This window comes from Desertivibrio insolitus, assembly GCF_017355965.1.
GTDB lineage: Bacteria > Actinomycetota > Actinomycetes > Actinomycetales > Microbacteriaceae > JAFIQW01.
In genome coordinates this window covers 1-56,121 of the sequence record NZ_JAFIQW010000006.1, presented here as the reverse complement: position 1 = coordinate 56,121, position 56,121 = coordinate 1, and the positions used below count along the sequence as shown (strand labels likewise).

The following is a 56,121-nucleotide window of genomic DNA, read 5'->3' as shown; positions in this document are numbered from 1 at the left end:
GCCGCGATCCTCGGCGACGAGGACTCCGGCCGCTGGCTCGTCTCTCCCGTCGATCCGGATGCCACGGCCGAGCGCTCCTACATCGAGGACACGTTCGTGCTCGTGACGCGCTGGACCACGGCGACCGGCGTCGCGGAGGTCGTCGACTTCATGCCGCTGCGGGACGGGCGGGCGGACGTCGTGCGGCGCGTGCGCGGCATCCGCGGCACTGTCCGGATGCGGCAGGACCTGCGGCTGCGCTTCGACTACGCGGAGACCATCCCCTGGGTGCGGCAGGTGCCCGACCGCGAGGTGCACGCCCTCCTCGCCGCGGCCGGGCCGAACGCCGTGGTGGTGCGCGGCCCGCGGCTGCACGCCGCCGGGCACGCGCACGTCGCCGAGTTCGACGTCGCGGAGGGCGAGACCGTCGACACCGTGCTCACCTGGTACCCCTCGCACCGCAAGGCCCCGCGCCCGTTGCCGGTAGACGAGCGCCTCGAGCGCACGGTGCGGTGGTGGCAGGACTGGATCGCCGGTGCGAAGACCGGGGACGGCCCCTACTCCGCGCTCGTGCGGCGCTCGATGCTCGTGCTGCGGGCGCTGACCCACGAGGAGACCGGCGGCATCGTCGCCGCGGCGACGACGAGCCTGCCGGAGGACTTCGGCGGTGAGCGCAACTGGGACTACCGCTACGTCTGGCTGCGCGACGCCTCGCTCACGCTCGAGGTGCTGCTGGAGCACGGCTACGTCGAGGAGGCGCAGAACTGGCGCCAGTGGCTGCTCCGGGCGATCGCCGGCGACCCCTCCGACGTGCAGATCATGTACGGACTCGCAGGCGAGCGCCGGCTCGTCGAGTGGGAGGTGTCGTCGCTGCCGGGCTACGAGGGGTCGACCCCCGTGCGGATCGGCAACGGGGCCTTCACCCAGTACCAGGGCGACGTCTTCGGCGAGGTGATGATCGCCCTGCAGCGCGCCCGCGAGGCGGGGCTGACGGAGACGTCGTTCTCGTGGCCGCTGCAGCGGGCACTGCTTCACTACGTGTCGGAGAACTGGCAGCGGCCCGACAACGGCATCTGGGAGGTGCGCGGTCCGCAGCGGCACTTCACGCACTCCCGGGTCATGCTCTGGGCCGCGTTCGACTGTGCGATCCGCGGCGTGCGCGAGCACGGGCTCGACGGCCCCGTCGAGCAGTGGGAGGGGCTGCGCGACACGCTCCGCGACGAGATCGAGCGCGAGGGCTGGGACCCGGAGCTGAACTCCTACACGCAGTACTACGGCAGCGGCACGACGGATGCCTCGCTGCTGCAGCTGTCGGCCGTCGGCTTCGTCGACGCCGACGACCCGCGGATGCTCGGCACGGTGGCCGCGATCGAGAAGGAGCTCATGCGCGACGGGCTGCTCGAGCGCTATCGCACGGAGGAGGGCGTCGACGGGCTCGCGGGCGGCGAGCATCCGTTCCTCACCTGCTCGTTCTGGCTGGCGGAGCAGTACGCCCGGTCCGGCCGGCTCGACGACGCCCGCGCGCTGCTCGACCGGCTCGCGGGCCTCGCGACCGACCTCGGCCTGCTGAGCGAGGAGTACGCGGTCGCGGAGGGGCGGCAGGCGGGCAACACCCCGCAGGCGCTCAGCCACCTCGCCCTCGTGCGGGCGGTCGACGCGTTGGAAGCGGCGCGCCAGGGCGAGCACGCGCCGACGCGCGACACCGCTCCGTCGGACGCCTGAGGGCGGATGTCGCCGGGCGTCGCGATACTGAAGCCGTGACCACCCCTGCCGACGGGCACGCCCTGCACGACGGACGCGCCCGGACCGACGGGCGCGCCCTGGCCGACCGGCGTGCCATCGCCGCCGCGCGTCTCGCCGCGCAGAAACTCGCCGGCGAGCCCCTCGCCGAGCCCGCCGCCGTCGTGCGCCACATGCTCGCGATGCAGGCGCAGGACTACGCCGGGTCGCTCTGGTCGGTCGCCCTGCGCGCGGCGGGCACCCCGACCGCGGCCGACGTCGAGGCCGCCCTCGCGCGCAGTGAGATCGTGCGCTCGTGGCCCATGCGCGGCACCCTGCACCTGGTCGCGCCGGAGGACCTGCGCTGGCTGCTGTCGCTGACGACCGAGCGGCTCGTCGCCGGGGCTGCGGCCCGGCGGCGGGCGCTCGAGCTCGACGACGCGACGATCGAGCGCGCCCGGGAGCTCGCGACGGACGCCCTGGAGGGCGGCCGCGCCCTGCGCCGCGAGGAGCTCGGCGACCGCTTCGAGGCGGGCAGCGTCACCACCGGCGGGCAGCGGCTCTACCACCTGCTCTGGATGCTCTCGCAGACGGGAACGCTCGTCTCCGGCCCGCCCGAGGGCGCTGCCCAGACGTTCGCCCTGCTCGAAGAGCGCATCGCGCCCGTCCCCGAGCGGGAACGGGACGACGCCCTCGGCGAGCTCGTGCGCCGGTACGTGCTCTCGCACGGGCCGGCCACACGACAGGACCTCGCGCACTGGTCGGGTCTCACCGCGGCCGACGTGAAGACCGGTATCGCGGTCGCGGGCGACGCCGTCGACACGGCGGCGATCGACGGACGCGACCACCTCGTGCCGGCCGGCTGGCAGCCCGTGGCCGCAGAAGCCGAGGTGCGGCTGCTGCCCGGCTTCGACGAGCTGCTGCTCGGCTACCGCGACCGGTCCGCGTCGCTCGACGAGGGCGGCCTCGCGCTCGTCGTGCCCGGCAGCAACGGCGTCTTCCAGCCCACGCTCTCGGTCGGCGGACACGTCGAGGGGCTCTGGCGACGCCGCGTGCGCCGCGGCGCCGTCGACGTGGAGCTCACGCCTCTCGGGCGGCCGCCGTCGCAGCGCATTCTGCGGGCCGCGACGCGGGAGGCCGCGCGCTACGCCCGGCACCTCGGGCTCGCGCCGGGCGAGGTCACGGTGCCGGAGGCGTGAGCGCGGAGCCCTACTTCCCGTTCCCGCTCACGACGGATGCCGCGGCGCTCGGGCTCCGCACGAGACGGGTGCCGACCCGCTTCGGCGACGTCGTGCTCCGTCGGCGGGGGCGCGGCCGCGACGCGATCGTGCTGCTCCACGGCGCGGCGGGCGCCTGGACCACCTGGACCCCGCTGCTCACCGCGATCGACGCTCCCGACGTCGTGCTCCTCGACCTGCCAGGCTGGGGCGACAGCCCGCTGCCGTCGCCGCCCACGGTGGAGGCGCTGAGCGCCGCCGTCGCCGAGGCGCTCGAGGCATCCGGAGTCCGCACCTGGCGCGTCGTCGGGCACTCGCTCGGCGGGTTCGTGGCGCTACACCTCGCCGCGACGCGGCCGGATGCCGTGCGCTCGGCCGCTCTCGTCAGCGCCACGACCCTGTCGGTGCTCGACGGCATCGAGCGCCCGCTGCGCCGGTTCGGCACCTCCGGCGCCTTCACCGCACTGCTGCAGGTGATGCGCGTGGGGGCGCTGCTCGGCGCGGCGGCTCACCCCATCGCCCGCGGCCTCGCGCGGCTCGGCGTGCTGAAGGTGCTGATGCGGCCGCTCTTCGCCCACGGGGGCCGGATCGACCGCTCGGCCGTCGACGCGCTGGCCCGCGACATCCGGCCGCGGTCGTTCGCCCTGGCGGCGGCGGCCGTCCGGCGCTACCCCGCGCGCACCCTGTGGCGTGGCATCCGCTGCCCCGTCGTCGCCGTCTCGGGTGAGCGCGACTTGTTCGTGCTCGAGGAGGACAGGCGGGAGCTCGGCGGGATCGTGCCGGGCTCGGTGCATCTCACCCTGCCCGGTGCCGGGCACTTCGCCCATGTGGAGCAGCCGGCCACCACGGCCCGGCTGCTCGGGCTCGGCGGCTAGGCCGCCGGGGCGGCTGCTCGGGGGCGGCGGCTAGGCCGCGCGGCTCGGCTGCTCGGGCTCGGCGGCTAGGCCGCCGGGGGCGCGAGCCGGAGCCGCTCGACGAGCAGCCGGCGCGCCGCGTCGTCGATCTGCTGCTCGGAGAGACGCCCGTTCCGGACGGCGGCCGCGAGGTCGGCGATGAGCGCGCCAGGGTCGGCGGGCCCGATGTAGAGCACGAGCGTCGCGCCGGCGGCGAGCGCGCGGATCGCGTTCTCGGACGTCGAGGCGTACTGCGGGTCGCGTGAGTCCTCGAGCATCCGGAGGTCGTCGGTCACGATGATCCCGTCGAAGCCGAGCTCCTCGCGCAGGACGCGGTGCCACTCGGGCGAGAGCGACGCCGGCTGCGGGTCGACGGCCTCGTAGCGGAGGTGGCCCATCATGACGAGCTCTGCGCCGGCGCCGATTCCCGCCTCGAAGGGACCCGCGACCTCCGCACGCCACTGGTCGTAGCCCATCGGCGTGCCGGGGACCGTCTCGTGGCTGTCGGCCGGGGTGACCCCGTGCCCGGGGAAGTGCTTGATCGCCGAGAGCACCGGCTCCTCGCCCTCGAGCGCGGCCACGACCCGCGGCGAGGCGAGCTCCGCGGTGTCGCCGAGGGTGCGCGACCAGATGAACGAGGACCTTTCCCCGGTGACGTCGGCGACGATCCCGAAGTTGGTGTTGACGCCGAGGGAGGTCAGCAGCGCCGCGCGCGTGGCGAAGGCGTCCCTGGTCGCGCCGGCGTCCTGATCGCGCAGCGCACGGGCGCCGGGCGTCGGATCGATCGTGACGCGGCGCACCGGGCCGCCCTCCTGATCGATCCCGACGAGGAGGGGCAGCGCGGGATCGAGCTGCATCGCCGCGGTGACCTCGGCGAGCCGCGCCTCGTCGTCCGGCGGCACGTTGTCGCGCATGACGATGAGGCCGCCGGGGCGGTGCGTGCCGACATAGGAGGAGATCGCCGCGGCGTCCGTTCCCGGCGCGTGCAGCATGAGCAGGCTCGCGACCTTCTCCTCGAGCGTCATCGCTGCGAGCCGCCGCTCGGCCGCGAGCACGAACGGGTCGGGCGGCGGCGGGAGCTCCGTGCGGGTCGCGCGCGACAGCGTCGGCGCCGCGCCCGCGCAGCCCGCGATCACGAGGATCACGAGCAGAAGGGAGAGCACGCGGAGCGGATGGAGCATCCGCCCCAGTTCAGTCGAACCAGGCCAGGCGCGCAAATTCCTCGGGCTCGAGCCCGAGGCATCCGTCGGCGAGCGCGACCTCGGAGCGGGCGCGGCCCACCTCCGCGTCGGCGCGGGCGAGCACGAGCAGCACCTCGGGACCGAGGAGAGTGCGATCGAAGCGCAGCACCGCCACGTCGCCGCCGGCGCTCACGCCCGTCACCTCGACCGTGCCACGGACGAGGGCGAGCACGCCGCGGCCTCGCCAGACGAAGCGGTCCTCCCGCCAGGCGAGGGTGGCCCTGGCGTCGACGCGCTTGCCGTCCTCGCCGATGTGCGTGCCGCGCCCGTCGAGCACGACGGGATCGGCGCTGACGAGTTCCCACTCGAACGTCGCCTCGCGCCGCTCGCCCTGGAGCCAGCGCGCGTAGTCGGTGGCACAGAGCCGCCAGGTGCCCGGAAGCACCTCGGCGATCCGTGCGGGGATCTCGAGACCCGGCATGGCGCAACGGTACTGCCGGCGACGCGGGCGACCGCCCGGGAGCGCGACGACACGCTGATAGCGTCGAGCGAGATGCCGTCGCGGAGGGACAGTTTCGTCGAGCCGGAGCCGCGCCTCGAAAGCGCCGCTGCCGGAGATCGGCGCGCCGACGAGCCAGACCCGCACGTCGTGCGCGCCGTCGCCGCGTATCTCGCGGTGCTGCTCGTGCTCGTGCTGGGTGTCGCGACCGCGGTCGTCGCCGCGGTGTACACACCGACGCGCCAGGGGCTGTCGGAGGCGTCCGCGCGGGCGGAGGCCGGCGCTGCCGTGATCGTGCCGGCCGTGCCGCCCGCGGAGGTGCCGCCGCTGCTGCAGGTGGAGGGCGCGTCGGCGGTTCCCGTGCTGCCGAGCACGGGTTCGGGGGTACCCGTGATCGCCGCCGATGCGGACGGCCTGGTGGGGGTGCTGCCGGCCGTCGAGCCGCTCGTCGACCCCCGCTCGCTCGCGGCGACGCTCGCCGGCGAGGCGCCGGGGCTCGCGGTGCCCTCCGACGCCGAGCGGCTCGTCTTCGCCCTGCAGGGCACCGACGCCGCGGTGGAGTCGGCCTGGATCGTCGACGGGTCGGGGCTCGCGGCGCGCGTGGAGGCGGAGGACGGCACGCTCACGGTGCCGGCGGGCGCCCGCGGCGTCGTCGCCTTCGACGTGGCGGTGCGCACCGCCGAGCCCACCGCGCTGGCCGACGCGGTCTTCGGCGTGACCGCCGAGTCCGGCTCCGTGCTGCAGGGCCTCGGCGGCACCGAGCGCTGGGCGCTCGTCGCGTCGACGGTGACCGACACCGAGGGGCTGCTGCGCGGGCGGATCGTGCCGGATGCCACGCCGGAGGTGCCCGTCGTGGTCGCCGCGGAGGCCGCGTCCCGCCTCGGGGTGGCCGCGGGCGACACCCTGACCGTCGACCTCGCCGGCAGCCGCGCGACCGGACGGGTCGCCGACGTCGTGCCCGTCGTGCCCGGGGGCGCCGAGGTCATGGCCGATCTCGCCGCGGCCCACGGGGCGATCGCGGCGACGGGCGGAGCGGTGCCCACCGCGTACGAGGTGTGGGCCGACGGGGACGACGCGGCGCTCGACCGGCTCGGCGCCCTCGCGCCCTCCGCGGTCGAGCGTTCCGCCGAGTCGGCGACCGGAGACGCCGGTCCGTTCGCGACCGGGTTGTGGCTCGCCGCGATCGTGCTGCTGCTCGCCGGTGGCGTCGGGGCGGCCGCCCTCGGCCTGTCGCCGCCCACCGCGCTGCGCGGGTTCGCGCTCGGCCGCGGCGCCGCCGCTCCCCTGCTCGGGGCGGTGGCCCCGCCGGTGCTGCTCGTCGTCGGCGGGATCCTCGTCGGCGGCCTGCTCGGCACCGCCGTCGCGCTCGGCGCCGTGCCGGGGTGGGTGCGCTGGGGCGTCCCCGGGTTCCCGCCGGAGGCCGACGTGATGCTGCGGTTCGACGCCGCCCCGCTCCTCCTCGTCCTCGGGGTGCTCCTGGCCGGCACCGCCGTCGTCGCGTTCCGCGTCGCGCGCGAGGTGCGTCGGCGCGAGTCCGACGCCGGCCCCCGCCGCACGGGCGAGATCCCGATCATCCCGTCGCCCGCGCCCGCCTCGCGGGTGCTGGCGCCGCCGACTGCCGCGGCACCGCCGCCGCAGGAGTCACTCGGCGCGGAGGCACCGCAGCAGAAGGCACCGAGCACGGACGCGCCCCTGCCGCAGGCATCCGCGCCCGAGGCCGCACCGAGCGCGCAGGAGCCGGGCGCCGCCGACCCGCCACGGCGGCGCGGGTCGCACCGGGCGCCGGGGCAACCCGACACCGGTCCGGTCCCCCGGCAGCGTCGCGCCGCCCACCGTGCGCCGGGCGACCCCGACACCGGCCCGATCCCCCGTCAGGACGACCGCGCCTGAACGCGCTCCGGGTTGCGGATGCCGGCGAGGCTCACGAGCCCTCCGGCGACGAGCAGCACGGCGGTGGCGAGGACAGCGCGGCGGAAGCCGTCGAGTCCCACACCGCCGCCCGTGATGAGCCCGCCGAAGGCGATCGCCACGAGTCCCGCGACGCGGGCGACGGCGTTGTTGACCGCCGAGGCGATGCCCGCCCGCTCCTCCTCGATCGCGCCCAGGATCGCGTTGGTGAGCGGTGACACCGTGAGGCCGAGCCCGATGCCGAAAAGCAGGATGCCGGGCAGCAGCCCCGTCCAGTAGTTCACGGGCATGCCGACGGAGAGCATCAGGAGGAACCCGAGGGCCGCGACGAGCGGTCCGGCGGTCATGAACACGCGCGGCCCGAACCGGGCGTCGAGGCGGCCGACGACGGGTGAGAGCACGATGAGCAGCAGCGTCACGGGCAGGGAGGCGAGCCCCGCGAGCGTCGCCGAGTAGCCCGCCGACTCCTGCAGGAACAGCACGAGCACGAACCCGGAGAGCGACAGCGCCGCGTAGATGAACGCCGTCGCAAGGTTGCCCCAGCCGAAGTTGCCGTTGCGGAACAGCCCGAGCGGCATCATCGGCTGAGCCGCCCGCCGCTCGTGCCAGAGGAACGCCGCGAAGGCGAGCACGCCGGCGACGAGCGGCACGAGGATGACCGGCGAGGCCCAGCCGAAGTTCTGCTGCTCGATGAGCGCGAAGACCGGCAGCCCGATTCCGAGCACCCCGAGCACCGCGCCCGGCACGTCCAGCCGGGCCGCACGCCGCTCCTGCGGCAGCGACAGCCGCGCGAGCAGGACCAGCACGACCGCGATGGGCGCGACGTTGATCGCGAAGACGAGACGCCACGACGCCAGATCGACGAGCAGCCCGCCGAGCACCGGCCCGGCGATCGTCGCGGCGCTCGTGTACGCCGTCCACAGGGCGATGGCGCGCGCCCGCCGCTCCGGCGGGAAGACGGCGACGATGATCGCGAGCGAGCTCGGCACGAGCAGCGCCGCCCCGATCCCCTGCACCGCCCGCGCGACGACGAGGATCTCGGGGGTCGGGGCGACGGCGCAGGCCAGCGACGCGACGCCGAAGCCGAGGAGCCCGAGCCGCAGCACCCGCGCCCGGCCGACGAGGTCGCTCAGCGAGCCGGCCAGCAGGATGAGCGCGCCGAGCGTGACGAGGTACGCGTCGACGACCCACTGCTGCAGGCTGAGCCCCGCGTCGAGTTCCTCGGCGATGGCGGGCAGGGCGACGTTGACGATCGTGCCGTCGAGGAACGAGACGAAGCTCGCCAGGACGGCGACCCACAGGGTCAGGCGTTCGGTGCGCTGCACCCGCACAGTCAAGCACCGCCCTACGATGAGGGACATGCCCCGCTCGGCCCTCGCTCTCGCGGGGTCGACGCACCCAGGACCGGCGGTGCTCGTCACGACGGTGTCGACGCTCTTCGCGCTGGGGCTCGGGGTCTCCGGCTGGCGCCTCGCCGTCGTCGTCGTGGCCGTGCTGGCCAATCAGCTCTCGATCGGGCTCTCCAACGACTGGATCGACGCCGAGCGCGACAGGGCGGTCGGCCGGCGCGACAAGCCCGTCGCGCGCGGTGACGTCTCCGTCGGAGCGGTGCGTGTCTGGGCGATCGGCACGCTCGTGGCATCCGTCGTGCTCGCCTGCGTGCTCGGCGCCGGCGCCGGCATCGGTATCTCGCTGCTCGCGCTCGGCGGCTGGGCGTACAACCTCGGTCTCAAGCGCACGCTCGCCTCGGTGGTGCCCTACCTCGTCGGGTTCGGTGCGCTGCCCGTCGGCATCGGTTTCGCGGCGGAGCAGCCGGTCTGGGTGCCGGCGTGGCTGCCCGTGGCCACCGCCCTGCTGGGTGCCGCGGCGCACTTCGCGAACGTGCTGCCCGACCTCGAGGACGACGCCGCGACAGGCGTGCGCGGTCTGCCGCACGCGCTCGGCCGGCGGGTGTCGGGGCTCGTCGGCTTCGCCCTGCTCGCCGCGTCGGCCGCGGTGCTGACCTTCGGCCCGGCCGGCGCGCCCTCCTGGCCGTACGTCGCGGGGTTCGTGCTGTCGCTCGGGATCGCCGTCGCGGGTGCGACTATCGCGCTCACCCGCCCGCCGACGCGATTGCTGATGCGCCTCGTGATGTTCGCGGCGCTGCTCGACGTGCTGCTGATCGCGTTCGCGACCGACAGACTGCTCGCCTAGGCGACCTGCCCGCCCTCGGCGGCCGCGTCGGCCCCTCGGCTGACCGCCTCCTCCGCGGTCGGGGCGGATGCCCAGCGGTCGACCGCCTCGAGGAGCGTCGGGGCCACGAGCACGCGGAAGTGCCCCACGACGTCGAGGCGCACGTTCTCGGCGCCCTCGAGCTCGCTGCCCTTCGGCAGGAACTGGTCGAGCTTCGGGTACACGCTGAGGATCCGGGCGTTCGACCGGGCGTCGGCGGCGAGCATCGAGACGACGCGATCGTGCCGGCGGAAGGCGCGGAGCGACGAGATCGGAGCGAAGTCCGCCCAGGGACTGCCGGAGAAGGGGGTCGCGACCGCGAGCATCCGGTCGATCCGGCGGCCGCCCGTCGCCTCCTGCACGACCATGAGGTGCTTACCGATGAGGCCGCCCTTGCTGTGGGCGACGACGAGGACGTGGCGGAGGTCGTGCTCGACGAGGTAGTTCCAGACGATGTCCGCCGACGGCGCGATGGGCGAGCTGTTGTGCCGCAGCCCGGCGACCACGTGCACGGGGTGCCCGCGGCGGTGCAGCCGGTGGCCGACGAGGGCGAGGAACTGCCAGGTCTCGTAGACCCCCGGCAGCAGGATGACTGGGGCGCGCGTGCCCTCGAGCCAGCGCTTCGGCGGGTTCGGCCGGAGCACGTGCCGCAGCTCGACGGCGCCGGCCCAGACGTAGTCGAGGAGGACGCCCGCGATCTTGCCGATCACAGGCACTCCCCGGCGAAGGAGTCGACCAGCGACGCGAGGCGTTCGGGGGCGGTGAACATGACGACGTGCGGGCCGGGGACCTCCTCGTGCCGGCCGCGCTGCGCCAGTCCCGCGAGGGAGCGCGACCACTCGCCGGGCGAGACCGGGTCGCGGTCGCCGCGGATGACGAGCACGGGCTGCGTGAGGTTCGGCACGCGCCGCTCGATGCGGTCGCCGAGCATCGTCGGGAGCTGGCGGAGGTAGTAGGGGATGCCGGAGCGGAAGAGGTAGTCGCTCAGCACGGTCAGATTCGAGCGGACCGGCTCCCGCGTCATGTCGAGGCCGAGCCGCAGCGCCTGACGCACCACGGAGCGCGCGACGGGATCGACGGTCGGGCCGACCAGCACGACGCCGGCGACGAGATCGGGGCGAGCCTCGGCGAGGGCGGCGGCCACCTGCGCGCCCATCGAGTGACCGACCACGACGACGCGGTCGAGGCCCTCCTCGTCGAGCGTCTTGGCGACGGCGTCCGCGTGGTCGTCGATCGACTGCGGCTCCTCGGGATTGCGCGCCCGCCCGAAGCCGGGCAGGTCGACGCTGAGCCCGGCGCGCCGGGGCTCGAGGGCGTCGATCGTCGGTCCGAAGTAGCGCGTCGAGACGCCGATGCCGTGCACGAGCACGAGCGTGGGGGCGCCGACGCCGAACCGGCGCGCGACGAGGGCCCTCCCCGAGGTGGTGTCGTGCGTGCGCGGCATCCGTCCACTCTATGAACGAGTGCGGCGCCGTTGCCGTGAGCCCGCTGAACGGGTGGCCAGGCGGGCCCGTCGTGCGTAGCGTCGAAGACACACGCCTTCGGGAAGGAGCAGTCATGGACCGCGAGTACGAACCCGTCGCCGACGACGAGCGCGAGGTGCCCCTTATCGAGGACGACGCCGACGATCTCCCCCGCCCGACAGTGGACTGGAACGAGGAGATCGAGGAGACCGAGGCGGATCCGGAGCCCATTGGGCTCGACGAGGAGCGCGATGTCTGAACGCCTCCTTGGAGGGAAGCGGAAGGTTACTCAAATCTGCAGAGACCGCAAGGGGGCGTCCTCTCAACTTCCGCTGCTGCTCTGAACAGGTGGTCAAGCCAGCGCCACTTCCTTCTTCCCCTGGACAGGAAGGTCGCCATGGACCGCACCGTCGACGCCCTCGTGCTCGCCCACCTCGACATCGCCGACTCGATCGCGCGCAAGTACTCCGGCCGCTCCGGCGACTGGAGCGACCTGCGCCAGGTCGGCTACCTCGGCCTGGTGAAGGCCGCGCAGCGGTTCGACCCGGAGCGCGGTGACGACTTCGTCTCCTACGCCGTGCCGACGATCTCGGGCGAGATCAAGCGCCACCTGCGCGACAACGGCTGGTTCATCCGCCCGCCGCGCGCCGTCCAGGACACCCGCACCGCGATCATGCGCGTGACGAGCCAGCTGACGCAGCGCCTCGGCCGCGCGCCCGGCCGCGAGGAGCTCTCCCTCGAGCTCGGCGTGCCGCTCGAGCTCGTCGACGAGGCGCTGAGCTGCCACGAGAGCCTCCGCCCGTCTTCGATCGACGCGTCGGTCGGCGGCGACGACTCCCTCTCGCTCGCCGACACGCTGAGCGCCCCCGACGACGACTTCGAGCGCGCCGAACTGCTGGCGCAGATCAGCCCGGCCACCCGGGCCCTGTCGGCCCGCGACCGCCGCATCCTCTACCTGCGCTTCTACGAGGAGTGGAGCCAGCAGAAGATCGGCGAGGAGCTCGGGGTCACCCAGATGCAGGTGTCGCGCCTCATCCAGCGCATCCTCGCGACGCTGCGCGAGTCGATCGGCGTGACGACCGACGAGGTCGCCGAGGCCGCTACGGCTCGTCCGGCAGCCGCCGCGACGCGACGACCCGCTCCGCGATCTCACGCAGCCTGACGTTCGCGTCCTGCGAGTAGCGCTTGAGCACGGCGAAGGCGCGGTCCTCGTCGAGCCCGTAACGCTCCATGAGGATGCCCTCCGCCTGCCCGATCACGAGACGGGACGCGAGCGCCTGGGCCAGACCCTCGCGCTCCCGCACCTGATCGAGGCCGGCCGCGGCGTGCGCGCCAAACACGCGGAATGCGTCGAGCGCGCCGTCGGCGAAGCCGTCGCGGCGCGAATAGGCGACGAGGGCGCCGAGCACCGCGCCGCGGGCGACGAGCGGCACAGCGAGCGCCGCCGGGAACGCACCGAGCGGCGCGCGGGCCACGGGGCCCTGCAGGGCGTCGGTCACGAGACCCGAGAGCTCCGCCTCCGTCGCGCCCGCCGCACCCTCGCCGGAGGCGTGGGCGACGCGCGGGCGGTCCTTCGCCCCGAGCAGCACGAGCGCCGCGGCATCCGCGGCGAGCAGCCGCATCGCGGCACGCACCACGACGGCGAAGGCGCCCTCGCTGGCCTGCTGTGCGGCCAGCTCGAGTGCGAGCTCGGCGAGCGGGTCGCCCGTGGTGTCGATCGTGTCCATCCCTCTCACTATGGCACCCACCGGTTTCGATCCGATTCCGCGAGCCGTGTGTACTGCTTCTCACTCCCGGGTACGCGACTGGACTAAGACCCTCACCACGCGGAGCGAGCATGACCGGCACGAACGACCACGCCGCCATCGGCGGCGCGCCGCGCGCGCTCGTCACCGGTGGCGCCGGCTTCGTCGGCTCGCACCTCTGCGACGCGCTGCTCGACCGCGGCTTCGAGGTGATCTGCCTCGACGACCTCTCCTCCGGCACCCGGTCGAACGTCGCCGGCGCGCTCGGCTCACCGCGCTTCCGGCTGATCGAGGCGGATGTCAGCGCCGCCGCCGACCTCGACGAGCCGCTCGACCTCGTCGTGCACCTCGCCTTCCCCCGCGTCGGCGACTGGGTCGACGCGCCGCTGCCCGCGCTCGGTTCCATCTCGGCGGGCACGCTCCGCGCGCTCGACCTCGCCCGCGCGGCGGGCGCCCGCTTCGTGCTCGGCTCCACGTCGGAGATCGCCGGCGACGCGGCATCCGACACCGGCGACCCGCGGGAGCCCTATCTGCTCGCCCGGCGGCTCTCGGAGTCGCTCGTCGCGACCGCGCGGGCCCGCTACGGGCTGGACACGACGATCGTGCGGATCTTCCCGACGTACGGGCCGCGGATGCGCCCGGGCGGCGCGCTCGGCTCGATGATCGAGCAGGCGAGGCGCGGCAGCCCGCTCATGCTCACCGGCACGGGCGCCGCGCCGTTCCCGCTGTGCTTCGTCTCCGACGTCGTGCGGGGCATCCTGGCGGCGGCGGACAGCCCCCTGCCCGGGCCCGTCGAGATCGGCGACCCGGCCCCGCTCCCCCTCGCCGTCGTGGCGCAGCGGGTGCTCGCGCTCACGGGATCGCGGTCGACGCTCGGCTTCCTCGAGGCGCCGGGGTCGGCGGTGCCACCGCGGGTGGCCGACACGACGCTCGCCGAGAAGGTGCTCGGCTGGCGGCCGCGGGTCGGGCTGGACGAGGGCCTCGCACTCACCCTCGACGCGCTGGAGTGGCGCGCGGGGCTCGCTCCGGCGGTCTGAGCCCGGGCCTTCGCGCGCCCGGCTAGTCCCGCCGCGCAGTGAGCCCGTCGACCGCCTCGAGCACGTCGTCGACGGTCACGGCGAGCAGCGCGGGGTCGGGCTCGCTGCCGAACGTGTCGCCGACGCGCAGGGACTCGTCCGTCAGCACGACGTGCGGTCCGTCGGCGGGCGGCCCCCAGTGCCGCGGCTCGGCCGGGCCGAAGATGACGACGCTCGGCCGGCGGTACGCCGTGGCGAGGTGCGCGGCCCCGGTGTCGGCGGAGACGACGACCGACGCGTCCGCGATGAGCGCGGCGAACCCGCTGAGATCCAGCTCGCCGGCGAGCACCGCCGACTCGGATGCGCCCGCCGCCTCGGCTGCGGCGAGGGCGCGCGGCCGCTCCTTCGCGCTGCCCGAGAACACGACCTCGCGGCCCTCCTCGATCATCGCCCGGGCGACAGCGCCGAACCGCTCGACCGGCCACTCGCGCGAGCCGTAGAACGCACCGACGTGCAGCACGGCGGCACCGGGTCGCACGGAGGGCGTCTCGGGCACGTCGATCGCGACGTCGGCGGCATCCGCCTCGTACCCGTGCTCGCGCACGAGCCGCGCCCAGCGCTCCCGCTCGTTGATGTCGTCGCGCCACTCGGGGCCGTCCCAGCCCGGGGAGGCGTGCCCGATGCGGCGGCGCGCCTGGAGGAGCTCGAGCGCCCCACGGCTCTCCGGGCCGTTGCCGTGGAAGTTGACGGCCGTGTCGATCCGTCCAGCCGGGAGCGGGAGCGGGTGATCCAGCCCCGGGGTCGGCAGCAGCGCGTCGACGCCCGGCACCAGATCGATGATCGGCTCGAGCCAGCCCGGCATCGCGAGTATCAGGCGATGCTCAGGGAATGCCCGGCGCAAGGCCTTGATCCCCGGCACCGAGACCAGCAGGTCGCCGAGCTTCAAAGCCCGCAGTACCAGGAGTTCTTCGCGTCCGTCGGGGTCACCGAGATGCTGCACGAACCCACCTTCGCACATCCGAAATATGCCCCCGACCAGGCCAGAGAAGTAGGAGTTCTCACTTTTGAGCAGGTTTGGGCGGCCCGGAGTGCGGGAACTGCGGGGAACATGAGCGCAACGCACCCCCAGGGTCGGCCGGCAGCCGTGCTGTTCGACCGCGACGCGACGCTCGTGGTCGACGTGCCCTACAACGGCGACCCCGAGAAGGTCGTGCCGATGCCCGGCGCGATCGCCGCGGTCGCGGCGGTGCGCTCCGCGGGCATCCGCACGGGGGTCGTCTCCAACCAGTCGGGCATCGCCCGCGGCCTCCTCACCCGCGACCAGGTCGACGCCGTCAACGCCCGCGTCGACGCACTCTTCGGCCGCTTCGAGACCTGGCAGATCTGCGAGCACGGCCCGGACGACGGATGCCGCTGCCGCAAGCCCCGGCCCGGCATGGTGCTCGACGCCGCCCGCGCGCTCGGGGTCGACCCCGCCGACGTCGTCGTGATCGGCGACATCGGGGCCGACGTCGGCGCGGCGGCCGCCGCCGGCGCCCGCGGCATCCTCGTGCCCACCCCCGTCACGCGCGCGGAGGAGATCGACGCCGCGGAGACCGTCGCGCCCGACCTCGCCACCGCCGTGGCGCTCGCGCTCGGCCTCCGGCGCGCGGAGCCGCGCCGCTCGGGGGTCCCCGCGTGAGCCGCGTGCTCGTCGCGCGGCTCGACAGCGCGGGCGACGTGCTCGTCAGCGGCCCCGCCGTCCGCGCGGTCGCCGCGCACGCCGACGAGGTGCTGCTGCTCTGCGGTCCGCAGGGGGCCGCAGCCGGACGGCTGCTGCCCGGCGTCGACCGCGTCGCCGTCTGGGCCTCCCCCTGGATCGTCGCGCCCGCACCCGACGCGACGCCGGAGCACCTCGCCGAGCTGCACCGGATCGTCACCGACTTCGCGCCCGACGAAGCGGTCATCCTGACGAGCTTCCACCAGTCGCCGCTCCCCCTCGCCCTCGCCCTCCGCCTCGCCGGCGTGCCGCGGATCAGCGGGGCGAGCGTCGACTACGCCGGCAGCCTGCTCGACGTGCGGCTCAAGCCGGGCGAGGACTTCTCCGAGGACATCCCCGAGCCGGAGCGGGCGCTGCTCATCGCGCGCGCGGCGGGCTTCGAGCTGCCCGCGGGCGACGAGGGCACCCTCTCCGTCGTGCAGGCCGACGTACCCGCCGACCTCGACCTGCCCGAGGAGCCGTTCGTCGCCGTGCACCCCGGCGCCGCGGTGCCCGCCAGGGCCTGGCCCGCGTCGCATCACGCCGCCGCCGTCGAGCTGCTCGCCGCCCGCGGCATCCGCACCGTCGTCACGGGCGGACCCGCCGAGGCCGCGCTGACCGCCGAGGTCGCCGGCCGCCACGGGCTCGATCTCGGCGGACGCACCGACCTCGCGACCATGGCCGGCGTGCTCGCCAGGGCCGCCGTCGTCATCACGGGCAACACCGGCCCCGCGCACCTCGCCGCCGCGGTCGGCACGCCCGTCGTGAGCCTCTTCTCCCCCGTCGTCCCGGCGTCGCGATGGGCGCCGTACGGCGTGCCCGTCGTGCTGCTCGGCGACCAGCAGGCCGCCTGCCGCGGCACCCGCGCGCGGGAGTGCCCGATCGCGGGGCACCCGTGCCTGGCATCCGTCGACCCGGCGCAGGTCGTCGACGCCGCCCTGACCTTCCTGCCCGGCGCCGGCGCCGCGCCCCGAGACCTCGAGGAGGCCCTGTCGTGAGGATCCTGCTCTGGCACGTGCATGGCGGCTGGACCGACGCGTTCGTGCGCGGCGAGCACGAGTACCTGCTGCCGACCCTGCCGGAACGCGACGCGTGGGGGCTCGGCCGCGGCGGCCGCGACTGGCCGGAGTCCGCGATCGAGGTGCACCCGTCCGAGCTGAAGGACGCGGGCGTCGACGTCGTCGTGCTGCAGCGCGTCGAGGAGCTCGACGAGGCGGAGCGGCTGCTCGGGCGGCGACTCGGCCGCGAGGTGCCGGCGGTCTTCCTCGAGCACAACACGCCGAAGGACGGGTCCGTGCCGACGAGCGTGCACCCGCTCGCCGACCGCGGCGACATCCCGATCGTGCACGTCACCCACTTCAACGCCCTGTTCTGGGACACCGGCCGCGCCCCGACGACGGTCATCGAGCACGGCATCGTCGACTTGGGGCCGCTGTACACGGGCGAGCTGCCGCGGCTCGCGGTCGCGATCAACGAGCCCGTGCGCCGCTGGCGGGTCACCGGCACCGACCTGCTCCCCCGCTTCGCGGAGGTGGCGCCGGTCGACGTCTTCGGCATGGCGACCGACCACCTCGCCGAGGCGCTCGAGGTTCCGGATGCCGCGGTGACCGGTGTCGGCGACGTCAAGACCGCCCGGCTGCACCCCGAGCTCGCCCGCCGGCGCCTCTACCTCCACCCGCACCGCTGGACCTCGCTCGGGCTCTCGCTGCTCGAGGCGATGCACCTCGGCATGCCCGTCGTCGCCCTCGGCGCGACCGAGGCGTGGCGCGCGGTGCCGCCGGAGGCGGGGGCGATCTCCACGGATGTCGGTGAGCTCGTCGCAATGGCGCGGCGGCTCGTCGACGACCCCGACGAGGCGCGAGCCCGGGGGTCGATTGCACGGGAGGCCGCGCTCTCGCGGTACTCCCTCGCCCGGTTCCTCCGCGACTGGGATCACCTGCTCGGCGACCTCGCCGGCACGGCCGTGCCCCTCGTGGGCTCGAACGGAAGGGAAGCACGATGAGGATCTCCATGGTCTCCGAGCACGCGAGTCCGCTCGCGACGCTCGGCGGGGTCGATGCGGGCGGTCAGAACGTGCACGTGGCGGCGCTCGCCGCCGCGCTCGCCCGACGGGGACACGACGTCACCGTCTACACCCGCCGGGACGACGCGTCCCTGCCCCGCTGGGTCGCCATGGGCGAACGCGTGCGCGTCGTGCACGTCGACGCCGGCCCCGCCGAGCGCATCCCGAAGGACGACCTGCTCCCCTACATGGGCGAGCTCGCCGACGGGATCGCCGCCGACTGGAAGCGCGGCCGCCCCGACGTCGTGCACAGCCACTTCTGGATGTCCGGCATCGCCGCCCTCGACGCCGCGCGCCGGTTCGACCCGGCCGTGCCCGTCGTGCACACCTTCCACGCGCTCGGCAACGTCAAGCGCCGCCACCAGGGCTCGCAGGACACGAGCCCGGAGGAACGCTCGGAGCTCGAGCCCTGGGTCGGCCGCACCGTCGACCGGGTCGTCGCGACGTGCTCCGACGAGGCGTTCGAGCTGCGGGCTCTCGGCGTCCCCCGGCAGAAGATCTCCGTCGCGCCGTGCGGCGTCGACCTCGACCTGTTCACCCCGACCGGCCCACGCGAGGCGAGGAGCGCCCGCTACCGGGTCGCGTCGATAGGGCGCATGGTTCCCCGCAAGGGCGTCGAGCTCGTCGTGCGCGCGATCGCCCAGCTCGTCGACGCCGGCCGCGACGACGTCGAGCTCCTGATCGTCGGCGGGCAGCCGGATGACTCGGGGCACGACCCCGAGGCCGACCGCATCGCCGCGCTCGCCCGCGAGCTCGGCATCGCCGATCGCGTCGTGTTCCGCGGGCAGGTGCCGCAGGCCGAGCTGCCCACCGTGCTGCGCAGCGTCGACGCCGTCGTCTGCGCCCCCTGGTACGAGCCGTTCGGCATCGTGCCGCTCGAGGCGATGGCCTGCGGGGTGCCGGTCGTCGCGGCATCCGTCGGCGGTCTCATCGACACGGTCGTGCACGGCAAGACCGGCCTGCACGTGCCGCCGCGCGACCCCGGCGCGATCGCCGAGGCGCTCGAGCAGCTGTTCGAGGATCCCGAGCGAGCCCGCGCCTTCGGCCGCGCCGGCCGCCAGCGCGCCCGCGCCCGCTACTCGTGGGACCGCATCGCCGCCGACACCGAGCGCTTCTACCTCGAGACGCTCGAGCAGAGCGGCCTCACCGCCGACGAGGCATCCGGCCCCGCCGACGGCACCCTCGCCACCGTCACCCGTCTCCAGACCGCCCAAGGAGCAGCCCGATGACCGACATCCGTGAGGCCCTGGAGCATCACATCGACACGCTCGCCCCGACCCTCGTCGCGCTGCGCGGCGAGGCGGAGCACCTGACCGCCTGGGGCACGCACCTCGCCGACAAGCTCGACGGCGGCGCGCGTCTGCTCGCGGCGGGCAACGGCGGCTCCGCGGCCGAGGCGCAGCACCTCACCGCCGAGCTCGTCGGCCGCTTCGAGGGCGAGCGCCGCGCGTTCAGCGCCCTGTCGCTGCACGCCGAGTCCTCGAGCGTCACCGCGATCAGCAACGACTACGGCTACGACCAGGTGTTCGCGCGCCAGGTGCGCGGGCACGCCCGGCCCGGCGACATCGTGTTCCTGCTCTCGACGAGCGGCAACTCGAAGAACCTGCTGCTCGCCGCCGAGGCGGCGCGCGAGTGCGGCGCGGTCAGCTGGGCCATCACCGGCGAGGCGCCGAACCCGCTCGTGAGCGTCGTCGACGATCACATCGCGCTGCCCGGCCGCTCGTCGAACGTGCAGGAGGCGCAGCTCGTCGCCGTGCACCTGATCTGCCGCGCGTTCGACCTGCGCGTCGCCGAGATCGACGCGGCCGCCGCCCGCCCGGCCGCCCGCCCGCTCGCGGAGGTCGCCAAGTGATCGTCGTAGTCGGAGACACCCTGCTCGACGTCGACGTCGCGGGCCAGGTGGAGCGGCTGAGCCCGGATGCCCCGGTGCCCGTCGTCGACGTCGCCGAGCGCAGCGTGCGCGCGGGAGGCGCCGGCCTCGTCGCGACGCTGCTCGCGGGCGACGGCGAGGACGTCACGCTCGTCACCGCCCTGTCGTCCGACGCCCGCGCCGAGGAGATCCGCGGTGCGCTCGAGGGCGTGCGCATCGTGGCGGGCGACTCGCACGCCCCCACTCCGACCAAGACCAGGCTGCGCACCGGCGATCACGCGATCGCCCGCGTCGACGAGGGGTGCGAGCCGCCCCCGCCGCCGTCGGTCACCGCCGAGATGCTCGACGCCATCGCCGCGGCCGACGCGATCGTCGTCGCCGACTACGGTCGCGGGCTCGCCGCCGACGAGAGCCTCCGCCGCGCGCTCGACGAGCGCCGCGACGGCGTGCCGCTCGTGTGGGACCCGCACCCGAAGGGCGCGCGGCCCGTGGCATCCGCCACCACCGTCACGCCCAACCTCAGCGAGGCGCTGCGTCTCTCCGAGGTCGGCAGGTCCGGCACGACCGCCGCGGCCGACGCCGCCGCCGAACTGCTCACCCGCTGGGGCACGCAGAGCGTCGTCGTCACCCTCGGCGACCGCGGCGCGCTCGTGGCCGAGGGTGGGCGCGCGCCCGTCGTCGTGCCCGCCCCCAGCGCGCACGTCGTCGACCCCTGCGGCGCCGGCGACCGCTTCGCCTCCGCCCTCGCGGTCGCGCTGCGCTCCGGCGCGCCCCTCGGCGACGCCGCCGAGACCGCCGCGACGACCGCGGCCGCGTTCCTCGCCGCGGGCGGGGTCGCGTCGCTCGGCAGCCCCGCCGCGGCATCCGCCCCCTTCGGCGGGCAGGCGGCCGACGCGCTCGCCGTCGTCGCCCGGGTTCGCGCCGCGGGTGGCACCGTCGTCGCGACCGGCGGCTGCTTCGACCTGCTGCACGCGGGGCACGCGCGCACGCTCTCCGCGGCGCGCAAGCTCGGCGACTGCCTCATCGTGTGCCTCAACTCGGACGACTCGGTGCGCCGGCTCAAGGGCCCCGAGCGTCCGATCATCGGGCAGGACGACCGCGTCGACCTGCTGAACGCGCTCGAGTGCGTCGACGCGGTCGCGGTCTTCGACGAGGACACCCCCGTCGAGATCATCCGCCGCCTCGAGCCGGACATCTGGGTCAAGGGCGGCGACTATTCCGCCGACGAACTGCCCGAGACGAAGGTGCTCGCCGAGTGGGGCGGGCGCACGCTCACGGTCCCCTATCACCCCGGTCGCTCGACCACGAGCCTCGCGAGCGCGCTCGCGAAGGTCGGCTGACCCGGCTCCATCCCCTCGCTTCATCCCCTCCTGAAAGGAATCCCATGACCACCACGCTCGAGACCCCGACGGATGCCGCGCTCGCGCCGCGCCCGATCGGACGCGTGCTCATCACCGGCGGCGCCTCCGGCCTCGGCCGCGCCGTCGCGCAGGCCGTCGCCGCCGCGGGCGGCACCCCCGTCGTGCTCGACCTCAACACCGAGGGCGTCGACGTCGAGCACCGCTACAGCGTCGACGTGTCCGACCGGCACGCCGTCGAGGAGGCCGTCTCGGCCGCCGCGGCGAAGCTCGGCGGGCTCGACGCCGTTGTGACCGCGGCCGGCATCGACCGACCCGCCGCCTTCGGCGACGTCAGCGCCGAGCAGTGGGAGTACATCGTCGGCGTCAACCTCTTCGGCACCGTCTCCACCGTGCGCGCGGCGATGCCGTACCTGCTCGAGAGCCACGGCCGCGTCGTGACCGTCGCCTCCTCGCTCGGTGTGAAGGCCGTCGGCGACGCGACCGCGTACTGCGCCTCGAAGTTCGGCGTCGTGGGCTTCACCCGCTCGCTCGCCGCCGAGACCAAGGGCAAGCTCGGCGTGACGCTGCTCATCCCGACCGGCATGAAGACCAAGTTCTTCGACGACCGCGACGAGCGCTACAAGCCGCAGGACGACTCGCGCCTCAACGACCCGGAGAACGTCGCCAACGCGATCCTCTTCGCGCTGTCGCAGCCGCCGCAGAGCGAGGTGCGCGAGCTCGTGATCACGCACGCCGAGGAGGACTCGTGGCCGTGATTCGCTGATCAGGCACGGAGAAGGGGGCGGACGCCGCGGCATCCGCCCCCTTCGTCATGTCCGCAGGGCGTCAGTCGTGCTCGACCCAGCAGACCAGCACCGCGGCGGCCGTGCCGTAGGCCACGTCGTCCCGTGTCTTCGTCCCGCTCGCGCCGAGGCCGTCGGGCAGGGCCGTCGCGTCGACGAGCAGGGTCTTGCCGTCGCGCAGGAAGCCGACGACTCCGTCGCCGGTCGAGAAGGCCGGCATCCCGAGACCGGCGAGACCGGGGATCGTCTCGGCGCCCGCGAGGCTCCCCTGCAGCTCGGAGAAGTGCGCCTCGCCCTCGGCGACCTCGGTCGCATCATGCACCGAGAGCACCAGCGGGGCTCCGTCGACGTCGTAGGAGCAGGTGAACGTGGGCTCCTGCCAGGTGGAGGAGGGCACGGGCGCCGCGTCGACGCCGAGGATCTCGCCGACGGCGGTCACGACCTGGCCGTCGCAGATCATCTGCGCGGCCTCCGACGGGCCGTACTCGCTCTCGTGCGCACCGTGGTCGCCGTGCTCGGCGCCCGGCATGACGCTGCCGTCCGGCATTACGTGCGACGGCTCGGCCGCCGGGGCCGCCTGCGCCTGAGCGCCGCACCCGGTCAGGAGGAGGGAGGCCGCGGCGAGCGCCGCGAGCCAGGTCGTGCGGGGCATCCGGAACTCCTCGTCCGATCGCTCGTCGACGAGCGTCTGAAGAGGTATTCGGCGGGGGCGCGCCGGGGGTTTGGTCGCACCGTCGGCGGCGGGACATCCGTGCCCCGACCAAACACCCTGGTGCCCCCGCCGCGAATGCCCCGGTAAGGAGGGCCTCGACGTGGCCCCGCTACCGGATCGGAATCACCTCAATGAAGAGAAAAGCAATGATGATGGCGGCGCCCGTGCTGGGGCTGGGGCTCGCCCTCGCCGGAGCGATGCCGGCCATGGCCGACCACGCGATGGGCTCCTACGCCGCCACGCTGAACCAGATCAACAACAGCGGCGCGTCCGGTGAGGTCTGGATCGACGTCGAGGGCTCGACCGCCACGGTCACCCTGAACGCGTCGGGACTCGCCGAGACGTTCAACGGTGCGGCCTACCCGCACGTGCAGCACATCCACGTCGGCGCCCAGGGCGTCTGCCCCGGCACGGAGGTCGACGCGAACGGCGACGGCATCATCAGCACCACGGAGGGCGCCGGCTCGTACGGCGGCATCGGCACGACCCTCTCGGTCGGCGGGGCCGACAAGAGCCCGAACGCCGGCGTCGACGTCACCGTCGCCCCGTCGGGCTCGACCATCACCTACAAGGAGACCTTCGAGCTGAACCAGGAGACGCAGGACTCGCTGGCCAACGGCACCGCGGTCGTCGTGGTGCACGGCCTCGACCCGGCGACGCAGCCCGCAGGCGCCACCGCGCCGAGCGACCTCGTCCCCGAGCTGCCGCTCGCGGCGACGTCGCCCGCCCTGTGCGGCACCCTCGCGATGCAGCCCGCCGGCCACGCCGACACCGGCGTCGCGCCCGTCGGCAGCACCACGGGCGGAGTCGAGAACGGCATGCTCGCCCTCGGTGGCGTCCTCGGCGCGGCCGCACTCGGCGGGGCCTTCGTGCTCGGTCGTCGCTCCACCGCCACCCGGTAGGACCTCCCTCCCGTGACGCACTCCGGCACCGGCCGTCACCTCCGCCTCTCGGCGGGGGTGGCGGCCCTGCTGCTCCTCAGCGGATGCAGCGCGGCCACGGCCGAGACAGCCGCGCCGCCTCCCTCGCCTTCGGCGACCGCCGCGCCGAGCCCCACCGAGACGGCGCCGCCCACGACGGCGCCGCCCACCGAGGAGGTCGAGCCGTCGGTCGCACTCGCCCTGCCGGCCGCGGCCCCGGTGAGCGTCGACATCCCCAGCACGGGGATCACCTCCGAGCTGATCGAGACCGGGCTGCGCGAGGACAACAGCCTCGAGGTCCCGCCGACCACCGACGGCGCCCCGGCGAGCTGGTACAGCGGCTCCGCGGCGCCTGGCTCGGCCGGGGTGTCGGTGCTGCTCGGGCACATCACGTCGGCGACGCAGGCGGGGGTGTTCTACACGCTCGGCGACCTGCAGCTCGGCGAGCGCGTCTCGGTCGCCCGCGCGGACGGCGCGACCGCCGTCTTCGAGGTCTACCAGAAGGAGACCTACCCGAAGGACGAGTTCCCGACGCAGGCCGTGTACTACCCCACGCAGGGCGCCGAGCTGCGGCTCATCACGTGCGACGCCTACGACGGCGACCGGTACGCGAACAACCTCGTGGTCTACGCGAAGCTCGTCGAGGTGCTCGGGGCCTGAGGCGGGGCTCCTGCCTCGCGGCGCTTCCGGGCGACGACGGCCCTGGCCAGCGGAGCTCATGAGTGGCCGCAGCGACACGCGGGCACGCCCCGCGCGTCGCACGCACTGCTCATGAGTTCCGCCGGTCCTCCCCAGCGCGGTGCCGGGGACGCGCGTCGCGGAGGCCGCTCGACGCCCCCTGCTCAGCGGAACTCATGAGTGGCCGCAGCGAGACACGGAGGTCCCGGAGCTGCTCGAGGCCCTCGGCTCGGCGGAGCTCATGAGTGGCCGCAGCGACACACGGACGTCCCGGAGCTGCTCGAGGCCCTGGGCTCGGCGGAGCTCATGAGTGGCCGCAGCGACACGCGGGCACGCCCCGCGCGTCGCACGCACTGCTCATGCATCCAGCCGGTCCTCCCCAGCACGTGCCGGCAGCGCGCATCCCCCAGAAGCCGCATCCGCTCGCGAAGCGGCAGGCCGCGAACGGATGCTCGGACAGTGGCCGCCGACTGCGTTCTGCCCTGCGACGCAGGCCTGATCTCGACCGAGCGACTCGCCCGGCTGGGCTGGACGCGGCACCGGATGACTCGCGCTGTCGCGCTCGGTCGGCTGACCCGCGTGCGACGGGGGCTGTACCGCTGTCCGCACGCCACGTCCCGCGTGAGGGCCGCCGCCGAGGCGGGCGCGCGCCTCACCGGCCTGGCCGCGCTCGCGGAACTCGGTTGTTGGATGTGGCGTGAGCCGACGCTCTCCGTCGCGGTGCCGTTCAGCGGCACCCGCACCCTGCGCCGCCCCGCGACGGCACGCGTGCACTGGTGCGGACAGCGCGAGATGCGGCGCGCCTCGCTGGCATCCGTCCACCTCCTCGACGCGCTCCGGCACACCGCGCTCGACGAGGAGCACGAAGACGCGGTGGCCGCCTTCGACTGGGCGTTCTGCTCCGGGCGGCTCACCCTCGCGCAGTTCGAGGAGGTGCTCGCCCGCCTGCCGCAGCGGCTGCAGTCGCTCCGAGAGGCGATCGATCCGCGCTGCGAGAGCTTCCTCGAGAGCGTCGCCCGCACGCGCCTCCGCTCGGCCGGCCACGCCCTGCAGACGCAGGTGCCGATCGGACCGGACTGGTTGCTGCGTCGCCGGCAGCGGGTCGACCTCGTCGTCGACGCTGTGGTAGCACTCGAGCTCGACGGGCGCGAGCATCACGAGCAGAGCTTCGAGGCCGACCGGCGGAAGGACCTCGACGCGGCGATCGCGGGGCTGGTGCCGCTGAGGGTCAGCTACTCGATGGTGGAGCGGGAGTGGTGGCTGGTCGAGAAGGCGATCGCGGCGGCGAGAACGCGTCCGGCCGGCGGCACTCATGAGTGACGCGGATGCCCCGCCGCCGGCCCCCGCGTCGTGACCGGCGGCATTCACGAATGACGCGGATGACACGCCGCCGGCCTCGGCGCGTCCTGCCCGCCACTCGTGCGTTGCGCCGCATCCACCCGACTTCCAGCGTTCACGGAGGATCCGCGGCGCGGATGGGTACTGTTCCCCCATGACCCCGGACCCGACGGGGCGCGCCGGCGCCCGCCCGTTCCAGCGCGGCGGCACCCGGCATCCGGGCAGCACCATCGCGCGCCACGGCAAGCTGCGTCCCCGCAAGGCGCTCGGCGCCGTGCTGCGCTTCCTCGCCGCGGCCGTCGCGGTGCTGCTCGTGAGCACGGCCTCCGTCGCGGCGATCGCGTTCGTGCAGCTGCAGAACAACCTCGACATCGTCGACCTGCCCGGCCGGGGCGAGCAGGAGTTCGACATCGCCGACTATCCCGGCGGCTTCAACCTGCTGCTCGTCGGCGCCGACGTGCGCGCGGGCCAGAGCGGCAACTATGGCGAGTACGACCCGGATGCCCCGGAGCTCAACGACGTCAACATCCTCGTGCACGTCTCGGGCGACCACTCCCGCGCGACGGCGGTGAGCATCCCCCGCGACCTGCTCGTGCCGATGCCGGAGTGCACCGCCGAGGACGGCACCGTGAACCCCGCCGACGAGAGCGAGCAGATCAACCGCGCCCTCGAACGCGGCGGTCTCCCCTGCGTCGTCTCCACGATCGAGCAGCTCACGGGTCTCACGATCCAGTTCGCCGGCCGCATCACGTTCGACGGGGTCATCGCCATGTCGAACGCCGTCGGCGGCGTCGAGGTGTGCCTGACCGACCCCCTCGAGGACGAGAACGTCGAGCTCGCGCTCGACGCCGGCACGCACACGCTGCAGGGGGCGGATGCCCTGAAGTTCCTCCGCAGCCGCTACGGCGTCGGCGACGGCGGCGATCTCGGCCGCATCTCCTCGCAGCAGGTCTTCCTCTCCTCGCTCGTTCGCAAGATCACGAGCGAGGGCGTGCTCAACGACCCGCTGCAGGTCTACTCGCTCGCGAGCGCCGCGACGCAGAACATGCAGCTCACCGAGGGCGTCGACACCGTCGCGTCGCTCGCCTGGACGCTGCGGAACCTGCGGCCCGCGGATGTCACGTTCGTCTCCTACCCGTCGGCCCAGTCGACCGTCGACACCAACCGCCTCGAGCCCGTCGAGGACCAGGCCGCCGAGCTCATGCGCTACCTCGACGAGGACCTGCCGTTCGGCGTCGGTCAGACCGGCTCGTCCGCAACGGTCGACCCGAACGCGCCCGCGCCGTCGGAGCCCGCGGAGGAGCCCTCCGCGGCGCCCAGCGAGACCGCCGCGCCGAGCGGGAGCGCGTCGCCCACCGAGACGCCCGCCCCGACCGAGCCGCCCGTGCTCGAGGGCATCACGGGGCAGACGGCCGACCAGCAGACCTGCACCGTTCCCGGGTAGGGATCGGCGGGGCGGATGACTCGGGGCGCGCGCTCGCGGGGGTAGTGCGCGGTCTCGATACGCGCGCTGCGCGCGCTACTCGGCCGCCGGTGGTGCTGCGCGCCCGGCGCGGCCGCCGAGTGGGACTGTGCAATTGAACCAGCGGATCAGCCCGCAGCTGTCCGCTCACCGCAGCGGGACGCCCGTTCGACAGCCGGTACTAGCACGGCTACGTCCGCCCTGCGCCGCTTCAAGCGCGGGACACCGGGCGGGGTGGAAACCCCGCCACCCTCACAGCCCGCCGAGCAGGGACTCCACCTGCGCGAGCACGCGGTCGGTCGTGACATCCGCCACGAACGACGGGTCGTGCTCGCAGCGCTCCGCGGTCCAGCCGACCTGGGTCGCGTCGCGGCCGCAGACGGGGCAGTGCGTCGTGAACGACATCTCGATGCGGTGCCGGCTGCGCGAGAACGGCGCCGCGTTGACGACGTTGCCGAACCAGAACACGCCGACGCTGGGGGTGCCGAGAGCGTCGCCGAGGTGGCGCGGGCCACTGTCGTTGGCCACCACGAGGTCGGCGGCGGCGAGCACGCCGACGAGCTCGGAAAGCGACAGCTCTCCCGCGGCCGAAACGACGCCGGGGTGCCCCGCCGCGGCGACGACCTCGGCGGCGAGCTCCTTCTCCGAGGGGTCGCCCACGACGACCACCGGCCGCCCCGCCTCGGCGGCCGCGCGGCCGACGGCGCCGAAGCGGTCAGCCGGCCAGCGCCGACGGGGATCGGTCGCGCTCGGGTGGATCACCACCGCGCCCGCGCCGAAGCGGGCGAGCGCCGCGTCGACCTCGTGCGGCAGCGCCGTCATCCGCGGCTCGAGCGTCACGGGCACCGCGCCGGCGAGCGCGACGGCCTCGAGTCCGCGCATGACCTCGTGCTGGTAGTAGATGTACGGGAAGTCGCGCTCGAGGTGCGCGGCGTCGTCGGTGCGCGAGCCGATCGTGTGCGTCGCGCCGAGCCGCAGCAGGAAGGGGTTGGAGTTGCGGCCTCCGCCGTGCACCTGCACCGCGAGGTCGTAGTGCGGCTGCCGGTCGAACCACGCGTCGAGCGCGGCCTGGTCCGGCTCGCCGTTGCGGATGCCGGTGGCCACCGGCAGCTCCTCGACGCGGGCTATCGGGCCGGGTCGGCCCTCGAGGAGGGCACGGTGCAGCGGCATCCCGAGCAGCGTGATCTCGGCCTCCGGGTACGCCGCGGCAAGCGCGTCGATCGCGGGCAGCGCGAAGATCAGGTCGCCGAGGCCGCCGCCGCGGAGCACGGCGATCGAGCGGACGCCCTCGAACTTCTCGTGCAGTCGTCCGACGGTGGGCAGCGGGGCGGCGGAGGTCACGGGGATGGTCACACGCCTCCAGTTCCCCGCCGCGACGGCCGCGAAACCAGGAACAGGCGCGCGACCGGCTCAAAGAAGAAGCACAAAAGGTGTCAAAGCCGGACGCACCGGGTACGCCGAGGACTATGGCAACCATCCCCCTCCTCGACGCCCCTGTCACCGGCCGCCTCACCATCACCGACCCGCGCGACGGTTCGACGGTCGGCGAGGTGGCGACCGCGTCCCCCGAGGACGTCGCCTCCGCCGTCACCCGCTCCCGCGCCGCCCTCGCCGGCTGGGCGCGCACCGCTCCCGCCGCCCGCGGCGCCGCCGTGCTCGCCGCGTCGGTCGCGGTCGCCGAGGCCGCCGACGAGCTCGCCGAACTCAACGCCCGCGAGACCGGCCGGCCCCTCGACCAGGCGAAGGCCGGGATCATGGCGGGTGCCGACACCCTGCGCCAGTACGCGGAGCTCGGTCCCGTGCACCGCGGCAAGAGCCTCCGCGGCGCCCCCGAGGCCGTCGACTACACGATCCAGCAGCCCCGCGGCGTCGTCGCCGCGCTGACCCCGTGGAACGACCCCGTCGCGGTCGCCGCCGGCATCATCGGCGCCGCCCTCGTGATGGGCAACACGGTGATCCACAAGCCCAGCGAGCGCTGCCCGCACCTCGGCATCCGCCTCGGCGAGGTCATCTCGGCCGCGCTGCCCGACGACGTGCTCATCACCCTGACCGGCGACGGGGCGGTCGGCGCCGCCCTCGCGGAGTCGCCGGTCGACGTGATCGCCCACGTCGGCTCGACGTCGACCGGCGAGGCCATCGCCCGCGTCGCGGCGACGACCGGCGCGCACGTCGTGCGGGAGAACGGCGGCAACGACCCGCTCATCGTCGACGCCGACGTCGACCCGGTGTGGGCCGCGTCGCAGACCGCACTCGGCGCGTTCGCCAACACGGGTCAGATCTGCACCTCCGTCGAGCGCATCTACGTGCACCGCACGATCGCCGAGCCCTTCCTGCAGGCGCTCGTCGCCGAGGCGGAGTCGCGCGTCGGCAGCCCCGACTTCGGCCCGCTCGTCGACCGCCGCATGCGCGACGCGGTCGACGCCCAGGTGCAGGACGCGCTCTCCTCCGGCGCCACAGCCCTGACGGGCGGGCGGATGCCGGAGGGCGAGGGCGCCTGGTACCCGGCGACCGTGCTCACCGACTGCACCCCCGACATGACGATCATGCGCGAGGAGACGTTCGGCCCGACCGCCCCCGTGCAGGTCGTCGACAGCTTCGACGAGGCGCTCGCCCTCGCCGCCGACGACCGCTACGGGCTGCAGGCCACCGTGCTCACCCGCGACATGGAGCACGCCCACCGCGCGGCCGCGGAACTGCCCGCCGGCACCGTCAAGGTCAACGCGGTCTTCGGCGGGGCGCCCGGCGGCTCGGCGCAGCCGCGCAAGGCATCCGGTGCCGGCTTCGGCTACGGACCGGAACTGCTCGACGAGCTCTCGACCGTCAAGGTCGTGCACATGGGTCTCGCGCCGTCGGGACGGGCATGACCGGGCTCACGACGCCGCTCGAGGGCGTCACGCAGCTGACTCCCGACGTGCCGCAGCTCGTCCGCAAGGCGGCGCCCGTCGTGACGGTCGTCGGTGAGGCGATCCTCGACGGCTGGTGGCGCGGCACGAGCGAGCGGATGACGCGCGAGGCTCCCGCCCCGGTCGTCGACCTCACCGTGCGGGAGTACTCCCCCGGCGGCGCCGCCAACACGGCGATGAACCTCGCGGCGCTCGGCGCCCGGGTGCGCATGGTCGGCATCGTCGGCCGCGACTCGGCGGGCGAGCGCCTGCGGGAGATCCTCGAGACCGCGGGCGTCGACGTCACGGGGCTCCTCGCGGTCGAGGGGCGCCGCACGACGGCGAAGAACCGCATCGTCTCGGGCGACCAGCTGCTCGTGCGCATCGACGAGGCCGACGAGCACCCGGTCGCCCCGGCGATGCTCGAGGCCCTCGCCCATGCCGCGCTCGACGCGACCCGCGACAGCGACGCCGAGGTGATCTGCGACTACGGCGCCGGCACCCTCACCGGGCCGGTGCTCGAGGCGCTCGCCGCCCGCACCGAGCGACCCGCGCTCACGGTCGTCGACGCGCACGACGCGCGCCCCTGGGCCGCGCTGAAGCCGCATCTCGTCACGCCGAACGCCGCCGAGGCCGGCGCGCTCGCGGGCCGGGCGCTCCGCGGCGACCGCGCGGCCGCCGCGCTCGCGCACCGGGCGCAGATCCTCGCCGCAACAGGGGCGGAGAACGTCGTCGTCACCCTCGACGCCGACGGCACGGTGCTGCTCGCCGACGGTCACCGCACCTACGCCCGCCCCGCCACCGAGAAGCAGGCCTCGGGAGCCGGCGACACCTTCGTCGCCGCGCTCGTCGCCGGACACTCCGCCGGACTGCCGATCCACACGGCCGTCGAACTCGCGCAGGCGGCGGCGAACGTCGTCGTGCACCGCTTCGGCACGTCCGTCTGCACGACCGACGACCTCGTCGTGCACCTCGGCGGCCGCCCCGTCGCGGCCCTCGACGAGCACCAGCTGCGCGCCCGCGTCGAGGCCGAGCGCGCCGCCGGCAAGCGGATCGTGCTGACCAACGGATGCTTCGACGTGCTGCACCTCGGGCACACGACCTACCTCGCCCAGGCCAAGCAGCTCGGCGACGTCCTGATCGTCGCGGTCAACAGCGACGAGAGCGCGCGGCGACTGAAGGGCGAGGGGCGTCCCATCAACCCCGACCACGAACGCGCGGGCGTGCTCGCCTCGCTCAGCTGCGTCGACTACGTCACGATCTTCGACACCGACACCCCGATCCCGCTCATCGAGTGGCTCCGCCCCGACATCTACGCGAAGGGCGGCGACTACTCCCCGGAGATGCTCGCCGAGAGCGACGTCGTGCGGGCGGGCGGCGGCGAGGTGCGCATCCTCGACTACGTCGCCGACCACTCGACCACCGCGGTCGTCGACCGCATCCGCTCCGCACCGGAGGCGGCGAACTGATGCGCAGCCGTCGTGGCTCCGAGGCGTGGGGCCGGCCCCCGCAGCCGCCGCAGCCCCGCGTCGAGGTGCTCATCCCGACCGCCGGGCGCTCCGCCGAGCTCGCCGTGACCCTCTCCGGGCTCGCGGCGCAGGACGACCCGGCCTTCGACGTGATCGTGAGCGACCAGTCGACGGATGCCTCGGGCTGGCACTCCCCCTCCGTGCAGGCCATGGTGCGCGTGCTCGAGGCGCAGAACCGCCGCGTCACCTACCTGCGTCACGAGGTGCGGCGCGGGCTCGCCGAGCACCGGCAGTTCCTGCTCGACCACGCGTCCGCCGACGCCGTGCTGTTCCTCGACGACGACGTGTGGCTCGAGCCCGGCACGATCTCCCGCATGCTCGACGCCCTCGACCGGCTGGAGTGCGGCTTCGTCGGCTCGGCCGTGCAGGGGCTCTCCTACCTCGACGACGACCGCCCGCACGAGCGCGAGGAGTTCGAGCCCGCCGAGGAGGCCCGGCCCGAGATCATCCGCCGCGGCCTGCCCGGCTTCGACCGCTGGAAGCTGCACAACGCGGCGAACCTCGCGCACGTCGCCGCGCAGCTCGACCTCGACGCGGACGAGTGGCGCGCCTACCGGGTGGCGTGGGTCGGCGCGTGCGTGCTGTACCGCCGGCGGATCCTCGTCGAGGCGGGCGGGTTCCGGTTCTGGAACGACATCCCCGCGGGCGCGGTCGGCGAGGACGTCGCCGCGCAGTGGCGGGTCATGGAGACCGCGGGCGGCGTCGGCATCGTGCCGAGCGGCGCCGTGCACCTCGAGGCGCCGACGACGATCCCCGACCGGCCCGTCGACGCGTTCGACCTCCTGTTCTCCTCCGAGGACGGGACCCCAGCCGCCGAGGGCGTCGCCCCCGGCGGTGATCGCGGGGCCGTGCTCCGCGATCGATAGGAAGAAGGAAGAAAGGAGCGGCCATGGCCGACACCCCGAACCCGATCCAGGTGCAGAAGTTCCTCGGCGGCATCGACTACCCGGCGTCGAAGGAGGACATCGTGAAGAACGCGGAGTCCTCCGGCGCCGACGAGACGGTGCTCGAGGCGCTGAAGAACCTCCCCGACCAGGAGTACGACGCGCCGACCGCGGTCTCCAGCGCGATCTCCAAGGAGTAGCGCGCCCTCGGCGGTCGAGTAGCGCCGCAGAGGCGTATCGAGACCCTCCGGTCGCCGCGTGGGCGGAGGGTTCGGGTACGTGCGAGTCCGCCGCCCGGGACGGGCGGCGGCGCTGGCGTCGCGGCGGAGGCCAGAAATGGCCTCCGCTCCCAGCTCCAGCGCGCCCGGGTTAAGCTCTCCCCCATGGTCCTGCGCGAGCCCGACGTCGCTCCGCGCCCGTCGACCTCCCGGCCCCGCCTGCTCCGCCCCGGCCCGCTCGTGGCCGGACTCGCCCTCGTGGCCGTGCTCGTCACGGTGCGCCTGCTCGCGCCGGCCGACGAGCAGGTCATCGCCGCGGATGCCGCCCGCGACGCGATCACGCTGGCGATCAGCGTGCTGATCGAGTCGCTGCCCTTCGTCTTCCTCGGCATCCTGCTCGCGATCGTCGTGCAGCTGTGGGTGCCGGAACGGGTCATCCTGCGCCTGCTCCCCCGCACGCCGTGGCTACGCCGCGCGACCGTCTCGGTGCTCGGCGTCGTGCTGCCCGTCTGCGAGTGCGGCAACGTGCCGCTCGCCCGCGGACTCATGGTCAAGGGCCTCACGGTCGGCGAGTCGATGACGTTCCTCGCCGCCGCGCCGATCCTCAACCCGGTCACGATCATCACGACCTACCAGGCGTTCGGCTGGGAGGACGGCATCCTCGTCGCCCGCATCGCCGGCGGCTTCGCGATCGCGAACCTGCTCGGCTGGGTGTTCTCGCGGCATCCGTCGCCCTCGGAGCTGCTGACCACGCGCTTCCAGCGCACGTGCGCGTACGAGGCCCACTCCGACGAGCACGGCGGGCGGATGACCCGGGCGCTCGGCCTCTTCGCCCGCGAGACGAGCGCGATGCTGCCGGCGCTCTTCGTCGGTGCCGCGATCGCCGGTCTGATCCAGGTCGTCGTCTCGCGCGACCTGCTCGTGACCCTCGGCTCGAACCCGCTGTGGTCGGTGCTCGCACTCATGGCGCTCGCGTTCGTCATCGCGATCTGCTCGAACGTCGACGCGTTCTTCATCCTCGCGTTCGGGTCGACGTTCCTGCCCGGCGCGATCGTCGCGTTCCTCGTCTTCGGCGCGATCATCGACGTCAAGATGCTCTCGCTGCTCCGCACGACCTTCTCGACCCGCACGCTCGCGCAACTCACGGCACTCGTCGCGCTCTGCGCGCTCGCGCTCGGACTGGGGGTGAACCTGCTTGGCTAGCCGGCTCCTCGCCCGCTGGCGCGGCCTCGTGCTCGCGCTGCTCGGCATCGTCTCCACCGTCTGGCTCGGCGCGACGGGACAGCTCGGGCTCTACATCCACCCCCGCTACTACGTCTTCACCGTCGTCATGGCGGTGATCGGTGGCGTGCTCGCGGTCGCCACGTTCGCCCTCGCGCCTGCGCCCGACGAGCACGACGAGGAGGAGCTCCCCGCCCGCGGCCGCGGCTGGTGGACCCTCGGCGGGCTGCTCCTCGTCGCTGCCTCGGCCGTGGCGCTGCTCGCGCTGCCGCCGTCGACGCTCTCCGCCGCCTCCGCCGCCGATCGCGACGTCAACTCGTCCGACGCCGTGCTCGCGGTCGACGCCCCGACCCTCTCCGGGGCGGACTACGGCGCGTTCACCGTCAAGGACTGGGCCGCCGTGCTCCGCTCCCCCGCCTCCGCGGGCAGCATCGAGGGCCAGCGCGCGACCGTCAAGGGCTTCGTCACCCCCGACGAGACCGACCCCGACAACGTGTTCTACGTGACCCGCTTCGTCGTGACGTGCTGCGCCGTCGACGCCCAGCCCGTCGGTGTGCCCGTGTACCTGCCCGGATGGCGCGAGGATTTCCCCGTCGAGACCTGGGTCGACGTCGAGGGCGCCTTCGCGACCAACCCGAGCGTGGTCAGCAGCGAGGCGCTCGTGATCGTGCCGAGCACGACCGAGACGACCGAGCAGCCCGCGGAGCCGTACGTCTTCTGATGCCACCGATCGACGACTGGGACGACGAGCCCTTCCGCCGCGCCGAGCCGCGCCGCCGCACCGAGCCTCGGCGACGAGCCGAGCGGACGGAGAGCGCGCCCGCGCCGTCGAGGACCGAGCTGCGCCTCGAGCGCATGCGCCCGGACTCCCGCGGCTTCAGCCGAGCGCTCTGGGGCAGCATCCTCGTGCTCTCGGTGCTCGCGGCCGGGTTCGCCGTCGCCGGCAGCCTTCAGGGGCCACGACTCGACCGCGCCCAGCTCGCGACCGACGCGCTCATCGCCTCGGCCGGCTCACGGCTGCTGCTCACGACGGACCAGCCGATCGCCCCGGTGACCGCGGAAGACGTGACCGTCGAGCCCGCGGCATCCGTCACCGTGCAGAGCGACGAGCGCTCGGTCACGGTCACCTTCGACGACCTGCTCCGCTACGACACGGAGTACACGGTGCGCGTGGCCGGGGTGACCTCGTCGTCGACGGGCCGCACCGGCGACCTCGTGCACACCTTCACCACGCCGGATCCGGAGCTGTTCGTGCTCGACCGCGGCTCGGCCGGTGACCCCGACGTGCTCCGCCGCACGACGCTCGCGGGCGGCGAGGGCGAGGTCGTCTTCGAGGCCGACCGCATCCAGGAGTACGCCCGCACCTCCGACGGCTTCGTCGTCGTGACCCTCGACGCCGACGACGCGCCGACCGTGACCCGGGTCTCGCTCGCGGACGACTACGAACTGCCGGTCACCCTGCCGGGCGAGGGCCAGGTGAGCGAGCTCGCGGCGTCGGAGCAGGGCGTCTTCGGTTTCGTGTTCACCCCCGCGTCGGGCGGCGCCAGCGAGCTCGTGCTCTACGACGAGGCCGACCAGTCGGCGCTCGGCACCCCGATCGTCGGCACCGGCGGACCCGTCGGCGTGCGCGACTGGTACCTCGTGCCGGGGACGACGTCCGTCGTGCTGCACGACGCCGAAGGCAACCTGTCGCTCGTCGACGCGCTGACCCCCGAGGCGGCCTCGCCGCTCGGCACCCACGCCGAGGTGCGCGGCTTCGTGCCCGGCACGCTCGACCTCGTGGTCGCCGACCCTACCGGCGGCTTCGTCGTCGATCTCGCCACCGGTGAGCAGTCGGCGCTCGAACTCGCCGTGCCCGAGCTCGACCCCGCCCTCTCGACCGGACGCGTGCTCGTCGTCGACGAGGCGGGCGACTATCTCCTGCAGCTCGTCGGGTTCGCGGACTCGGGGCAGGTCGTCTCGGCGCTCCTCTACGTCGACGAGACGGGCGAGGCGCCGTTCAGCATCACCCCCGCCGCCGACGGCAGCACCGTGCGCGACTTCTGCCTCTCGCCGAACGGCCAGTACGCGGCGGTCGAGACGGTGTCGGTCGAGGGCGAGCCGGACGGCTATCCGCAGGCCTCCGCCTACACGGCGATGACGACGATCTTCGTCGACCTCACGACCGGTACGGCCACGCGCAGCATCGCGGGCTTCGCGCCGGACTGGTGCTGATCAGACACCAGCCCGGCCGCGAAAGCCGCTACTCCCGCGCTACTCCCGCGCCTTGCGCGTCGCCTTCGCGTTCGCCTTCTGGATCGCCTCGACGAGCTCGTCCTTCGTCATCTTCGACCGGCCGGGCACCTCGAGGCGCTTGGCCACGTCCAGGAGGTGCGCCTTCGAGGCGTTCGCGTCGACTCCCCCGGCGGTGTCGCCGCTGCGGCCGCCGCGGTTGCGCTCGGCCCCCTTGTCCGACGGGCCCTTCTCCTCCTTCGGCTCCCAGTGGTCACCGACCTTCTCGTAGGAGTGCTTGAGCGCCGAGAACGCCGTGCGATGGGCGCGTTCGCCCTCGCCGTAGGTCTCGACCGCGGAGTCGTGCGCCGCGATCCAGGTCTCCTGCGCGTGCTTCTCCGAGCGCTGCAGCGTGCTCGGCAGTTCGTCCCTCGCGGGCATGGTCCCTCCCTGCGTCGTTCCTCCCCCAGTACCCGTCGGGCGTGCGGATGACTCGGCGGCGAAGGCCCCGCTCAGGCTGCCTGGAGGGCGGGCGCCGAGGCATCCGGGGCCAGCGCGAGCAGCGCGTCGCCGGGCCGCACGTCCGCGGCGCGGTGAGTGACCAGCACGACGATCTTGTCGGCGAGCGCCGTGCGGAGATCGGCCATGAGCGCGGCCGCCGTGAGCAGGTCGAGGTGCGCGGTGGGCTCGTCGAGCAGCACCACCTCGGCGCGCGTGAGCAGCGTGCGGGCCACCGCGAGGCGCTGCCGCTCGCCGCCGGAGAGGCCGGCGCCCTCGCTGCCGATGCGCGTGTCGAGCCCGCGGGGCAGGGTCGCGACCAGCGGGCCGAGTCCGACGAGGGTCAGCACCCGGTGCAGCTCCTGCTCGTCGGGGCGGTCGTCGCGGCTGCGGGCGAGCAGCAGGTTGCCGCGGATGGTCGAGTCGAAGAGGTAGCCCTCCTGCGGCGCCCAGGCGACCCGCGACCGGAGGGCCTGCGGCGCGAGCCCCGCGGCGTCGACGCCGCCGAGCAGGTAGCGGCCCCGCTCGAGCGGGAGGTAGCCGAGCAGCACGGTGAGCAGGGTCGACTTGCCGCTGCCGGATGGCCCGTGCACGACGAGCCAGCGCCCGCGCCGGGCGGTCGCGGTGAGCCCCGCGAACGCCGGGACCGGAGCGCCGGGCCAGCGCGCGGCCGCGTCGTCGAGCTCGAGGGTCTCCACCGCCTGCGGCGCGAGGGCGGCCTCCTGCGCGGGCGCCGCGGGTGTCTCGGGCTCCGCGACTGCGACGGCACTCAGCGCCGACCTGAGCGCCGGGTACTGCTGCACGGCGTCGACACCGCCGAGCACGGGCTCGAGCAACCCGAGGGGCAGCAGCACGAGCACGGCGGCGATCGAGAGGTCGAGCGCGCCCGACCGCACCGCGGGTGCGAGCACGAGGGGCATCGCGACAGCGGCGGCGCAGAGCACGGCGACGACGAGCCCCGAGCCCGCGCCCAGCGCGCTCGCGGCGCGGCGGGCGTCGGCACCCGCCGCGGCGTCGGCCTCGCGGAGGCCCCGGCGCACCGACGCGGTGACGCCGTTCGAGCGCAGGTCGTCCGCCGCGGCGGCGAGCGCGGCGACCCGGCGGGCGATCTCGCCGCGCAGGGCGACCCGGCCGCGGCTCGCTCGGCGGTCGGCCCAACGGGCGAGCAGCGGTCCGCCGACGAGCGCGATCAGCAGCGCCGCGACGAGCAGCGGCACGGCGGGGGCGTGGAGCAGGGCGACCGTCGCGACGGCCGCGGTGGAGGTGACGAGGGCGACGACGGGCGGAAGCACGACGCGGGGCACGAGGTCGCGCGCCGAGTCGGCGGTGACGACGAGCAGGTCCACGGCGCTGCCGCCGCGCAGCAGCGCGCGTGAGGACGCGCCGCGCTGGGCGAGGCCGCGCCACAGCCGCATCCGCAGCCCGGTCGCCGCGTCGAACACGGCGTCGTGGGTGACGAGCCGCTCGCAGTAGCGGAGCACGGCGCGGGCGATGCCGAAGAAGCGCACGCCGACGATCGCGACGAGCAGGTACATGATCGCGGGCTCCTGGCTCGCGCGCACGATGAGCCAGCCGGAGACCGCCGTCAGGGCGGCCGCCGCCGTCGCGGCGGCGCTGCCGAGGAGCGCGGCCGCGACGAAGCGCCACGCGGCGGGTCGGAGGAAGCGCGCGATCAGGGCGAGGCCGGACTGGTCCGAGTCTGTGGCGGGGACGGGCTCCACGGCAGGCAGCGCGTCGGCGGGCGCCGGCTCGGGCAGGGCGCCCCACTCGGCGGCATCCGGAGCGGCGGCGCCGAGCAGCACCCGGGAGGTCGCGAGCGCCCGCACGCGCGGCTCGTGGGAGACGAGCAGCACGGTCGCGCGACCGGCGAGGGCGGCGAGTTCCCGCTCGACGGCGCGGGCCGACCTGTCGTCGAGGTGGGCCGTGGGTTCGTCGAGCAGCACGAGCGTCGCGCCCGCCTCCACGCGCGCGAGGGCGCGGGCGACGGCGAGGCGGCGGAGCTCGCCGGGGCTGAGCTCCGCGGGGTCGGCGTCGGCGCGGGCGGCGAGTCCGAGGCGCGCGAGCAGGGCGTCGCCACCCGGTCCGTAGAGCGCGAGCTCCTCGCGCACCGTCGGTGCGACGGTCTTCGGATGCTGCGGCACGACCGCCATCCGCTCGCGGTCGACGCCGCGCAGCTCGCCCGTCACGACCTCGCCGCCGAGCGAGCCGTCGAGCACGGCTAAGACGGTCGACTTGCCCGACCCGCTCGGTCCGTCGAGCACGGTGATCGCGCCGGCGGGGGCGGTGAGGTCGAGCCCCTCGACGGCGGCGACGCCGCGGCCGGGGTAGCGCACGGCGAGCCCGCGCACCTCGAGGGCCACCGGCGCGGCCGAGGCCGCAGCAGCCGGGGCCGCGGACAGCGGGGCTGGCACGGGCTCGTCGATCGCGGCGCGCACGCGGGACGAGGCGGCGACCGCGTCCTGCGCGGCGTGGAACGCCCCGCCCACGTCGCGGAACGGCGTGAAGCACTCCGGCGCCAGCAGCAGCGCGAGCAGTCCGACCTCGAGCGGCAGGTCGCCGCCGAGCAGCCGCAGCCCCACGAAGACCGCGACCACGGCGACCGAGATCGTGGCGATCAGCTCGAGCACGAGCGAGGACAGGAACGCGTGCCGGAGGGTCGCGAGAGTGCGCCGGCGGTGCTCGTCGGAGATGTCCCGCAGGGCGGCCGTCTGCTCCTCCACCCGGCCGAGGCCGACGAGCACCGGCAGACCGCGTGCGAGCTCGACGAGATGGTCGGAGAGTCGGGTGAGCGCCGACGTCGACTCCTCGACGCGGTCGCGGGTGTGCAGCCCGACGAGCGCCATGAACACGGGCACGAGCGGCACGGTGAGCACGACGATGAGGGCGCTCACCCAGTCGGCGAGCAGGATCCGCGCGCCGACCACGAGCGGCACGGTCGCGACCTGCGCGATCGCGGGCAGCACTCGGGAGTAGTACGTGTCGAGCTCGTCGAGGCCGCGGCTCGCGAGCACGCTCGCGCCGCCCGGGCCGAGCGACGAGGGGCCGGCGAGCAGGCGCTCGGCGAGGGCGCCGCGCAGGTGCTCCTTCGCCCCCAGGGCGGCCCGCGCGGCGTACGCCTCGGTCGCCCAGGCGAGGGCGCCTCGGGCGACCGCGGCGACGATGCCGACGCCGATCGCGGCGGCCCAGCCGTCGCCGCCCTCGACGAGGCGGGCGATCGCGACCGCGAGCGACCAGGCGAGGGCGACGAGGGCGCCGCCCTTGAGCGCGCCGAGCAGGCCCAGCACGTAGAGGGAGCGGATGCCGCGCGGCCCGAGCGCGAGGAGCGGCGCGAGCGGACCGCGGGCGGCAGCCGCGCGACGCGACGGAGCCTCGATCCGCCTGCCGCGCGCAGCCCTCGGCCGCTCGGTCGAGGTCACTTCTCGGCCTGGGCGAGCTTGCGCTGCAGCACCGCCGGCAGCACGGCGTGCGCGCCGGGAATCTGGTCGGCGTGCAGGCGCTTGCGGAAGACCCAGTACGTCCACGCCTGGTACGCGAGCACCAGAGGCAGCCCGATCAGGGCGACGACGCTCATCACACCGAGGGTGTACCCGCCGCTCGAGGCGTTGAAGACCGTGAGGTCGAACGCGGGATCGAGCGTCGAGGGCAGCACCGTCGGGTAGACCGACCCGAACAGGGTCAGCGCGCCGGCGACGAGGAAGGTCGCGATGCCCGCGAACGCGCGCCCCTCGCGGCCGGCCCGGGCCCCGAGCCATCCGGCGACGAGCGCGACGACGGCGACACCGAGCGGCAAGAGCGTCCAGAGCTTGCCGCCGTCGAACTGCACCGCCAGCACCCAGACGACGAGCGGCGCGAGCGCGGGCACGGCCCAGCGCACGACGAAGCGGCGGGCGCGCTCGCGCACCGGCCCCTCGGTCTTGAGCGCGAGGAACGCGGCGCCGTGCACGAGGCAGAAGCCGACGACGGCGAGCCCGCCGAGCACGGCCCAGCCGTTGAACCAGGCGAACGCCCCGCCGACGCGGTCGCCGTTCGCGTCGAGCGGCAGCCCCGTCGTGGTGAGGCCGAGGGCCGCCCCGACGCCGAACGCGGCGACGAGGGAGCCGAGGCCGATCGCGCGGTCCCAGCCGCGCACCCAGCGCTCGGTGTGCCCCTTGCCGCGGTACTCGATCGCGACGGCACGGAAGATCAGGCCGAGCAGCACGAAGACGAGCGGCAGGTAGAGGGCCGAGAACAGCGAGGCGTACCAGAACGGGAAGGCCGCGAACGTCGCCGCGCCCGCCGTGATGAGCCACACCTCGTTGCCGTCCCAGACGGGGCCGATCGTGTTGAGCATGAGCCGGCGCTCAGCCGGTGTCCGGGTCGAGAACAGCAGGTGCATCCCGACGCCGAAGTCGAAGCCCTCGAGCAGGAGGAAGCCGACCCACAGCGCGCCGATGGCGACGAACCAGAGGGTGGGCAGGATCTCGGTCATTTGGTCCGCTCCCGGATGTCAGTAGGCGAAGGCGAGCACGTCGCTGCGGCGGTCGTCGCCGCCGGGCTCGTCGGAAGGGGTGTCGTCGTCGTCGCCGTGTGCGAGCTCGGGCATGGCGGAGGCGATGCCGCCGCGCACGTACTTGACGAGAAGCAGCACCTCGACGACGAGGAGGGCCGCGTAGACCGCGGTGAGGCAGATGACGCTGAACAGCAGCTCGCCCCAGCTCACCCCGGGCGAGACCGCGGCCGCGGTGAACATGAACACCCCGTCGGTGCCGCTGGGGTTGGGGTTCGGCGCGACGACGAAGGGCTGACGGCCCATCTCGGTGAAGATCCACCCGGCCGAGTTCGCGGCGAACGGAGCGAGGATGCCGAGCACGGCGAGGCGCATGATCCACGCCGACTCGGGCACGGTGCCCCTGCGGGTCAACCAGAGCGCGACGGCGGCGGCGAAGGCGGCCAGACCGCCGAACCCGATCATGAGGCGGAAGCCCCAGTAGGTGATCTCGAGGTTCGGCACGTAGTCGATGGGCGCGCCGGAGTACTCGCCGTACTTCGGGTCGACCGGCAGGGTCTCGCCGTACAGCTCCTGGTACATGGGCTCGAGGTCCTTGATGCCCTGGATCTCGGTGTCGAAGTCGCTGTGCGCGAGGAAGGAGAGCATGCCGGGGATCTCGATGATGCCCTCGATGTCCTCGCACTCCCCCGAGCCGAGCTCGCCGACCGACAGCACCGAGAAGCTCGTGCCCGACTCGCACGCACCCTCGGCTGCGGCCATCTTCATGGGCTGCTGGTCGAACATGAGCTTGCCCTGCACGTCGCCGGTGACGGCCACGCCGCCGAAGGCGACGACGGCGACGAGCGCCCCGACCCGCAGCGAGCGGATCCAGACGTCGTGGTCGGCCCGGTCGCGGCCGGGGATGGCGCGGTTCTCGCCCACGACGACGCGGCGCGCGGCATCCACGGTGTCGATGCCGTCGCGGCGGCGCTGCCACAGCTGGTACCAGGCGATGCCGAGCAGGAAGCCCCCGCCGACGCCGAGGGCGCCGAAGATCGCGTGGCTGAACGCGGCCAGCGCAGTGTTGTTCGTGAGCACGGCCCAGATGTCGGTCATGACGGGGCGGCCGTCGACGAGCTCGACACCGACGGGGTGCTGCATCCACGAGTTCGCGACGATGATGAAGTACGCCGAGACGACGCTGCCGGCGACGGCGATCCAGAGCGTCGCGAGGTGGAGCTTTTTGGGCAGCCGGTTCCAGCCGAAGATCCACAGGCCGAGGAACGTCGACTCGAAGAAGAAGGCGAGCAGCCCCTCCATCGCGAGCGGGGCGCCGAACACGTCGCCGACGAAGCGGGAGTACTCGCTCCAGGCCATGCCGAACTGGAACTCCTGCACGAGACCGGTGGCCACGCCGAGGATGAAGTTGATCAGGTAGAGCTTGCCCCAGAACTTCGTCATCCGGAGCCAGCGCTCGTGCCCCGTTCGCACCCACATCGTCTGCATGAACGCGACGACCGGGCCGAGCCCGAGGGTCAACGGCACCATCCAGAAGTGATAGACGGTCGTGATGCCGAACTGCCAGCGTGCGATCTCGACGGGATCCACGGAGTTCCTCTCTCCAGAGCCCGCGTCGTGGCGGTGTGCCGCGGCGCTCTTCTACGCTCTCGTAGAAGTTCTTCTACGCCAGTGTAGAACTTATTTCTACGTCGTGTAGAAGTTTTTCTACGCACAGTAGAAAGTGGCGCTACCATTGACCCCGCGGGGAGCGTTCCCGCATGCCCCACTCGGCGGGAAGGAGACGACATGGCCACCCTCGGCGACCTCGAGCGCAGCGTCATGGAGATCCTGTGGACCGACGGCGAGAAGCTCTCGGCCTACGACCTGCAAACGCGCCTGGCGGATGCCGGCAGCACCAAGCTCGCGCCGACCACGGTGCTCACGGTGCTCACCCGCCTCGAGAACAAGGGCTTCGTCGCCCGCGACCGCTCGTCGCGCCCCCACGTCTTCTTCGCCGCCGCGTCGCGCGAGGACCACATGGCCGAGCTCATGCACGAGGTGCTCGGAGCCGCGAGCGACCGCGAGGCCGTGCTCGCCCGCTTCGTCGGCCAGGTCAGCCCGGACGAGGCCGAGACCCTGCGCCGCCTGCTGTCGGGTCGCTGAGCGGAAGCGGACCGCCGCTCAGCGGCATCCGCTAGGAATGGTCGCAAATGCTGACCGCCTCGATCGCCCTCGCGCTGCTCGCGATCGCGCTCGCGTGGCCCGTGCCGCTCGCGCTCTCCGCGGCGTCGTGGCCGTCGCGTGCGCCCGCGACCGCGCTGCTGCTGTGGCAGTCGATCGCGCTCGCGGGAGGCCTGTCGATGATCGGCGCCCTGCTGACCTACGGACTGATCCCGTTCGGCGACGACCTCGTCGGCGGTCTGCTCGGGCTCGCGGGGGTCGCCGCGGGTGACACCGTCGACCGCGTCAGCCTGCTGCACGTCTTCGCGCTCACGGGCGCGGTGCTGCTCGGCGGGCACCTGCTGCTGAACCTCGCCCTCACCGCCGACCGCGCCCGCCGTCAGCGCCAGCGGCACCGCCGCCTCGTAGACCTACTGAGCTCCCCCGTGCCCGACAGCCCCGGCAGCCGGATGCTGGACACCGCCGCCCCGGTGGCGTACTGCCTGCCCGGCACCGGGCGCTCGCTGACCGTGTTCTCGGCGGGGCTCGTCGACCTGCTCTCCGCCGACGAGTTGCGCGCCGTGATCGAGCACGAGAAGGCGCACCTCGACCAGCGCCATCACCTCGTGCTGCTCGCCTTCCGCGCCTGGAACGCGTCGCTGCCGTGGTTCCCGATCGCGTCGCGGGCGCGCCGCGAGGTGGGGCTGCTCGTGGAGATGCTCGCCGACGACCGCGCCCGCCGCGTGGTCCCGGATCAGACCCTCGCCACGGCGATCGCGCTCGTCGCGGGCGCCGGCGAGCAGCGCCCGACGGCCGAGCCCGACGACATCGTCGAGCAGGCCTCGCCCGCTGAGGTCACGGCGCGGGTGCGCCGCCTGCTCGGCGGGCACCGCGCACTGCCGTTCCCCGCACGCGGCGCGGTCGTCGCGGCAGCCGCGGGGCTGCTCGTCGTGCCGACGGTGCTGCTGCTCGCGCCCGCGGTCGCAGGCATCGGCGGGCTCGCGCTCTAGAGCCCGACTCGCTCGAGGAAACCATTGCGGAACTTGCCCTGCGGGTCGACCGTGCGGGCGAGTTCGCGGAAGTCGCCGGCGCGCTCGTAGCTCGCGGGCCGGTCGAACACCTTGCCCCAGTGCGGACGCGGGTCGAACGGCGCGAGCGCGGCCTCGACCGCGGGGACCAGGCCCGCGACCTCGGTCGGCTTGTTCTGCCACGTGAAGTGCACGCACAGCGACGTGCGGCGGTAGCCGGGTGAGAGCCAGAGCTCGTCGGCGGCGACGCTGCGCAGCTCGGTGATGTGCAGCGCGTCGGCGAGGCGAGGGCCGAGCTCGCGCACCGCGCGCAGGGCGTCGGCGGCCCGCTCGAGCGGGATCCAGTACTCGGTCTGGATCTCGTCGCCGTTCGAGGGGGTGCTGTCGATCCTGAAGTGCGGCAGCCGCTCGCTCCAGGCACCGGGCACGCCGCCCTGCTTGGTGGTGTTGTCCTCGCCCTCGGCGAGGCTGGTCTGCTCCGCCGGGTGCGCCCCGAGCGCGGCGGCGTCGAACACCTCGCCGGGCAGGCGGGTCTTGAGCCACAGGCTGAACTCGTCGGTCCACTTCGTGAAGAGGCTCACGCTGTACGCGGCGCCCATGATCCCCTGGACGTCGGCGAGCACGGCGTCCCACGACAGGTCGGTGAAGACGTCCTGCCGCACGCGGTAGCTCGGCTCGACCGCGAGGGTGACGGATGCCACGGGCCCGAGCGCCCCGAGCGCGACGACGGAGCCCTGGAAGCCCTCCTCCCCCGCCTCGATGCGCCGCAGCGACCCGTCGGGCGCGAGGAACGTGAGGCCGCGCACGGCGGTCGCGAGCGAACCGTTGCCGGTGCCCGAGCCATGCGTGCCGGTGGAGACGGCGCCCGCGACCGAGATGTGCGGCAGCGAGCCCATGTTGTGCAGCGCCCAACCGCGCTCCTCGAGCCACGTGGCGACGCGGGCGTAGCGGAAGCCGCCGGGGAACGTCACCGTGCCGGCCGCCTCGTCGAGCACGGGCTCCCCGGGGAGTCCCGTCAGGTCGAGCAGCACCTCGCCGTCGGCCACCTCGTTGAACGAGTGCCTCGTGCCGAGGGGGCGCAGCCGCGCGGCATCCGCCACGACCTGCTGCGCCTGCTCGAGGGTGTCGGGGCGCTCGATGCGCCCCGTGAACGTGTAGGTGCCCGACCAGTTCGTCTCCACCGGGCCAGCCTAGGTGGCGGGCGGAGGCTACGCGGCCGGCGCCGCCTCGGCCACGAGCTCGCGGACGCGCGGGATGACCTGCTCGCCGTAGAGGCGGATCGAGGTCATGAGGTGCGCGTGCGGCACGGGACCGCTCGTGTACTTGAGGTCGAAGCGGTCGAGGTCGAGCGCCGTCGCGGTGCGGGCGATCTTGCGCGCGACGGTCTCGGGCGAGCCGACGACGAGGGCGCCGTGCTCGATCTCCTGCACGTAGTTCTCGGGGGTCGGAGCGGCGAATCCGCGCTCGCGGCCGATCCGGCCGAACGCCTCCGCGTAGTGCGGCCAGAAGATCTCGCGGGCCTGCTCGTCGGTCTCGGCGATGAACCCGGGCGAGTGCACGCCGATCGGCTGCGGCTCCTTGCCGAGCTGCGCGAGCGCCCGCCGGAAGAGGTCGGCGTAGGGGGCGAAGCGCACGGGGTCGCCGCCGATGATCGCGAGCAGCAGCGGCAGCCCGTACGACGCGGCGCGCACGACGGACTCGGGCGATCCCCCGACGCCGACCCAGGTGCGGATTCGGCCGCCCTCGGTCTTGGGGTAGACCTCCTGGTCGTTCAGGCCCTGGCGCACGGTGCCCTGCCAGGTGACGGGGCCCTCCTCGAGCAGGGCGGCGAAGAGCTGCAGCTTTTCCTCGAAGAGCACGTTGTAGTCGCTCAGCTCGAAGCCGAACAGCGGGAACGACTCGGTGAACGAGCCGCGGCCGAGCATGACCTCCGCCCGCCCGTTGGAGATGGCGTCGATCGTCGCGAAGCGCTGGAAGACCCGCACGGGGTCGTCGCTCGAGAGCACGGTCACGGCCGAGCCGAGCTTGATGCGCGAGGTGCGGGCCGCGATGGCGGCGAGCACGGTCTCGGGGGCGGAGACGGCGTAGTCGTCGCGGTGGTGCTCCCCCACGCCGAAGAAGTCGACGCCGACCTCGTCGGCCAGCACCCCCTGCTCCACGACGTCGCGGATCACCTGGGCGTACGACTGCCGTCGGCCCTGCTCGTCGACGGTGACGTCGCCGAAGGTGTCCAGTCCGAGTTCGAGATGCCGCGCCATGATCGCCCTTTCCTCGCATCCGACGTTCTATACATCCGCATGTAACAGGGGTGCGTCGCGAGTATTCCACACGCCACCGCGGCGGAGATCACGAGCGAGGGATGCGACGCGCCGATCCGGCTCGGCAAGTCGGCCCGCCACTCATGAGTTCGGTCGGTGCCGGCGAAGGTCACGAGCCACGGTCGCGACGCGCCGAGGCGGCACCGCGTGTCGCCCCCGCCACTCATGAGTCCCGCCGATCCCGGTTCCCGAGGCAGGGCGACGGATGCCGCGGCGCAGACAGCCGCGGCATCCGTCACCCCTCCCGCTAGTTGAGCGCGGGGGTGTCGGCGGGGATGACGCCGCCGGAGTACAGGTCGGTCGCGAGCTCCTGCAGGGCGCGGAGCGCGACGCGCTGGGTCAGCGGGCCGTAAGAGATGCGGGCGACGCCGAGCTCCTCGTACTCCGCGGCGGTCAGCGCGCCGGGCAGGCCGATGACGCTGAGCTTGTTGCGGCCGAGGCCCTCGACGAGCCGCTCGGTCGCCGCCCGGTCGAGCGGGCCGGGCACGAAGACGAGACTCGCACCCTCGGCGAGGAACGCCCGGCCGCGCTCGATCGCGTCGTCGAGGCTCTCCTCGAGCGGGCGGTCGCCGCCGCGCACGATCGCGTCGGTGCGGGCGTTGAGCTGGAAGGCCACGCCCTCCGCCTCGGCGGCGCGCACGATCTCGCGCACCGCGGCGACCGAGTCGGCGAGCGGGGCGAGGCGGTCCTCCACGTTCGCGCCGACGACGCCGAGCTGGATCGCCTTGCGCACCGTCTCCCCCGGCGTGCCGTACCCGTTGTCGAGGTCGGCGGTCACGGGCAGGTCGGTCGCGTCGACGATCCGCTTCACCGCGGCGAGCGCGACGTCGGCGGGGATCGTGCCGTCGGCGTAGCCGTGGCTCGCGGCGATCGAGTGGCCCGCGGTCGCGATCGCCTTCGTCTCGGGCAGGTCGGCGACGACCTTCGCGCTGATCGCGTCCCAGACGTTGACGACCTGGAGGATGGAGTCGGATTCGTGGAGGGCCTTGAGGGTCTCGGCCTTGCTCGCAGTGGTCATGGCTCCGACCGTAGGGCCCCCGGATGCCCCCTGGCTGGGGCGCCGCTGAGCGTGACCGCCTGCTACCGCCCGCCGAAAGCGACGCCGACGACGACCGCGACGTCGACGACGACGGTCAGCCAGAACACGGTGAGGAACGAGCGTTTGCGCGTCTTGTGGCGCAGCAGCTGCTGCGCGAGCAGGCCGCCCGGCCAGCCGCCGAGCAGCCCGGCCGTCAGCAGCGTGGCCTCGGGGATGCGCCAGCGCCCCTCCACCGCGGCCCGCTTGTCGGCGGCGTAGAGCGCGAACGTGACGACCGACATCACGGCCGCGAGGGCCGGCAGCCACAGCGGCAGCAGCCCCTCCGCGGCGAGCGCCGCCGCGAGCCCCAGGGAGGCCGCTATCACCGCGACCGCGACCCACGACGGGTACCCGCGCCGGCCGGGCATCCGGCGCACGCCGAGCAGTCGGGCGGAGACGGCCTTGCGCCGGGCCGTCGGGCCGGACGCGACCACGACCTGCACCCGGTCGCCGCGGGCCGGGCGGCCGGTGCCGCGCGGGAAGTCCGTGATGTGCACGAAGACGTCGGAGCCGCCCGGCGCCTCCACGAAACCGAAACCGCGCGCGTCGTCCCAGCGCACGAGCACGCCCTCGAGGGCCACCGTCGCCGCCATGCAGCGAGGCTAGCCGCGACACGCCACCGGCGTTGCCCCGGGACACGCCGGAGCCCGGGAGAAGCTTGAAGGTCTCTACCCGAAGGAGAACCGTGTCCCGTCGTCTGCGCGCGCTCGTCGTCGTCCTGCTCGCCGCCGTCGTGGTGCTCGGCGTGCAGGCGCTCGTCGGCTCGCCCTCCGCCCCCGCGTCGGTGCCGGACGGCACCGCGGTCGCCCAGCTCGAGACGCTCCCGGTGAAGGGGCGCGCGCCGCAGACCGGGTACGAGCGCGAGGAGTTCGGCGACGGCTGGGCCGACCTCGACTGGAACGGCTGCGACACCCGCAACGACGTGCTCGCCCGCGACCTGGTCGAGGAGACGCTCGTCGACGGCTGCCGCGTCGCCACCGGCGTACTGCTCGATCCGTACACCGGCCGCACGATCCACTTCGTGCGCGGCGAGGAGACGTCGGCGGATGTACAGATCGACCACGTCGTGTCACTGTCGAATGCATGGCAGACGGGGGCGCAGCAGCTCTCCGAGACCGAGCGGATCGCGTTCGCGAACGACCCGCTGAACCTCCTCGCGGTCGCGGGCGAGGTCAACGCCGGCAAGGGCGACGGCGACGCCGCCACCTGGCTGCCGCCGCTGCGCAGCGTGCGCTGCGACTACGTCGCGCGGCAGATCGCCGTCAAGGCCGAGTACGACCTCTGGGTGACCCCGCCGGAGCACGACGCGATGCTGCGCGTGCTCGACGGATGCCCCGGGCATCCGGCCGCCTGACACCGCCCGGTCGATCCCGGGACACCTCCCGTTCACCTTGTGGTGGCCGTGTCGTCGAAGGCGCTTGCGACTCTTCCGGCACCACATCTCGCAACGGAAGGCACCACCCGTGACCATCGAGACCCCTCGTCTGCTCCCCATGGCCGCGCACGTGCGCGGCAAGCGCTCCGCCGTCACCTGCCAGCTCAAGTGCGGCAACGCCTGCGCCGGCGCCGAGTGCAACACCTCGGGCAACCCCCACTTCCGCGACATCGCCTCCGCCGCGATCTCGCGCCGCGCGATCCTCGGCTTCGGCGCCGCCGGCGCCGTCGTGCTCGCGACTGACGCCTTCGGGCTCACCGCTCCGGCCGCGGAGGCGGCCCCCAAGGGCGGCGCCTCCGCCGGGCTGCCGTTCTCCCCGATCGCGCCCGTCGCCAACACCGTGGACGACTTCACGGTGCCCGTCGGGTACCGCTGGGATCCGATCATCCGGTGGGGCGACCCCATCCTGCCCGGAGCGCCGGAGTTCGACGTGAACGCCCAGACCGTCGAGTCGCAGGCGGGCCAGTTCGGCTACAACAACGACTTCCTCGCGATCCTCGAGGACCCGAAGTCGAAGGGCACCCGCGGAGTCCTCGTCGCGAACCACGAGTACGTGAACCCGGCGATCATGTTCCCGCCCACGACGGACGCCGCCGAGCTCCGCCGCCGGTCGGAGATCTACAAGATGGCGCACGGCCTCAGCGTCGTCGAGCTCGAGCGCAGCGGTCGCGGCGCCCGCTGGGAGTACGTGCGCGAGGGCGAGGTGAACCGCCGCATCACGGCGGAGACCCCGTTCGAGCTGACCGGCCCCGCCGCGGGCTCGGACCTGCTCAAGACGAAGGGCGACCCGACCGGTCGCCGCGTGCTCGGCACGCTCAACAACTGCGCCGGCGGCGTCACCCCGTGGGGCACCATCCTCTCGGGCGAGGAGAACTTCAACCAGTACTTCCACGCCCCCACGACCCCGGAGCGCAGCCGCTACGGGCTCGCCTCGGCTCCCAACGGCACCAACACCGGCTGGGAGAAGTGGGACCCGCGCTTCGACGCGAGCACCCCCGACTACGCCAACGAGCCCAACCGCTTCGGCTGGATCGTCGAGATCGACCCGGATGACCCGACGTCGACGCCCCGCAAGCACACGGCGCTCGGCCGCTTCAAGCACGAGGGCGCGAACGTCATCGTCGGCGAGGACGGTCGCGTCGTGGCCTACATGGGCGACGATGAGCGCGGCGACTACCTGTACAAGTTCGTCTCGAAGAACCGGTTCAAGAACGGCAACGGCCACGGCGTCCGCCGGCAGAACATGCAGCTGCTGACCGAGGGCGACCTCTTCGTGGCGCGGTTCCGCGGCGACTCCCCCGCGGCCGAGATCACCGGCTCCGGCGCCCTGCCCTCCGACGGAGCTTTCGACGGCACGGGCGAATGGATCCCGCTGACGCAGAACGGCGAGAGCGCCGTGACCGGCATGACGATCGACCAGGTGCTCGTGTACACCCGCCTGGCCGCCGACAAGGTCGGCGCGACCCGCATGGACCGCCCCGAGGACGTCGAGCCCAGCCTCGCGAGCGGCAAGATCTACGTCGCCTGCACCAACAACTCGAACCGCGGCAGGAACTCCGCCCAGCCGGTGGACGAGGCGAACCCGCGCACGGGCAACCGCGACGGTCACGTGATCGAGATCACCGAGACGGCCGGGCAGTCGGGACGCACGTTCGGCTGGAGCATCCTGCTGCTCTGCGGCGTTCCGACCGACGCGAACACCTACTTCGCGGGCTTCCCGAAGGACAAGGTGTCGCCGATCTCCTGCCCCGACAACCTCGCGTTCGACTCCCAGGGCAACCTGTGGATCTCGACCGACGGCGCCCCGAGCACGATCGGCCTCAACGACGCGCTGTTCAAGGTGCCCCTGACCGGCAGCGAGCGCGGCCGGGTGCAGCAGTTCCTCGCCGTGCCGACCGAGGCCGAGACCTGCGGTCCGGTCATCCACGACACCGACGGCTCCGTCTTCGTGTCGGTGCAGCACCCCGGCGAGGACGGCAGCTGGGGGGCCCAGCACTCGTTCTTCCCCGACTACGCGCCCGCCAACGCCCCTGGCGTCTTCCGCGGCCCGCGCCCGAGCGTGGTGCAGGTCATCCGCGGCTAGCCCGTCGGTGGTGGGACCGCCCCTGGGGGCTCGGGCGGTCCCGCCACCGTCGTCCCGCCCGGCAGGGCCCCCGCCCCGGCGGAGCGTCGCCGCTTCGGGAAGGATGGTGGCGCCACCGTCCACGCCGAGGAGGACCATGCCGAGCACCGCCGTCGAGCATCTCGACGTCCTCATCGTCGGCGCGGGCATCTCCGGCATCGGGGCGGCGCACGCCGTGCAGACCCGCACGTCGCGCAGCTACGCGATCCTGGAGGCCCGGTCGGCGCTCGGCGGCACCTGGGATCTCTTCCGCTATCCCGGCATCCGGTCCGACTCCGACCTCTACACGTTCGGCTTCGATTTCCGTCCGTGGCGCGAGGACGAGTCGATCGCGAGCGCCGACCGCATCCTCGCCTACCTGCAGGACACCGCGCGGGAGCACGGCATCGACCGCCGCATCCGCTTCTCGCACCGCGTCGTCGCCGCTCGGTGGGACTCCCCCGAGGCGCGCTGGCACGTCGACGTCGAACGCACCGACACGGGCGAGCGCGTCGCCCTCACCGCGAACTGGCTCTTCGGCGCGACCGGGACTACCGCTACGACCGGGGCTTCTCGCCGCGCTTCGAGGGCGGGGAGTCGTTCCGCGGACGCATCGTGCACCCGCAGGCGTGGCCGGCCGACCTCGACCACCGGGGCCGCCGCGTCGTCGTGATCGGCAGCGGCGCGACGGCGGTGACGCTCGTGCCGGCGCTCGCGACGGATGCCGCGCACGTGACCATGCTGCAGCGCACCCCGACCTACATCCTCAGCGCCCCGGCGAAGGACCGGATCGCGAACGCCCTGCGCCGGGCGCTCGGCGACGACCGGGCGCACCCGCTCGTCCGGCAGAAGAACATCGCGGTGCAGCGCCTGCTCTGGCGGGCCTGCCGCCGCTTCCCGGAGCAGGCGCGCCGCGTCATCCGCTGGACCAACGCGCGGCAGTTGCCGGCCGGCTACCCGGTCGACGAGCACTTCAGCCCGCCCTACGACCCGTGGGACCAGCGGCTCTGCCTCGTGCCCGACGGCGACTTCTTCGCCGCGATCCGGTCGGGATCGGCGTCGGTCGTCACCGACCGGGTGCGCCGCTTCACCGAGACCGGCATCGAGCTCGAGTCCGGCGAGGAACTCGAGGCGGACATCGTCGTCACCGCGACGGGACTCGAGCTGCTGCCCTTCGGCGGCATCGAGCTCACGGTCGACGGCGCGCCCGTCGATCTGACGGAGCGGCTCGCGTACCGCGGCACGATGCTCGACGGGGTGCCGAACTTCGCCTACGCGATCGGGTACACGAACGCCTCGTGGACGCTCAAGGTCGGGTTGCTCTGCACGTACTTCACCCGCGTGCTCGAGCACATGGACCGCCTCGGCTACGACGCCTGCCGGCCCGAGCGCCCGGCAGGGCCGGTGCTCACCCGTCCGCTGCTCGACTTCGGCGCCGGCTACGTGCGTCGCGCCGTGGACCGGCTGCCGAAGCAGGGCGAGCGGGCGCCCTGGGTGATGTCGATGAACTACTACGAGGACGTCGCCCTGCTGCGCCGGGCTCCCGTCGACGACGGCGTGCTGCGCTTCGAGCGGGCGCGGCGTGCGACGGGGGTGACGGTGTGAGCGCCGAGCGCTTCTGCGACCTGCCGAGCGGCATCCGCCTCTGCTATCGCGTCGACGGCGACGAGTCCGCCCGACCGCTGCTGCTCGTCGCGGGCCTCGGGCTCGATCTCGCCTCCTGGCCCCAGGCGCTCATCGACGGTCTGCTCGAGCGCGGCTTCCGCGTTCTCCGGTTCGACAACCGCGACATCGGTCGCTCGACCCACGTCGCGACCCCGCCGCCCGGTCCTCTGCGCCAGCTCCTCGCCGTGGCCCGGCCCGAGGACTACGACCTGGGCGACATGGCCGACGACACGATCGGGCTGCTCGATCAACTCGGCATCGACGCGGTCGACCTCGTCGGGATGTCGATGGGCGGCATGATCGCGCAGATCGTCGCGGCGCGCGCACCGTCGCGCGTGCGCTCGCTGACCTCGATCTTCTCGACCACGGGCGCCGCGCGCACGGGCCGCCCGGCGCACTCGACCCTCGTGCGGATGGGCCGGCCGCCGGTGCGCACCGCCGAGGCCTTCGTCGCCCGTCACCTGAGCGTGCTGCGGCACATCGGCTCGACGGAGTATCCGTTCGACGAGCGCATCGAGCGCGAGTGGGCGCTGCGCGCGTGGGAGCGCGGCGGCGGGGCGGAACGCACCGCGGGCGTCGCGCGACAGATCGGCGCGATCGGCAAGTCGGGCGACCGCACGGCCGAGGTGCGCACGATCACGGCGCCGACCCTCGTCGTGCACGGCGACCGCGACCGGATGGTGCACCCGAGCGGCGGTGAGGCCACGGCCGCGGCGATCCCCGGCGCCCGTCACGTCGTGCTGCCGGGGATGCGTCACCACCTCGCGCCGACGCTCGCCCCGCGGCTCGTCGAGCTGATCGCCGAGCACACCGGGGCGGCCCGCGACGGGGCCGGGGCGCCGCGGTGTCCGGGCCACGAGAACTAGCAGCTCTGCTCGACGCTGCGCGTCAGGAGGCCTCGACGAGCGTCACCCGCGCGCCGCCCGCCTGCTTCGAGCGGTACATCGCGGCATCGGCCAGTTCGAGCAGCGTGTCGGCCGAGGGGTGCGACTCCGCGTCCACGACGACCGCGCCGATGCTCGCGGTAACGGGGTGCTCGGCGGGCGCCGCGACCTCGGCCGCGACACGGCTCGCGACCGCCTCCAGCTGACTCCGCTCGACGCCGAAGCAGACGACCACGAACTCGTCGCCGCCCCAGCGCGCGACGACGTCGCGGTCGCGCACCGCGCCCTTGAGCCGGGCCGCCGTGCGCACCAGCACCTCGTCCCCCGCCACATGGCCGTGCACGTCGTTGACCGACTTGAAGCCGTCGAGATCGAGGAACAGGATGCCGAAGCGCCCGAACGCCGCGGCGGTCTCGAGCTGCGCGTGCAGCGCCCCGCGGTTGAGCAGCCCGGTGAGCGGGTCCTCGCGGGCAGACCGGGCGAGGCGCCCCTGCAGCCGGATGCGGGTGAGCGCGACCCCGGCGTTCTGCGCGATGCTCTCGCGGAGCCGCTGGGCTCCCTCGTCGGGCTCGCGCTCGCGGTGGAACGCGCAGACGATCACGGCGATGGTCTCGCCCTCGACCGAGACCGGGGTGAGCACCGCCTGGGCGAGCCGCTCTGGCCGGCGCAGCGCGACGGCGAGCACCCGCTCGGCCTCCGTGCCCGCGTCCGGCCGCGGAAGAACCGTCGGCGCCGTGGGCGGAGCCCACGCCTCGGTGACGCCTCCGTCGACGCCGTGCCAGCGCGACTCCCCGGCGGGGGTGAGCACGGCGATCTCCGACGGACGGAACGTCTGCACGAAGGTCTGGGTGAGCGCCTGCAGCAGCTCCTCCTCGGTGCTGCTCGCGAGGAACGACTCCGCCGAGGTGCGCAGCGCGTCGAGCGCCCGGGCGGAGTCCTCCGCGGTCCGGCGAGCGACGACGAGATCGCTCTCGAAGCGGGTGCGCTCGGTCGCTTCGATGAGGGCGCCGTGCACGGCATCCGCCCCCGCCCGCGCCGTGAGCAGCACCGGCCGCGAAGGGCCGCTCGTCGAGGCGAGCGAGAGCACGACCTCGTCGACCCGGCCGCCGACGGCGAGCACGGGGAGCACCCGCGTGTCGTAGAGGATGCGGCTGCTCGGCACGAGCACGTCGGCCAGGCGCACGCCGACGAGATCGGTCGCACCGACCCAGTCCCCGAGGGTGCGATTCGCCTCGAGGATCCGTCCGTGCTGATCGAGCGTGAACAGGGCGCAGGGCGCCTCGTGGAACAGTCGCTCGAAGCGGCCGAGGCCCTCTTCGATCAACGCAGAAAACGCAGGATGTGCTCGGAGAGCTCGGCGGGCGACGACAGGTTCGGGGTGTGACCGGTGGAGTTCAGCGCGACGAACTCGCTGCCCGGAATCCGCTCCTGCACCCAGCGGCCGACGTCGGTCGAGGCGATCGCGTCGTCCTGCGACTGCACGACGAGCGTCGGCACGGAGACGAGCTCGAGGTCGCGGCGGTTGTCGGAGAGGAAGGTCACGCGGGCGAAGTGCTTCGCGATCTCCGGGTCGGTGCGGCAGAAACTCGTCTTCCACTCGTCGGCGAGCTCCGGCCGGTCGATGTTGCCGACGATCACGGGCGCCATCTGCTCCGACCAGCCGAGCGGGTTGGCGTCGAGGGCCTCGAGCAGCGCGTCGATGTCCTCGCGGCGGAACCCGCCGCGGTAGTCGACGTCGTCGACGTAGCGCGGCGACGGCCCGACGAGCACGAGCGCGCCGAACAGTTCGGGCGCGGCGATCGAGGCGAGCACCCCGATCATCGAGCTCACCGAGTGACCGACGAAGACCACGTCGCTCAGGTCGAACGCCCGGAGCAGGTCCACGACGTCATCCGCGTAGCCGTGAAGCGAGTCGTACTTGGCCTGGTCGTACTCGGTGAGATCGGAGTCCCCCGCGCCCACCAGGTCGAACGTGACGACGCGGTAACCGGCCGACTCGAAGGCGGGGGTGACGTCGCGCCACATCGCCTGGCTGCAGCCGTAACCGTGGGCGAACACGACCGGTCGCCCGGTCGGGTCGCCGCTCACCCGGACGTTGTTCCGGCCGGTGACTCTCTGAAGCAGTGCACCCGTAGACACGATCTCTCCTCAGCCGCGGCTCGCCCGCGCCCCTCACGCTAGTTCCGCGCCGCACGGCCCTGCAACCCGTCTCCTGGAGACCGGCTCAGGATTGCCGCGGCGCCAGTACCCGAATCCCGGCGGGCGTGAGACGCTACCGCCGAGGGGGTGACGGTGAAGGGCTACACGGCAGACCAGATCGCGGAGGGCTTGGGCCGCGGCGAGATCCTCGCCTACTTCCAGCCTCAGATCGAAGTGAACTCCGGCGCCATCGTCGCGGCCGAGGCGCTGAGCCGGTGGCGGCATCCGACCGACGGCCTCGTGTTCCCCGACGAGTACATCCCCACGGCCGAGCGCGTGGGGCTCATCGCCGACATCGACCGGCGGATGCTCGCGCTGGCGTGCGAGCACGTGCGCGAGTGGGACGCGGCCGGCCTGCCCGTCGGGGTCTCGGTCAACGTGTCCGCGTCGCGCGTCGCCGCGGGCGGGCTGCGGGAACAACTGCTCGGCTGCGTCGAGTCCACCGGCATCGATCCGGGCCGCCTCACCGTGGAGATCACGGAGTCGCAGGCCATCACGGCGGTCGACGGGGCGCGGGAGCTCCTCGCGTCGCTCGTCGAGCACGGCTTCGGCGTCTCGATCGACGACTTCGGCACCGGGCACGCCGAC

53 protein-coding genes (1 of these 53 only partly in view) are annotated in these 56,121 nt (G+C 73.9%); 34 read left to right on the top strand and 19 right to left on the bottom strand.

Features of this window, described 5'->3' with window-relative positions; genetic code table 11:
• The 3 genes in view from JUB10_RS13245 to JUB10_RS13235 are tightly spaced (at most 35 nt apart) and all read left to right on the top strand, a layout consistent with a single transcriptional unit that may run on beyond the window.
• Positions 1-1,701 carry the 3' portion of a glycoside hydrolase family 15 protein gene (locus JUB10_RS13245; RefSeq protein ID WP_207457473.1) on the top strand. Its footprint begins 120 nt before the window's first position, so the window shows 1,701 of its 1,821 coding nt (coding positions 121-1,821); its start codon lies beyond the left edge, outside the window; the stop codon is at positions 1,699-1,701.
• 35 nt (positions 1,702-1,736) lie between these two features.
• Positions 1,737-2,897, top strand: coding sequence for a winged helix DNA-binding domain-containing protein (locus tag JUB10_RS13240; protein WP_207457471.1), 1,161 nt, complete (start codon positions 1,737-1,739; stop codon positions 2,895-2,897).
• Positions 2,894-3,790, top strand: coding sequence for an alpha/beta fold hydrolase (locus tag JUB10_RS13235; RefSeq protein WP_207457469.1), 897 nt, complete (start codon positions 2,894-2,896; stop codon positions 3,788-3,790). The genes JUB10_RS13240 and JUB10_RS13235 overlap by 4 nt, the downstream gene beginning before the upstream one ends.
• Before the next feature lie 65 nt (positions 3,791-3,855).
• Here the strand turns inward: JUB10_RS13235 and JUB10_RS13230 are convergent, their stop codons facing one another.
• Positions 3,856-4,989: a glycoside hydrolase family 3 N-terminal domain-containing protein gene (locus JUB10_RS13230; protein ID WP_207457467.1), complete on the bottom strand. Its 1,134-nt coding sequence runs from the start codon at positions 4,987-4,989 to the stop codon at positions 3,856-3,858.
• A 10-nt stretch (positions 4,990-4,999) separates the two neighbouring features.
• Positions 5,000-5,470 carry a hypothetical protein gene (locus tag JUB10_RS13225; RefSeq protein WP_207457465.1) on the bottom strand — a complete coding sequence of 157 codons (471 nt, stop codon included), beginning with the start codon at positions 5,468-5,470 and terminating at the stop codon, positions 5,000-5,002.
• 72 nt (positions 5,471-5,542) lie between these two features.
• Here JUB10_RS13225 and JUB10_RS13220 point away from each other — a divergent pair, with 72 nt between their 5' ends.
• Positions 5,543-7,378 (top strand): hypothetical protein, encoded by a 1,836-nt coding sequence (locus tag JUB10_RS13220; RefSeq protein WP_207457463.1) that lies wholly within the window; start codon positions 5,543-5,545, stop codon positions 7,376-7,378.
• Here the strand turns inward: JUB10_RS13220 and JUB10_RS13215 are convergent.
• Complete coding sequence (locus JUB10_RS13215; protein ID WP_307859233.1) at positions 7,360-8,721, bottom strand: DHA2 family efflux MFS transporter permease subunit; 1,362 nt, start codon at positions 8,719-8,721, stop codon at positions 7,360-7,362. The two genes, JUB10_RS13220 and JUB10_RS13215, sit on opposite strands and share 19 nt — an antisense overlap.
• A 34-nt stretch (positions 8,722-8,755) precedes the next feature.
• Here JUB10_RS13215 and JUB10_RS13210 point away from each other — a divergent pair, with 34 nt between their 5' ends.
• The gene (locus JUB10_RS13210; protein ID WP_207457459.1) at positions 8,756-9,589 is read left to right on the top strand and encodes a UbiA family prenyltransferase; all 834 of its coding nucleotides are present in this window, start codon (positions 8,756-8,758) and stop codon (positions 9,587-9,589) included.
• Here the strand turns inward: JUB10_RS13210 and JUB10_RS13205 are convergent.
• Both JUB10_RS13205 and JUB10_RS13200 read right to left on the bottom strand, forming a co-directional pair.
• Positions 9,586-10,317: an esterase/lipase family protein gene (locus JUB10_RS13205; protein ID WP_207457457.1), complete on the bottom strand. Its 732-nt coding sequence runs from the start codon at positions 10,315-10,317 to the stop codon at positions 9,586-9,588. The two genes, JUB10_RS13210 and JUB10_RS13205, sit on opposite strands and share 4 nt — an antisense overlap.
• On the bottom strand, positions 10,314-11,051 hold the full coding sequence (locus tag JUB10_RS13200) for an alpha/beta fold hydrolase (protein WP_207457455.1): 738 nt from the start codon (positions 11,049-11,051) through the stop codon (positions 10,314-10,316). Before JUB10_RS13200 ends, JUB10_RS13205 begins: the two co-directional genes overlap by 4 nt.
• Before the next feature lie 113 nt (positions 11,052-11,164).
• Here JUB10_RS13200 and JUB10_RS13195 point away from each other — a divergent pair, with 113 nt between their 5' ends.
• Both JUB10_RS13195 and JUB10_RS13190 read left to right on the top strand, forming a co-directional pair.
• On the top strand, positions 11,165-11,329 hold the full coding sequence (locus JUB10_RS13195; RefSeq protein ID WP_207457453.1) for a hypothetical protein: 165 nt from the start codon (positions 11,165-11,167) through the stop codon (positions 11,327-11,329).
• 138 nt (positions 11,330-11,467) lie between these two features.
• The gene (locus JUB10_RS13190) at positions 11,468-12,232 is read left to right on the top strand and encodes a sigma-70 family RNA polymerase sigma factor (RefSeq protein WP_207457451.1); all 765 of its coding nucleotides are present in this window, start codon (positions 11,468-11,470) and stop codon (positions 12,230-12,232) included.
• Here JUB10_RS13190 and JUB10_RS14740 read toward each other — a convergent pair.
• Complete coding sequence (locus JUB10_RS14740; RefSeq protein ID WP_242682628.1) at positions 12,171-12,797, bottom strand: GAF and ANTAR domain-containing protein; 627 nt, start codon at positions 12,795-12,797, stop codon at positions 12,171-12,173. The genes JUB10_RS13190 and JUB10_RS14740 overlap by 62 nt on opposite strands.
• A 110-nt stretch (positions 12,798-12,907) precedes the next feature.
• On the opposite strand from JUB10_RS14740, the gene JUB10_RS13180 reads away from it, so the two are divergent.
• Positions 12,908-13,852, top strand: a complete 945-nt coding sequence (locus JUB10_RS13180; protein ID WP_207457449.1) for an NAD-dependent epimerase/dehydratase family protein — start codon at positions 12,908-12,910, stop codon at positions 13,850-13,852.
• A gap of 22 nt (positions 13,853-13,874) precedes the next feature.
• Here JUB10_RS13180 and JUB10_RS13175 read toward each other — a convergent pair whose 3' ends face one another.
• The gene (locus JUB10_RS13175; RefSeq protein ID WP_307859232.1) at positions 13,875-14,831 is read right to left on the bottom strand and encodes a glycosyltransferase family 9 protein; all 957 of its coding nucleotides are present in this window, start codon (positions 14,829-14,831) and stop codon (positions 13,875-13,877) included.
• A gap of 108 nt (positions 14,832-14,939) precedes the next feature.
• Between JUB10_RS13175 and JUB10_RS13170 the strand changes: the two genes are divergently transcribed.
• The 7 genes from JUB10_RS13170 to JUB10_RS13140 are packed head-to-tail and all read left to right on the top strand — an operon-like array spanning position 14,940 to position 21,617.
• Positions 14,940-15,512, top strand: coding sequence for a D-glycero-alpha-D-manno-heptose-1,7-bisphosphate 7-phosphatase (locus JUB10_RS13170; RefSeq protein ID WP_207457445.1), 573 nt, complete (start codon positions 14,940-14,942; stop codon positions 15,510-15,512).
• The gene (locus JUB10_RS13165; protein ID WP_207457443.1) at positions 15,509-16,567 is read left to right on the top strand and encodes a glycosyltransferase family 9 protein; all 1,059 of its coding nucleotides are present in this window, start codon (positions 15,509-15,511) and stop codon (positions 16,565-16,567) included. The genes JUB10_RS13170 and JUB10_RS13165 overlap by 4 nt, the downstream gene beginning before the upstream one ends.
• Positions 16,564-17,571 (top strand): glycosyltransferase, encoded by a 1,008-nt coding sequence (locus JUB10_RS13160; protein WP_207457441.1) that lies wholly within the window; start codon positions 16,564-16,566, stop codon positions 17,569-17,571. The genes JUB10_RS13165 and JUB10_RS13160 overlap by 4 nt, the downstream gene beginning before the upstream one ends.
• Positions 17,568-18,860 carry a glycosyltransferase gene (locus JUB10_RS13155; RefSeq protein ID WP_207457439.1) on the top strand — a complete coding sequence of 431 codons (1,293 nt, stop codon included), beginning with the start codon at positions 17,568-17,570 and terminating at the stop codon, positions 18,858-18,860. Before JUB10_RS13160 ends, JUB10_RS13155 begins: the two co-directional genes overlap by 4 nt.
• On the top strand, positions 18,857-19,483 hold the full coding sequence (locus JUB10_RS13150; protein WP_207457437.1) for a D-sedoheptulose-7-phosphate isomerase: 627 nt from the start codon (positions 18,857-18,859) through the stop codon (positions 19,481-19,483). Before JUB10_RS13155 ends, JUB10_RS13150 begins: the two co-directional genes overlap by 4 nt.
• Positions 19,480-20,841, top strand: coding sequence for a D-glycero-beta-D-manno-heptose 1-phosphate adenylyltransferase (gene rfaE2 / locus JUB10_RS13145; protein WP_207457435.1), 1,362 nt, complete (start codon positions 19,480-19,482; stop codon positions 20,839-20,841). The genes JUB10_RS13150 and rfaE2 (JUB10_RS13145) overlap by 4 nt, the downstream gene beginning before the upstream one ends.
• A 44-nt stretch (positions 20,842-20,885) precedes the next feature.
• Positions 20,886-21,617 (top strand): SDR family oxidoreductase, encoded by a 732-nt coding sequence (locus tag JUB10_RS13140; RefSeq protein WP_207457433.1) that lies wholly within the window; start codon positions 20,886-20,888, stop codon positions 21,615-21,617.
• Positions 21,618-21,687: 70 nt separating this feature from the next.
• Here the strand turns inward: JUB10_RS13140 and JUB10_RS13135 are convergent, their stop codons facing one another.
• The gene (locus tag JUB10_RS13135; RefSeq protein ID WP_207457431.1) at positions 21,688-22,296 is read right to left on the bottom strand and encodes a hypothetical protein; all 609 of its coding nucleotides are present in this window, start codon (positions 22,294-22,296) and stop codon (positions 21,688-21,690) included.
• 191 nt (positions 22,297-22,487) lie between these two features.
• Here JUB10_RS13135 and JUB10_RS13130 point away from each other — a divergent pair, with 191 nt between their 5' ends.
• The 4 genes from JUB10_RS13130 to JUB10_RS13115 all read left to right on the top strand — a co-directional run bounded on the left by JUB10_RS13130 (position 22,488) and on the right by JUB10_RS13115 (position 26,736).
• Positions 22,488-23,258, top strand: coding sequence for a CHRD domain-containing protein (locus tag JUB10_RS13130; RefSeq protein ID WP_242682626.1), 771 nt, complete (start codon positions 22,488-22,490; stop codon positions 23,256-23,258).
• Positions 23,259-23,270: 12 nt separating this feature from the next.
• A complete protein-coding gene (locus JUB10_RS13125) occupies positions 23,271-23,936 on the top strand; it encodes a sortase domain-containing protein (RefSeq protein WP_207457429.1) in 666 nt (221 codons plus the stop codon).
• Positions 23,937-24,413: 477 nt separating this feature from the next.
• Positions 24,414-25,274, top strand: coding sequence for a type IV toxin-antitoxin system AbiEi family antitoxin domain-containing protein (locus tag JUB10_RS13120; protein ID WP_207457427.1), 861 nt, complete (start codon positions 24,414-24,416; stop codon positions 25,272-25,274).
• A 172-nt stretch (positions 25,275-25,446) separates the two neighbouring features.
• A complete protein-coding gene (locus JUB10_RS13115; protein ID WP_207457425.1) occupies positions 25,447-26,736 on the top strand; it encodes an LCP family glycopolymer transferase in 1,290 nt (429 codons plus the stop codon).
• A 270-nt stretch (positions 26,737-27,006) separates the two neighbouring features.
• Here JUB10_RS13115 and JUB10_RS13110 read toward each other — a convergent pair whose 3' ends face one another.
• Positions 27,007-28,095: a glycosyltransferase family 9 protein gene (locus JUB10_RS13110; RefSeq protein WP_307859231.1), complete on the bottom strand. Its 1,089-nt coding sequence runs from the start codon at positions 28,093-28,095 to the stop codon at positions 27,007-27,009.
• Between the two features lie 125 nt (positions 28,096-28,220).
• On the opposite strand from JUB10_RS13110, the gene JUB10_RS13105 reads away from it, so the two are divergent.
• From JUB10_RS13105 to JUB10_RS13075, 7 genes are all read left to right on the top strand, one after another.
• Complete coding sequence (locus JUB10_RS13105; RefSeq protein WP_207457423.1) at positions 28,221-29,618, top strand: aldehyde dehydrogenase family protein; 1,398 nt, start codon at positions 28,221-28,223, stop codon at positions 29,616-29,618.
• Positions 29,615-31,105, top strand: a complete 1,491-nt coding sequence (rfaE2, locus tag JUB10_RS13100) for a D-glycero-beta-D-manno-heptose 1-phosphate adenylyltransferase (RefSeq protein ID WP_207457421.1) — start codon at positions 29,615-29,617, stop codon at positions 31,103-31,105. The genes JUB10_RS13105 and rfaE2 (JUB10_RS13100) overlap by 4 nt, the downstream gene beginning before the upstream one ends.
• The gene (locus JUB10_RS13095) at positions 31,105-32,031 is read left to right on the top strand and encodes a glycosyltransferase family 2 protein (RefSeq protein ID WP_207457419.1); all 927 of its coding nucleotides are present in this window, start codon (positions 31,105-31,107) and stop codon (positions 32,029-32,031) included. The genes rfaE2 (JUB10_RS13100) and JUB10_RS13095 overlap by 1 nt, the downstream gene beginning before the upstream one ends.
• A gap of 23 nt (positions 32,032-32,054) precedes the next feature.
• Positions 32,055-32,249, top strand: a complete 195-nt coding sequence (locus JUB10_RS13090; RefSeq protein WP_207457417.1) for a DUF2795 domain-containing protein — start codon at positions 32,055-32,057, stop codon at positions 32,247-32,249.
• 183 nt (positions 32,250-32,432) lie between these two features.
• Positions 32,433-33,470, top strand: coding sequence for a permease (locus JUB10_RS13085; RefSeq protein WP_207457415.1), 1,038 nt, complete (start codon positions 32,433-32,435; stop codon positions 33,468-33,470).
• A complete protein-coding gene (locus tag JUB10_RS13080) occupies positions 33,463-34,209 on the top strand; it encodes a TIGR03943 family putative permease subunit (protein WP_242682624.1) in 747 nt (248 codons plus the stop codon). The genes JUB10_RS13085 and JUB10_RS13080 overlap by 8 nt, the downstream gene beginning before the upstream one ends.
• The gene (locus JUB10_RS13075; protein WP_207457413.1) at positions 34,209-35,702 is read left to right on the top strand and encodes a hypothetical protein; all 1,494 of its coding nucleotides are present in this window, start codon (positions 34,209-34,211) and stop codon (positions 35,700-35,702) included. The genes JUB10_RS13080 and JUB10_RS13075 overlap by 1 nt, the downstream gene beginning before the upstream one ends.
• Positions 35,703-35,741: 39 nt before the next feature.
• Here the strand turns inward: JUB10_RS13075 and JUB10_RS13070 are convergent, their stop codons facing one another.
• From JUB10_RS13070 to JUB10_RS13055, 4 genes are all read right to left on the bottom strand, one after another.
• Positions 35,742-36,140 (bottom strand): ChaB family protein, encoded by a 399-nt coding sequence (locus JUB10_RS13070; RefSeq protein WP_207457411.1) that lies wholly within the window; start codon positions 36,138-36,140, stop codon positions 35,742-35,744.
• 71 nt (positions 36,141-36,211) lie between these two features.
• Entirely contained in the window at positions 36,212-39,613 is a 3,402-nt protein-coding gene (gene cydD / locus JUB10_RS13065) for a thiol reductant ABC exporter subunit CydD (RefSeq protein WP_307859230.1), read from the bottom strand.
• Positions 39,610-40,665, bottom strand: coding sequence for a cytochrome d ubiquinol oxidase subunit II (gene cydB, locus JUB10_RS13060; RefSeq protein WP_207457409.1), 1,056 nt, complete (start codon positions 40,663-40,665; stop codon positions 39,610-39,612). The genes cydD and cydB overlap by 4 nt, the downstream gene beginning before the upstream one ends.
• An 18-nt stretch (positions 40,666-40,683) precedes the next feature.
• Positions 40,684-42,273 (bottom strand): cytochrome ubiquinol oxidase subunit I, encoded by a 1,590-nt coding sequence (locus JUB10_RS13055; protein WP_207457407.1) that lies wholly within the window; start codon positions 42,271-42,273, stop codon positions 40,684-40,686.
• A 198-nt stretch (positions 42,274-42,471) separates the two neighbouring features.
• Here JUB10_RS13055 and JUB10_RS13050 point away from each other — a divergent pair, with 198 nt between their 5' ends.
• Positions 42,472-42,828 (top strand): BlaI/MecI/CopY family transcriptional regulator, encoded by a 357-nt coding sequence (locus tag JUB10_RS13050; RefSeq protein ID WP_207457405.1) that lies wholly within the window; start codon positions 42,472-42,474, stop codon positions 42,826-42,828.
• 47 nt (positions 42,829-42,875) lie between these two features.
• Positions 42,876-43,835 (top strand): M56 family metallopeptidase, encoded by a 960-nt coding sequence (locus tag JUB10_RS13045; protein ID WP_207457403.1) that lies wholly within the window; start codon positions 42,876-42,878, stop codon positions 43,833-43,835.
• Here the strand turns inward: JUB10_RS13045 and JUB10_RS15105 are convergent.
• The 4 genes from JUB10_RS15105 to JUB10_RS13025 all read right to left on the bottom strand — a co-directional run bounded on the left by JUB10_RS15105 (position 43,832) and on the right by JUB10_RS13025 (position 47,842).
• A complete protein-coding gene (locus tag JUB10_RS15105; RefSeq protein ID WP_207457401.1) occupies positions 43,832-45,034 on the bottom strand; it encodes an FAD-binding protein in 1,203 nt (400 codons plus the stop codon). The genes JUB10_RS13045 and JUB10_RS15105 overlap by 4 nt on opposite strands.
• A gap of 27 nt (positions 45,035-45,061) precedes the next feature.
• The gene (locus JUB10_RS13035) at positions 45,062-46,111 is read right to left on the bottom strand and encodes an LLM class flavin-dependent oxidoreductase (RefSeq protein WP_207457399.1); all 1,050 of its coding nucleotides are present in this window, start codon (positions 46,109-46,111) and stop codon (positions 45,062-45,064) included.
• A gap of 307 nt (positions 46,112-46,418) precedes the next feature.
• A complete protein-coding gene (locus tag JUB10_RS13030) occupies positions 46,419-47,189 on the bottom strand; it encodes an isocitrate lyase/PEP mutase family protein (protein WP_207457397.1) in 771 nt (256 codons plus the stop codon).
• Positions 47,190-47,251: 62 nt separating this feature from the next.
• A complete protein-coding gene (locus JUB10_RS13025; RefSeq protein ID WP_207457395.1) occupies positions 47,252-47,842 on the bottom strand; it encodes a DUF1294 domain-containing protein in 591 nt (196 codons plus the stop codon).
• 92 nt (positions 47,843-47,934) lie between these two features.
• On the opposite strand from JUB10_RS13025, the gene JUB10_RS13020 reads away from it, so the two are divergent.
• The 5 genes from JUB10_RS13020 to JUB10_RS15095 all read left to right on the top strand — a co-directional run bounded on the left by JUB10_RS13020 (position 47,935) and on the right by JUB10_RS15095 (position 53,316).
• Positions 47,935-48,603, top strand: coding sequence for an HNH endonuclease family protein (locus JUB10_RS13020; RefSeq protein ID WP_307859229.1), 669 nt, complete (start codon positions 47,935-47,937; stop codon positions 48,601-48,603).
• Between the two features lie 139 nt (positions 48,604-48,742).
• Complete coding sequence (locus JUB10_RS13015; RefSeq protein ID WP_207457629.1) at positions 48,743-50,767, top strand: PhoX family protein; 2,025 nt, start codon at positions 48,743-48,745, stop codon at positions 50,765-50,767.
• A gap of 136 nt (positions 50,768-50,903) precedes the next feature.
• Positions 50,904-51,458: an NAD(P)-binding protein gene (locus JUB10_RS14735; protein WP_242682622.1), complete on the top strand. Its 555-nt coding sequence runs from the start codon at positions 50,904-50,906 to the stop codon at positions 51,456-51,458.
• Complete coding sequence (locus JUB10_RS15100; protein WP_307859228.1) at positions 51,401-52,390, top strand: flavin-containing monooxygenase; 990 nt, start codon at positions 51,401-51,403, stop codon at positions 52,388-52,390. Before JUB10_RS14735 ends, JUB10_RS15100 begins: the two co-directional genes overlap by 58 nt.
• On the top strand, positions 52,387-53,316 hold the full coding sequence (locus JUB10_RS15095) for an alpha/beta fold hydrolase (RefSeq protein ID WP_207457391.1): 930 nt from the start codon (positions 52,387-52,389) through the stop codon (positions 53,314-53,316). The genes JUB10_RS15100 and JUB10_RS15095 overlap by 4 nt, the downstream gene beginning before the upstream one ends.
• A gap of 22 nt (positions 53,317-53,338) precedes the next feature.
• On the opposite strand, the gene JUB10_RS13000 is transcribed toward JUB10_RS15095, so the two are convergent.
• Positions 53,339-54,658 (bottom strand): GGDEF domain-containing protein, encoded by a 1,320-nt coding sequence (locus JUB10_RS13000; protein ID WP_207457390.1) that lies wholly within the window; start codon positions 54,656-54,658, stop codon positions 53,339-53,341.
• Positions 54,655-55,473, bottom strand: a complete 819-nt coding sequence (locus JUB10_RS12995) for an alpha/beta fold hydrolase (protein WP_307859227.1) — start codon at positions 55,471-55,473, stop codon at positions 54,655-54,657. The genes JUB10_RS13000 and JUB10_RS12995 overlap by 4 nt, the downstream gene beginning before the upstream one ends.
• Positions 55,474-55,626: 153 nt before the next feature.
• Here JUB10_RS12995 and JUB10_RS12990 point away from each other — a divergent pair.
• The coding region (locus tag JUB10_RS12990; RefSeq protein WP_207457388.1) for an EAL domain-containing protein at positions 55,627-56,121 on the top strand (495 nt) is incomplete at its 3' end.

What these genes read in the sequence shown, in the direction of transcription:
- JUB10_RS13230 (WP_207457467.1), bottom strand. Translation starts at nt 4,989, where the DNA reads ATGCTCCATCCGCTCCGCGTGCTCTCCCTTCTGCTCGTGATCCTCGTG.
- JUB10_RS13225 (WP_207457465.1), bottom strand. Translation starts at nt 5,470, where the DNA reads ATGCCGGGTCTCGAGATCCCCGCACGGATCGCCGAGGTGCTTCCGGGC.
- JUB10_RS13220 (WP_207457463.1), top strand. Translation starts at nt 5,543, where the DNA reads ATGCCGTCGCGGAGGGACAGTTTCGTCGAGCCGGAGCCGCGCCTCGAA.
- JUB10_RS13210 (WP_207457459.1), top strand. Translation starts at nt 8,756, where the DNA reads ATGCCCCGCTCGGCCCTCGCTCTCGCGGGGTCGACGCACCCAGGACCG.
- JUB10_RS13200 (WP_207457455.1), bottom strand. Translation starts at nt 11,051, where the DNA reads ATGCCGCGCACGCACGACACCACCTCGGGGAGGGCCCTCGTCGCGCGC.
- JUB10_RS13195 (WP_207457453.1), top strand. Translation starts at nt 11,165, where the DNA reads ATGGACCGCGAGTACGAACCCGTCGCCGACGACGAGCGCGAGGTGCCC.
- JUB10_RS13190 (WP_207457451.1), top strand. Translation starts at nt 11,468, where the DNA reads ATGGACCGCACCGTCGACGCCCTCGTGCTCGCCCACCTCGACATCGCC.
- JUB10_RS14740 (WP_242682628.1), bottom strand. Translation starts at nt 12,797, where the DNA reads ATGGACACGATCGACACCACGGGCGACCCGCTCGCCGAGCTCGCACTC.
- JUB10_RS13180 (WP_207457449.1), top strand. Translation starts at nt 12,908, where the DNA reads ATGACCGGCACGAACGACCACGCCGCCATCGGCGGCGCGCCGCGCGCG.
- JUB10_RS13170 (WP_207457445.1), top strand. Translation starts at nt 14,940, where the DNA reads ATGAGCGCAACGCACCCCCAGGGTCGGCCGGCAGCCGTGCTGTTCGAC.
- JUB10_RS13155 (WP_207457439.1), top strand. Translation starts at nt 17,568, where the DNA reads ATGAGGATCTCCATGGTCTCCGAGCACGCGAGTCCGCTCGCGACGCTC.
- JUB10_RS13150 (WP_207457437.1), top strand. Translation starts at nt 18,857, where the DNA reads ATGACCGACATCCGTGAGGCCCTGGAGCATCACATCGACACGCTCGCC.
- JUB10_RS13140 (WP_207457433.1), top strand. Translation starts at nt 20,886, where the DNA reads ATGACCACCACGCTCGAGACCCCGACGGATGCCGCGCTCGCGCCGCGC.
- JUB10_RS13135 (WP_207457431.1), bottom strand. Translation starts at nt 22,296, where the DNA reads ATGCCCCGCACGACCTGGCTCGCGGCGCTCGCCGCGGCCTCCCTCCTC.
- JUB10_RS13130 (WP_242682626.1), top strand. Translation starts at nt 22,488, where the DNA reads ATGAAGAGAAAAGCAATGATGATGGCGGCGCCCGTGCTGGGGCTGGGG.
- JUB10_RS13115 (WP_207457425.1), top strand. Translation starts at nt 25,447, where the DNA reads ATGACCCCGGACCCGACGGGGCGCGCCGGCGCCCGCCCGTTCCAGCGC.
- JUB10_RS13105 (WP_207457423.1), top strand. Translation starts at nt 28,221, where the DNA reads ATGGCAACCATCCCCCTCCTCGACGCCCCTGTCACCGGCCGCCTCACC.
- rfaE2 (WP_207457421.1), top strand. Translation starts at nt 29,615, where the DNA reads ATGACCGGGCTCACGACGCCGCTCGAGGGCGTCACGCAGCTGACTCCC.
- JUB10_RS13095 (WP_207457419.1), top strand. Translation starts at nt 31,105, where the DNA reads ATGCGCAGCCGTCGTGGCTCCGAGGCGTGGGGCCGGCCCCCGCAGCCG.
- JUB10_RS13090 (WP_207457417.1), top strand. Translation starts at nt 32,055, where the DNA reads ATGGCCGACACCCCGAACCCGATCCAGGTGCAGAAGTTCCTCGGCGGC.
- JUB10_RS13085 (WP_207457415.1), top strand. Translation starts at nt 32,433, where the DNA reads ATGGTCCTGCGCGAGCCCGACGTCGCTCCGCGCCCGTCGACCTCCCGG.
- JUB10_RS13075 (WP_207457413.1), top strand. Translation starts at nt 34,209, where the DNA reads ATGCCACCGATCGACGACTGGGACGACGAGCCCTTCCGCCGCGCCGAG.
- JUB10_RS13070 (WP_207457411.1), bottom strand. Translation starts at nt 36,140, where the DNA reads ATGCCCGCGAGGGACGAACTGCCGAGCACGCTGCAGCGCTCGGAGAAG.
- cydB (WP_207457409.1), bottom strand. Translation starts at nt 40,665, where the DNA reads ATGACCGAGATCCTGCCCACCCTCTGGTTCGTCGCCATCGGCGCGCTG.
- JUB10_RS13050 (WP_207457405.1), top strand. Translation starts at nt 42,472, where the DNA reads ATGGCCACCCTCGGCGACCTCGAGCGCAGCGTCATGGAGATCCTGTGG.
- JUB10_RS13045 (WP_207457403.1), top strand. Translation starts at nt 42,876, where the DNA reads ATGCTGACCGCCTCGATCGCCCTCGCGCTGCTCGCGATCGCGCTCGCG.
- JUB10_RS13035 (WP_207457399.1), bottom strand. Translation starts at nt 46,111, where the DNA reads ATGGCGCGGCATCTCGAACTCGGACTGGACACCTTCGGCGACGTCACC.
- JUB10_RS13030 (WP_207457397.1), bottom strand. Translation starts at nt 47,189, where the DNA reads ATGACCACTGCGAGCAAGGCCGAGACCCTCAAGGCCCTCCACGAATCC.
- JUB10_RS13025 (WP_207457395.1), bottom strand. Translation starts at nt 47,842, where the DNA reads ATGGCGGCGACGGTGGCCCTCGAGGGCGTGCTCGTGCGCTGGGACGAC.
- JUB10_RS13015 (WP_207457629.1), top strand. Translation starts at nt 48,743, where the DNA reads ATGGCCGCGCACGTGCGCGGCAAGCGCTCCGCCGTCACCTGCCAGCTC.
- JUB10_RS14735 (WP_242682622.1), top strand. Translation starts at nt 50,904, where the DNA reads ATGCCGAGCACCGCCGTCGAGCATCTCGACGTCCTCATCGTCGGCGCG.